At 40.9% G+C, this 57,671-nt stretch carries 21 protein-coding genes, 1 rRNA gene and 1 pseudogene (1 of these 23 running past the window's edge); 22 read left to right on the top strand and 1 reads right to left on the bottom strand.

From position 1 onward, the window contains the following. The 15 genes and pseudogenes from O3617_RS07660 to O3617_RS07590 all read left to right on the top strand — a co-directional run. Positions 1 to 282: the end of an ATP/GTP-binding protein gene (locus O3617_RS07660; protein ID WP_371449437.1), read on the top strand. It extends 834 nt beyond the left edge of the window; the window shows 282 of its 1,116 coding nt (coding positions 835-1,116); the start codon falls outside the window, past its left edge; the stop codon is at positions 280 to 282. Between the two features lie 186 nt (positions 283 to 468). Next, positions 469 to 1,689: a putative porin gene (locus tag O3617_RS07655; RefSeq protein WP_005379130.1), complete on the top strand. Its 1,221-nt coding sequence runs from the start codon at positions 469 to 471 to the stop codon at positions 1,687 to 1,689. A gap of 267 nt (positions 1,690 to 1,956) precedes the next feature. After that, positions 1,957 to 3,285, top strand: a complete 1,329-nt coding sequence (locus O3617_RS07650) for an S-layer homology domain-containing protein (protein ID WP_371449435.1) — start codon at positions 1,957 to 1,959, stop codon at positions 3,283 to 3,285. 301 nt (positions 3,286 to 3,586) lie between these two features. Then, on the top strand, positions 3,587 to 4,915 hold the full coding sequence (locus O3617_RS07645; protein ID WP_371449433.1) for an S-layer homology domain-containing protein: 1,329 nt from the start codon (positions 3,587 to 3,589) through the stop codon (positions 4,913 to 4,915). A 650-nt stretch (positions 4,916 to 5,565) separates the two neighbouring features. Then, on the top strand, positions 5,566 to 7,743 hold the full coding sequence (locus tag O3617_RS07640; RefSeq protein WP_371449431.1) for an autotransporter outer membrane beta-barrel domain-containing protein: 2,178 nt from the start codon (positions 5,566 to 5,568) through the stop codon (positions 7,741 to 7,743). 486 nt (positions 7,744 to 8,229) lie between these two features. After that, positions 8,230 to 8,901, top strand: coding sequence for a hypothetical protein (locus O3617_RS07635; protein WP_371449429.1), 672 nt, complete (start codon positions 8,230 to 8,232; stop codon positions 8,899 to 8,901). A gap of 288 nt (positions 8,902 to 9,189) precedes the next feature. Beyond that, complete coding sequence (locus O3617_RS07630; protein ID WP_371449427.1) at positions 9,190 to 10,332, top strand: glycoside hydrolase family 3 N-terminal domain-containing protein; 1,143 nt, start codon at positions 9,190 to 9,192, stop codon at positions 10,330 to 10,332. Between the two features lie 193 nt (positions 10,333 to 10,525). Further along, on the top strand, positions 10,526 to 11,551 hold the full coding sequence (locus tag O3617_RS07625; protein WP_371449425.1) for an ATP-binding protein: 1,026 nt from the start codon (positions 10,526 to 10,528) through the stop codon (positions 11,549 to 11,551). 161 nt (positions 11,552 to 11,712) lie between these two features. Further along, the gene (locus tag O3617_RS07620) at positions 11,713 to 12,444 is read left to right on the top strand and encodes an RNA polymerase sigma factor (protein WP_371449423.1); all 732 of its coding nucleotides are present in this window, start codon (positions 11,713 to 11,715) and stop codon (positions 12,442 to 12,444) included. 178 nt (positions 12,445 to 12,622) lie between these two features. Further along, positions 12,623 to 13,225: a hypothetical protein gene (locus tag O3617_RS07615; RefSeq protein ID WP_316602594.1), complete on the top strand. Its 603-nt coding sequence runs from the start codon at positions 12,623 to 12,625 to the stop codon at positions 13,223 to 13,225. A 33-nt stretch (positions 13,226 to 13,258) separates the two neighbouring features. Beyond that, positions 13,259 to 14,632 (top strand): YadA-like family protein, encoded by a 1,374-nt coding sequence (locus O3617_RS07610; protein ID WP_371449422.1) that lies wholly within the window; start codon positions 13,259 to 13,261, stop codon positions 14,630 to 14,632. Between the two features lie 386 nt (positions 14,633 to 15,018). After that, on the top strand, positions 15,019 to 17,226 hold the full coding sequence (locus O3617_RS07605) for an S-layer homology domain-containing protein (RefSeq protein WP_371449420.1): 2,208 nt from the start codon (positions 15,019 to 15,021) through the stop codon (positions 17,224 to 17,226). A 329-nt stretch (positions 17,227 to 17,555) separates the two neighbouring features. Continuing rightward, entirely contained in the window at positions 17,556 to 18,035 is a 480-nt protein-coding gene (locus tag O3617_RS07600; protein ID WP_371449418.1) for an ESPR-type extended signal peptide-containing protein, read from the top strand. Then, positions 17,984 to 18,541 (top strand): annotated as a pseudogene (locus O3617_RS07595) (hypothetical protein); the annotation flags it as partial. The gene O3617_RS07600 and the pseudogene O3617_RS07595, both read left to right, overlap by 52 nt. Positions 18,542 to 18,556: 15 nt before the next feature. After that, positions 18,557 to 25,885 carry a YadA-like family protein gene (locus O3617_RS07590; protein WP_371449416.1) on the top strand — a complete coding sequence of 2,443 codons (7,329 nt, stop codon included), beginning with the start codon at positions 18,557 to 18,559 and terminating at the stop codon, positions 25,883 to 25,885. Between the two features lie 411 nt (positions 25,886 to 26,296). Here O3617_RS07590 and O3617_RS07585 read toward each other — a convergent pair whose 3' ends face one another. After that, a complete protein-coding gene (locus tag O3617_RS07585) occupies positions 26,297 to 27,943 on the bottom strand; it encodes a methyltransferase regulatory domain-containing protein (RefSeq protein ID WP_371449415.1) in 1,647 nt (548 codons plus the stop codon). Positions 27,944 to 28,314: 371 nt separating this feature from the next. Here O3617_RS07585 and O3617_RS07580 point away from each other — a divergent pair, with 371 nt between their 5' ends. The 7 genes from O3617_RS07580 to O3617_RS07550 all read left to right on the top strand — a co-directional run. After that, complete coding sequence (locus tag O3617_RS07580; protein ID WP_371449413.1) at positions 28,315 to 28,914, top strand: DarT ssDNA thymidine ADP-ribosyltransferase family protein; 600 nt, start codon at positions 28,315 to 28,317, stop codon at positions 28,912 to 28,914. A 9-nt stretch (positions 28,915 to 28,923) separates the two neighbouring features. After that, the gene (locus tag O3617_RS07575; protein WP_371449411.1) at positions 28,924 to 29,949 is read left to right on the top strand and encodes a macro domain-containing protein; all 1,026 of its coding nucleotides are present in this window, start codon (positions 28,924 to 28,926) and stop codon (positions 29,947 to 29,949) included. A gap of 577 nt (positions 29,950 to 30,526) precedes the next feature. Beyond that, a complete protein-coding gene (locus O3617_RS07570; protein ID WP_371449410.1) occupies positions 30,527 to 40,891 on the top strand; it encodes an ESPR-type extended signal peptide-containing protein in 10,365 nt (3,454 codons plus the stop codon). A gap of 97 nt (positions 40,892 to 40,988) precedes the next feature. Continuing rightward, the gene (locus O3617_RS07565) at positions 40,989 to 41,792 is read left to right on the top strand and encodes a hypothetical protein (protein WP_371449408.1); all 804 of its coding nucleotides are present in this window, start codon (positions 40,989 to 40,991) and stop codon (positions 41,790 to 41,792) included. Positions 41,793 to 42,486: 694 nt separating this feature from the next. Continuing rightward, positions 42,487 to 55,521 (top strand): ESPR-type extended signal peptide-containing protein, encoded by a 13,035-nt coding sequence (locus O3617_RS07560; RefSeq protein WP_371449406.1) that lies wholly within the window; start codon positions 42,487 to 42,489, stop codon positions 55,519 to 55,521. A 76-nt stretch (positions 55,522 to 55,597) separates the two neighbouring features. Beyond that, positions 55,598 to 56,398 (top strand): hypothetical protein, encoded by an 801-nt coding sequence (locus tag O3617_RS07555; RefSeq protein WP_371449404.1) that lies wholly within the window; start codon positions 55,598 to 55,600, stop codon positions 56,396 to 56,398. 977 nt (positions 56,399 to 57,375) lie between these two features. Next, positions 57,376 to 57,671: ribosomal RNA gene (locus O3617_RS07550) — 16S ribosomal RNA — on the top strand; the annotation flags it as partial.

The raw sequence follows: 57,671 nt of genomic DNA, 5'->3' as shown, positions 1-57,671 counted from the left end.
CCTAAATTAGTTAATATCCTATTACGTATTTTTAATGAATGGAATGATACAAGCACGCAATTCATTGCGACTACAAATAATATAGATATATTGGATGCTCTCATAAGAACTGACCAAGTTTGGTTTGTAGATAAGAGTTATTATGGTGTATCTACTCTATATAGTGTTTTTGACTATAATGAGTTAAGTATTAAAGGGATTAAAAAGAACTATCAAGATGGTTTATATGGGGCTGATCAAATTATTAATGATTCGATGATAAAAGATATATTATTATGTTAATAATAAAAATAAATAAAAATTTCATGAATTTTTAAATGATATTTAATCTCTATATGATACAGTATACGTATATCTTGTAAAGGTATACGTATTATTTGTATGGAAACATGGACACATAGGGATAAGCGTATTGCTTTGCAAGATTGTATAGTAATTGTTTTTAGTATAAAGAAGAGGTATTGTATTATGAAAAAACAATTCGCAGCAATTTTTGCAGCAACAGCTGTTTTGGGTGTAACTACTGCATTTGCAGCTAATCCATTCTCCGATGTAACTCCTGATTCTTGGGCATACCAAGCTGTATCCCAATTGGCAGCAGCTGGTATCGTTAACGGTTATCCAGATGGCACTTTCAAAGGCCAAAATGATATCACTCGTTATGAAATGGCTCAAATGATTGCGAAAGCAATGGCTAACCAAGATCGCGCTAATGCAGAACAACAAGCTATGATCAACCGTTTGGCTGATGAATTCTCCAACGAATTGAACAACTTGGGCGTTCGTGTAGCTCGTTTGGAAGACCGCGTTGGTAACGTAAAAGTAACTGGCGATGCTCGTCTTCGTTACCAAGATGCTGAACAAGAAAACTCTAAATTTGACGCTCGTGCACGTTTGCAATTCAATGCAAAAGTAAACGATCGTACTGATGCAGTTGTTCGTGTGGTTGCTGGTGATTTCGAATTTGGTGATGCTAATGCTGATACATCCGTAAAAGTTGACCGTGCATATGTAAACCACAAATTTGGCGAACGCGTATCCGTTAAAGCTGGTCGTTTTGGTCAAATGTTAGGTGCTGGTTTAGCATATGACGATACTTTTGATGGTGCTCAATTCAATGCTGGTAACGACAAAGTTAACTTCCAAGCAGCTTATGGCTATGCTATTGAAGGTGTAGGCCCTGCTACTACTAAAACAAACTCTCAACTTGCTGTAGTTGGTTTGAACGGTAAACTTGGTAAACACGTTAATGCTGGCGGTTTCTACGCACGTGTAAACGGTGAAGATTTGAAAGCTCCTGTAGCTGCTAAACCTTACAAAAATATCTATGGTTTCAACACAGACATTAACTTTGATAAAGTTTGGGTTGGTGGCGAATGGTTAAAAGCTTCTAATATTGAAAAATCTCAAGCATGGGTTGCAGGTGTTGGTTATGGCGCATATGACCAAGCTAAACAAGGTACTTGGGACGTAAAAGCTCAATACTTCAACCAAAAAGCTAATGCTCCTATCTTGTCCAGTACTTGGGACCACGCTTACACTGCTGGTTATAAAGGTTGGATGGCAACTGCTGACTATGCATTACAAGATAATGTTGGCTTAACTGCTTACTATGGCTTCAATTGGAAAGATCAAGCCGGTGCTGATCAAAACGATTTCTACCGTGTTGACCTTAACTACCAATTCTAATCTTGGAGATTAGTGTAGTTTAAGTACATGTACAAATATGGCGAAACGTATGTTTCGCCATATTTTTTTTGCAATACTTACGTAAAAATGAAAATAATATGAATATTTTATTCTCTGCTTATCGATTATTTATCTCTCATTGTTATACTAGAAAGGAATATTATGGTTGTATGATGTGTATATAAGGGGAACGAGGGTACTTATATACTGATTCATGCGACTATAGCATGTATAATATATAGTTTTCTATAGTAGAGAGGTATTTTTATGAAATATCAATTGGCTGCTGTGTTGGCATCGACGGCTGTATTAGGTGTAACGACTGCCTTCGCAGCAAATCCATTTTCCGACGTAACGCCAGATTCTTGGGCGTATCAATCCGTATCTCAATTGGCGAGTGCGGGCATTATTAATGGCTATCCAGATGGGACTTTCAAAGGCCAAAAGGATATTACTCGTTTTGAAATGGCTCAAATGATTGCGAAGGCCATGGCCAATCAGGATCGTGCCAATGCGGAACAACAGGCGATGATTAATCGCTTAGCCGATGAATTTTCCAATGAATTGAATAATTTAGGCGTTCGCGTGGCTCGTTTAGAGGAACGCACGGGTAATGTGAAAGTTTCCGGTGATGTGCAGTTCTTATTGCGTCGTTCCTTTACGAAAAATGGCGTATTGATAGGGCAAGGCGGTCAATATTATAAGCCATCTAAATTTGATATCCGTGGTCGTGTGCAATTTAATGCAAAGGTAAATGACCGCACCGATGTAGTGGCTCGCTTTAGAACCTATCAAATGGAATTCGGCGACGGCGGTGAATACGAATCCGCTCTTACACTGGATCGGGGGTATGTAAATCATCAATTTGGCAAACATACGTCTGTGAAGGTGGGCCGTTTTAATCAAGTCATCGGTAATGGTCTATTGTATGATGATACATTTGATGGTATTCAATTCAACATGGGTAACGACAAGGTTCAACTTCAATTAGCCCATGGTTATGCGACGGCAGAGCATAATGAAACCCGTTTCTTGCCAGAACGTGATCAATATAATTATGCAGGCCTCAAAGGCACATTGAATAAGCATATCGATGTAGGTGCGTTCTACTCTCGCCATAGAAGAGATACATCCGGCCGATATAGTACATACGGTAATTTGTATGGTGTAAGCACGGATATGAATTTTAATAAACTTTGGGTTGGCGGTGAATGGGTGAAAACGGTTGGCACCGCACATAGCCATGCTTGGACTGCTGGTATCGGTTATGGTAATTACAACGCCGCGAAAAAAGGCACCTGGGATGTAAAGGCGCAATATTTTAGCTTTGATCAAAACTTAGCGCCTTATGGATCCAAGTGGAATTTCCCATTTGATGCCAATAATTACCATTGGGATTATAATGCAACACCACCATCTGTTACCACGACATACCGTGGCTTTAGAGGCTGGATGGCCACTGTGGACTACGCATTGCAAGACAATGTGAGCCTCAATGCATATTATGGATTTAAGAATAGAACACATCGAATCGATGGTTCGCTTAATGAATACTTACCAAACTACTACCGCGTAGAGTTAAATTACCAATTCTAATTCAATAGATTGGCACAACTTAATACAATGCAAAAAGATGGCGAAAAAAGATGGCAAAATGTATATTTCGTCATCTTTTTTGTTATATTTGTGGTTTTTCTACAGGTGTTGAGGTTACCTTTACAATCCTATGAAAATCCAATGAACTTTTCTCTGAAATATAAAATATTCGTTATAGTATGTTATACTTATGTTATATTCTGTAATAAGACGGTTATCACTTATAAGGGGTTAGGGAGATACGTGTTAGTAGGGCCGAATTGCAGATGTGTATGATTCTTTTTTGGAGAGAGGTATAGTTATGAAAAAACAATTTGCCGCTATCTTTGCAGCAACAGCTGTGTTGGGTGTAACAACTGTGTTTGCAGCGAACCCATTTTCCGATGTAACCCCTGATTCTTGGGCCTACCAAGCCGTGTCTCAATTGGCTAGCACTGGTATCATCACTGGCTATCCAGATGGGACTTTCAGAGGCGAAAATGGTATTACTCGTTTCCAAGTAGCACAAATGGTGGCGAAAGCGCTTGCTAACCAAGATCGTGCGAATGCGGAACAACAAGCCTTGATTAACCGTTTGGCTGATGAATTTTCTAACGAATTGAATAATTTGGGCGTTCGCGTGGCTCGTTTAGAGGACCGCGTTGGTAATGTGAAAGTAACCGGCGATATGCGCCTTCGTTATCTTGGTTCCCAAAAGAAAGATGGTAACTATGTAAACGCTGTGGGCGATTACAGCAAAGGTTCCCAATTCGACGCGCGTGCTCGCATTCAGTTCAACGCGAAGGTCAATGACCGCACAGATGCTGTCGTTCGCGTAACATTTGGGGACTTTGAATTTGGCGATGCGACTAATGGTGGCAATGCAACGGCTACTATCGATCGCGCTTATGTAAATCATAAATTTGGTGAACGCGTGTCTGTGAAAGCTGGTCGCTTCGACCAAATGCTCGGCAACGGTTTGATTTATGATGACACATTCGATGGCGTTCAATTCAACGCAGGCAACGACAAAGTTCAATTCCAAGCAGCCTACGGCTATGCTGTGGCAGGTGCTTTTGACGGCTTAACTAAAAAATCTAATAAAACTTTCACCTATGCAGGCGTTAAAGGCCAACTTAATAAACATGTGAACCTTGGCGGCTTCTATGCGCGTAGAAATGCACACAAATCCAGTGGTGACGCACTTAGAAACATGTATGGCTTCAGCACAGACATGAACTTTGATAAAGTTTGGGTTGGTGGCGAATGGGTGAAAGCCGCTGGCGTTTCTCACGGTTCTGCATGGACTGCTGGCCTTGGCTATGGCGACTACGATCAAGCAAAACGTGGTTCCTGGGATGTAAAAGCACAATACTTCAACTTCGGCCAAAACCTAGGTGCTGCATCCTCCACATGGGACATCGCTTACGACACAACCAATACTGCATGGGCAACAGTTGCACCTGGTATAGCTACTACTACAATGAATTACCAAGGCTTCAAAGGCTGGTTATTAACTGCTAACTACGCATTACAAAAGAACGTGGGCTTAACAGCATACTATGGCTTCAACAACAAAACAAACAAGGCTACCGGTAATAATGAAAAACTTTCCAACTACTACCGTGTAGACCTTAACTACCAATTCTAATGTGATGATTGGTATCGTTCATAACTAAAATAATCCCCTTGATGAGTATTTGGTACTCTTATCAAGGGGATTTTAAATTAGAACACGCCTGTAGTAATTAGTAAGACGAGCTTGATATAGTGTCTTTAGAATTAGAACAGGCGTGTACTAATTTATGAAACATTATATATGTATTGAGTTCATTCGAATTTGACGATATATATAATTATCTTTATAATATAAGAAGATAGTCAGACGAGTAGATCCGTCAGGCTCATCTCAGTTATTTAAAAGCATGATGAAATGGCCTTTCAGTTACCTAGTTACTTTAGGATAACGAAGGGCTATTTGTCTTTTCCAAGACAAATAAGAGCCACAAGAGAACTTTTGTTTTAATCAATAAGCATCTATAAATACAGATATATGAATTAAAGGAAAATAAGAGTCTTGATGATAAAGACTTATTTGTAACTAAATTACGTGGACTTAAAGGTAAGTTAGTAACTGCAAACAATCCTCTTGATGAGTACTTGGTACTCTTATCAAGGGGATTTTAAATTAGTACAGGCCTGTAGTAATTTTATTTCTCTCATATTTACAAATAATAAAATATAAATTATAATTTAAGATAATTTATAGTTTATTTATACTATGTGAGTGAGAGGACTATTATGAGACATGTAAGTAAAGCAAAGCTATCGTTAGCTGTGGCACTGGCGATTGCTGGCGCGATTATTCCTAATGCTATGGCCATGGATGACGATGGTGTAATTCGTGCAGATAATTTTTATGTTATGAACCTAGGTGAAGTACCGGGAGTTACTAAAGGTATCGAGGCAGATCATAGAGCGATTATTGTTATGGATCGTGTACATGCTCGTGCAACAGATGATAGACCTGCTATTATAGTGGCTAAGAATGATAGTTCCATTACCATTAGAGAAGGATTAATTCAAGTAGGGAATGTAAGTGGACCTGCAGTAATTTCTAATGGTGGAGTTGTAAATCTTGGTGTTGATGGTTCTCATGGAAAAATACAAGGCTATGATATCAATCTTGACGGTGATGTGCGCATTGACGGCCATGAGGAGACTTCCTCTATAATCAATATTGGTTTAGATCAGAAAGATGCATTATGGGTTGGTTTTGCTCTTAATTTAGCAGATAAAAATTCTCCTCATGATAATCATATCAATGTATTCCTTGGTGAACAGGGTTATTGGGATCATTTTTATCAAGGTGGTTTATCTGGTACAAGCTATTCTACTATGACTACACCGAGTCATGTACATCGTTTAGTAGGTGCTAAGAACCGTAATTTTAATAATGGTGTTACACAATCTGAGCATAATGAAATCCATATAGATAAACTCGAAGGCCATGTGAATTTTATTTATGATCCTAATGATGAATATGGTGATACAGAAGATCCAGAATATACACCGCCTACTAATATTGTAAATGGACTGACTGCAGATTCTTTCTGGGGTGGGGATATTCATATCACAAGTGCAGCCCCTAATGCTGCCGCTCATCTATACACTAGCCGCAAAGGACTAGACTTGTCTACTGAGGATAATGTAAACAAGGTTTTAGATAATCTTGCACATAAGGTGTATTATCATAACTATGTGACTGGTGAAAGAAACCTTGAAGGCACAGTAGCCATTGCTTCTGAAGGTGCTGAATCTGGACGTTTTAAGGTATTAACGTCTGGTTATGCTAAAGAAGGTGCTATTACATGGCAAGCCGATCAAAATGGTCAAGGTAAATATGTATATGGTAATACAACAGTAACGCCTACACCGCAACCGGCACCAACGCCAACACCAGCACCGCAACCGGCACCGCAACCGGCGCCACAACCGGCACCAACGCCAACACCGGCGCCACAACCAGCACCAACGCCGGCTCCAACACCGCAACCGGTGCCAATCCCATCACCTGCTCAAACAACGGCATATGATACTCCGCATATGCGTGGTGCTCGCTCCGCGATTATGAGTAATATTAATGGCTGGCGCACATTAACAAATACGTACCGTCCTCGTGCATTGCAACAAGGCGCAACAACAGGTATTTGGGTCCATATCGGTGGCGGTCAATACAGCTATGATGCACAAGGTATTGATACTGATACAACCTATACACGTATCCAAGGTGGTTACGATGCTAAAACTAGTAGCGGCTGGACTGTAGGCGGTCAAGTATCTTACCTTCGTGGTCACGATGATTATGTGTTCAATGGCTCTGGCAAAGAAAAGGCCTTTGCTGTTGGTGCCTATGGTTTGAAAGACCTCGGCCGAGATCAATACATTCAACTTGAAACCCAAGTTGGTCGCGTAACGAATACTTTCACAGCTCGTAATGAAATTGGTGAAAGCCTATCTGGCGAAACGAAGGCTAATGCATACACTATCGGCGCTCGCTATGGTAAAACTGTGAAATTACAAAATGGTGTATACATCGAACCACAAGCTCAATTGAGCTATACCCGCTTTGGTGGAGATAGCTTTAATGCAGGCACGATGCATGTAGACCAAGCTGGCGTAAGCAGCACTGCTGGCGGCCTTGGCCTTGAAATTGGTAAGACCTTTGGCGCGGGCAGTATCTATACTCGTGTCGGTGTTAACCACGCCTTCTCTGGCTCGGTGAAAACTACATACACAAGTGGTTCCACTGTGAAATCTACAGAACAAGACCTTAAAGGTACATGGACAGACCTTGCATTTGGTGGCCGTTATGGCATTAACGCTAACAATAGCCTTTATGCTGATATTAGCACTGGATTATCTGGTGACTATAAAGCAGGCTGGTCCGTAAACGCTGGATTTACACATAAATTCTAAGATATGTTTACCTAAAACAATTTAAGAATATAGTCGATATATAAAATAGCCCCAGAGTACTAATAGCTGCATATATTAGCTGTTAGTACTTTGGGGCTTTTATAAATACAGTGTCTTTAGAATTAGAACAGGCGTGTTCTAATTTTAAAAGGGTATGTACGAAGGTTCGGAAATTACTACAGGCCTGTTCTAATTTTTAGGAGAAGTATAAAAGGGGCCTACCAATACTACAGGCCTGTATTAATTCCAAGTAGGGATGTCAGAGGAACGCAATCTCAGAAAATGTGGTATAATAAATTGTTCAATCGTATACAATTATTCTATACTTACAAAATCTACCTACCATTAGTATGTATTAATGTATATATAGAGATTAAATCTATATAATGTATATATAGGTGTTATTAATATAATACATATTAAGGTGCGGTTCATATAGTACATATAGTATTAGTGTTAGGTAGTATTTCATAATGAGGAGGCCTCATGTTTCAACGTATATGTGCAGTGGCTATGTTTGTAGTAGCGCTGTTTATATCTGTTATACCCAATGCCGATGCTCGGCAAGATATTTATGCTTTCACCTATAATGGCAATAACTGGTATGTGGACCGCGATTCAATCGATCGTAGCAAACCGGATGGATTGCTACATTTCACGGTGTATACCATGATTGGTTTGCGCTATGATGTGGCGAGCGGCAGCGAGTATTATAACGCTGATGTATATTATTACGATCAAAAATTGTCTACTGAAGGTGGTCAGTTATTATATCGCAATCCAGGAATCTTAGCGGCGGCTCGTGTGGCACGTCAACAACCGGATGCGCCTAAACAAGCACCAAAACCAGTGGTAGCACAGCAAGCGGCTGCACAATCGATGGCGGCTCAAACAGCAGCACAATCGGCAGCGGCTCAATCTGTAGCGCTAACGGCACCGCAACCGAATATCGTCAAGGCTTTATCAACGCCGGTTCAAGCGCCTGTACCTGCTAATGGCCCTGTGAAAGTAAACACACAAATTCCAATTGTGTTACCAACAGGTCCTGTGAAAAAGGTGGCTGCAAAAACGGTGATGACCCTTCATAAAGCACCGCATCAAACAACGGATTCCACATCTGAGTCCGATGAAACAGAAGCAAATCGTACTCATAAGTAATTTAAAACTGCAATTTAGTCTTATGTATGCTGAGAATGTATCAATTCCGGTATATACGACTAGGTTGCAGTTTTTATATTGGCAAATTAGCAGTTCCTATTATGGTAGTTTAATGAGGTATTAATGAAACGAATGGTATATAATATAGATATATAATGTTAACAATAGGGCTATATACGTGTTAATAACAGGGTTATATATGCGTTAACAACAGGATTTATGACTGGGAGGGCATAGGTTCTACTATATTTATAGTTGGGTTGAGCTGGCAACAGAGGGTAGAGAGATATGAAGCAGTTCGTAAAGAGGCTAGCTTGCGGTGTATTAGCGATGGCCATGATAGGCGTCATCAGTGGGTGTGGCCAAGAGGCGCCAAGTACGCCGGCAAGTTCTGACCGTGCGCCCATAGGGTATAAGGCGATTGCCGCCATGAATGCATCGGCTGCGGAAAAGGCAGATCGCAGTGTGCACACCATGTCGCGCGAGGATAAGATTGGCCAATTGATGTGTATTGGCCTAGAGGGGACGACGTTTGACGAGTCACAAAAGAAATTGTTACGCAAATATCGTGTAGGCGGTATTTTGCTCGATCATGATAATATGGAATCCAAGGAACAAGTGCGGGCTTTCACACAAGGCATACGAGACACCGCGAATACGTCGAGCCTCATGCCGCCGTTCATCGCCATGAATCGAGAACGCATGCAATACCGGCCTAGCCTTATGCTGCCTTGGACGGATCCTAAGCTATTATCGAAGCAGGGCCTTGATGCGGTGTCGAGTCTAGCGACGCGCACGGCTATCGAGATGCGCGACCTTGGGTTCAATCTCAATTTGGGTGTCATGGTGAATACCCATTCCTTTTATTCCTATACGAGCGATGTGGACCGGGCGGCGCGCATCGGTGAGACCATCACTAAACGATATGCGGCGAATCGCATATTTACAGCATATCAATATTTCCCGGGCGGTGGAGATTACACGGTACCGGGCATGAGAATAGATGCGTCTAAGGCGAGTCTCATGGACGATGATGGCCGCGTATTTGCTCAGCTCATCGATGCGACTCGTGACGAACATCCTATGATTATGGTGAATGCTGTGAAAGTAACCTCTATCGATGCCGATCATCCGGTGAGCCTCTCCAAGACCATTATTACAGATTGGCTACGGAAGGAACTGGCCTTTGATGGCGTCGTGATTACCGATGATATCGAGGTTGGTGCCGCTGTTGCTGGTATGTCAATCGAGGACTATGCGGTGCGTACCATTAATGCCGGTAGTGATATGGTTATCGTTTGTAAGCATCCTAAGCATATTAAGGACGTCCACGATGCATTGACGCAGGCTGTAGCGGATGGAACCATTTCCGAAGCTCGCCTCGATGAAGCGGTACGCCACATCATGCTCATGAAATTTAGCAATGAATAGTAAATAATGGGCTTTCAATAGTATAGCTATATATACAAAAAACTCTTTTCTCATCGTGGGAAAAGAGTTTTTTATGTGTAATAGATGAATTTATTATCTATTTGTTAAAAACTATAAAAATTATTTTATAGTTTATTTAGAATATGATATAATAAACTCCTGAGAACTGATTTAAAGGGAGGTGAGATCTTATATGAAATGTATTAACCATGAGGCGGTGATTGACGCCATAATGGAACAATACAATCAGGGCCGCATGGAAATGAGTGTTGTACACGGTCCTTACAGCGTTGGTAAAACGTATATCGCTAGAGAGTTACAGACGCGATTAGGCAAGGGTCATACCGTATATCTGCTTGGACGGCTGGCGAATGAGTCCATTCATATTCGATCAATTGAGAGAGAACTAAAGGTGCCATCAGGGTCTTTTAAGAACTTAGAGGATGCATTGCGCGGCGTTTTTCAAGTGAGTCTTGACAAGCGGATATTGTTCATCATAGATGATTATCCTTCGTTTGTGGATACGGTGCCACAAGCACCAATTATATTGCGTGACTTGATGGAAACCTATCGCGACCATGGCAAGATGTTCGTGCTTCTCATGGGAACCCATGTAGATGAATTGAAAGGTCGCATCCTTGGCGAATCAAGCTTAATCGCCACGTATATTCATGGCTATTACAAGGTTAATCCGTTCACACTTGATGATGTGAGAGCATTAGGTTGGGATTATACGGATGAAGATCTTACTAAACTATATCACGTAACAGGCGGTATGCCGGGGAACCTCGTGCATATAGATCCAGCCTTATCTGTGGATGAAAATATTATGCGTCTATTCTTTAAGCCCCATGGTATATTGTGTATGGAACCGCAACGATTGCTTATGCGCTACATCCGTAATACCGGCGCAGCTAATGCCATTTTGTATGCGTTAGCACAACTGGATAAGCCGTTCTACACAGAACTTTGCCACGCCAGTGAACTTAAGAGTGGTACCTTTGCAACCCGCATGGCTGACCTCTTAGATATGGAAATTATTGGACGTATTCAAGGGGGCAGTCGTGGTCCCTTGCGTTATGCAGATTACCATTTTGTGAACACTATGTTCCAATTTTGGTACCAGTTCGTATTTCCAAACCTTGAGGAAATTAATTGTGGGCAAGGGCAGTACATTTACGATACTGTTGCAAAACCAGCATTAGATAATTTGATCTAAATTGGCGTACTTTTCTGTAATAGGTTTGTAATTATACATAAATACATATGTAACAACAAAAATTCCGCTGTAAATCTATGCATTTATGGCGGAATTTCTCATTTGTCTAAATACTCATTTCGGTGTATATTCCAAGTAAGCCTAGGCAGAAAGGAACGAATATGAACGTGAAACATGTGGTATGTCCCCAAAAGGTGTTACAAGCGGTGACAGACCTTAGTTTAGTGCGCGTCTGCCAAGAACGTCGCGTATCGGTGCTCAGCACGGAACGGGCCGTGTGGCCCATCGAGGAATTGACCATCGATGCGGCACAGGTCGAGCTATGCCGGCGCTATCGGCCGCTCATCATGCGGTATGCGACCCGATGTAGTACGGCTATGATGACGGATGACGTAGAATCATTTCTGTGGATCATCTTTATCGAATCCATCTACAGCTTTCACACGTCGGGAAAGGTACCATTTTCTGGTTATGTGAAAGCAGCCATTCATTATGGTTATCTCAATTTTTATAAGCAATCAGCTCATCAATGGCGTCATGAGTTGACCTTACCCCTGTGCACGGGTGACGATATATCAGAGCCCGCCATGGATCAGTTTTCTGACGATATAGATATTGAACAAGATATTATTGGTACGGTAACAGAAGACGAATTGCGCAATCGTCTGTGGACTGCTTTCAGAAAACTGCCACATCAGCAACAACAGCTATTGTATGCCCTATATCGAGATGGCAAGACATGCGTAGACATAGGTTGTGAGACGCATCAGTCTAGGCAAGCTGTGCAACAGCGCCATCAAAAGGCCATCGACCAATTGCGGTATTATATGATGGTAGCGGACAACAAAGAATTCGATATTCAAGATATGCAAAATATGCATAGTTATAAGTAATATTAAAAATCTAAAATATTTTTTAATTTATATATTTACAGTTTGTAATTATAGGTATACAATTGACTCATAAGTGCTGCTAAAGCACCTACTATAACACGTGTTATTTTTAAGCTTTACAAGAGGAATTCCTAATTTTATTACTGACTATTTATTAATCTTAAGAAAGGTTAAGATAATGTTGAATACAACGTCTACAAATGTAAGTAATAACGAATTAATTTCTTGTAACCCAAATGCAATATATGGCGATGTAGATCATCATATATGTTGCTTGATCCCAATCTACATTGACGGCGGTGATTATACCGCGTGTTACTATGTAGATGGTCGGCGTGAAATCGTTCATAAATCTATTAAGACGGTTTTGAAAGAGGTAGCGCACCACGAGGGAGTTCTAGCAAACGGCATTCAATCTTCGAGGCGGTCAAAGCCGATGTATACGGACCCTAGAACAATGAGTCCGAACATGACCTTTGCGAGCCTGAAATCGCGCAAACCAATCGGGCGTGATGTGGTATATGGTTTATTCAACGTTATCGTTCCATTTCAATACCGCATTGAGCCAGGACCAGAACCACATACGACGTATATCATCATAGGAGACTTTGATCCTATACTCGTATTTCATTCCCCTGACCACGTGCAACGCAAACTACGCGATGCTTTGTTAGAACATCTAGATTATACGAGACGGATACTCGCCAAATTGAGTACCTGCGGAAATCCTTACGTGGTGGCTGAAATTTATGGTGCCTCGAGAACGCTAGCGGGAGTATAGCAACACATTTTGAGAATGTGGGAGGGACGTAATATGAATTACGCAACAAAATTATGTATTGTTTCAATGTTTAGTGTGTTTAGTGTATCTTCTATGGGCCTAGTGCAAGCGGCTGATACACCTATTGTTTCCACTGGTGGTGCAGCCTATAATATCGGACTACAGGGTGCTTCTTTCACCAATTCGGATAATGTTCATCTTGGTGGTCAAACTGGGGCGGCCAATAGTAATCCATATTCTCATTTAGGAGATCCAAATGCAAAAGGTAACAATGTTGCCATCGGACGCTTAGCGTTGAGCGGATCAAATGGTGGTGGCAATGTCGCATTAGGTGCTAAAACATTTGTGGAAGGCAAAGGAGACTATAACTTCTTAGGTAACTTTGCGGCAGGCTTTAAATCAACTATTTCTGATACAATTGCTATCGGTTCTTTTGCCGGTTCTGGTGCTACAGGGAATAAAAACGTATGGCTTGGCGCTGGCCAAGCTGGTGGCAGCACAGGTAACAATACGGTGTTGATTGGCTCTAACTCTAATGTGAACGGCAATTTTAACTACGGCATGGGCCATGGCGTTATTTTTAAAGGTGACAAGAACTCTGCTATTGGTGCATATAATAAAATTGAGGGTAATCAATCTGGTGCCTTTGGTGTAGGTACGTATAATGTGGCCACTGTTAATGGGGATAATTCCTATAGCGTAGGTAACAATAATCGCGTTAATGCCAATAACACATTTGTAATGGGTAATAATGTGAAAACATCCCTAGAAAATGCAGTTGTATTAGGTAATGATTCCACTGCTGAAAGTAGTGATGTGGTAGCTACTCCAAGTTATACCTATGCAGGCGGCACCGTTAACTTTGCCGGTACTGCACCAGTATCTACTGTATCGGTAGGTACTACTGATGCAGAACGTACCATCACTCATGTGGCAGCTGGACGTGTTAGTGCGGAATCCACGGATGCCATCAATGGTTCCCAATTATATGGTGCGAACCAACAAATAGATAATCTATACAATAAAATTAGCAATATGGGAAAAGAAGCAAATAAAGGCGATGCTCGTGCTGCGGCACTAGCTGCATTACACCCAATGCAATTTGATCCAGATAATCGGGTACAAGTGATGGGCGGTATTGGACACTACAAAGATGCCAATGCGCTAGCCCTTGGTGTGGGTTACTATCCAAAGGAAAACTTGCTCCTCACAGCAGGTGCTACCGTTAGTGACCGCATCATGGCCAACCTTGGCGTATCCTACAAATTCGGCGAAAACAAAACATTACAAAAAATCTCTCCTGCTTCCTATAATGCTCTCGAACAACGGGTTGATACATTGGAGGCTCAAAATAAAAAGTTACAAGAAACAGTAGATATGCTCGTACAAAAATTGAATAACAGATAATATTGAGATATTCAGATAGCTGTACAATATAAACAGATCATTCATAAGAAACCTCAGTATATAAGCGGATAGTTAGTCCATTGCGATTAGCTATCCGCTTTTTATTTTAGTTGATAACATTGCAAGATTATTAATTTTTAAACTGATTTAATATTACATGATATTAATGGATTATATTCTATAGTAAATCTTGTATTGTGAGATATATCACAGATAATTATTGATAAAATGCATATAAGGTATATCTAAAAATCATTAATTATATATTAAATTAATGATTTTACAAATCAAATCAAAGTGGTATAATATTTAAATATAAAGATAAGATGAATTTTTTGTGTATATAATTCATCTTTTGTATAATTTGTGAAATGGAGAGCGATAAAATGAACAAACGGAAACGTTTATTAGCTTTATTAATTAACGGTGTGTTGTTATCTAGTTTAAGTTGTGTTGCTATGGCTGCTCCTGATACTTCTATAGGTACAGGCAATGGTGTAGCATATGGTACTGGTAGTGATGCACCAAAGATTGAAAACGTCGCTATTGGTAATGGTGCTAAGGTTGAGTACACTAATGGTGCTAGTGCAGCTACAGGTGATATCGTAGTTGGTAAAGGTGCTAACATCAATAACTATGCTAGCCAAGGCGGTAGTATTGCCATTGGTAAAAATGCAAAGATTGAAAATATGGCTGGTGGCGTAGAGGCCAGTTTTGCATTAGGGCAAACAACCTTTAGTGGTAATTGGCTCTCTTCTTCAAGAATTCCGGCAGATCCAACAAAGGTAGTAGGCAGTGTTGCAATTGGCGATAATACATTTGCTCGTACTGGCAGTACTATGATTGGTTCTCATAACTATACAGGTGACCTTGGTGATATCACAGTAGATACATCTACTACTCGTAAATATGCATTAAATGCGTACGCCACAACAGTAGGTGCTAATAGCTTTAGTAATGGTGCTTTTACAACTAGTACCGGTACCTATAATATTATCTCTAGTGAATATACTGGAGGTCGTTTTTCTAATCCGGCAAAAAATTTAGGTGCCACTATTAATGGTTCTTTAAATAGCGTTGAATCTGAAACGGCTAGTAACTATTACTCTGGTGTTGCTAATAGCATCGTTGGTACAGCAAACAGAACCTTTAATTCTAATGGTTCTATTATTGTGGGTGCTGGCAATGAAATTACAAATTCCGTTAAATCTATTTATGGTGCACCTGAAGATGGTGGCAGCTCTGCGAAGGAATTAGCTGGAAAATTCCGTACAGCCGTAAAAGATGCTAATGGCGGCGGCGCTACGATGGCCTTCGGTGGTGGCAACAAAGCAGATTACACATTGCGCACCTCCATGCTTGGTATCAATAACACTGTAACAGGTGCTAACCATGCTGAAAGTGCAGATAACCTTGTTATGGGCGTCGGCAATACAGCCTCTAATGTACAACATTTGACTACTATCGGCTCTAAGAATACTGTATCCGATGCAAAGAACACGGTCATCGTTGGCGATAACCGTACCGTAACAGGTGCTAATAACGCTGTTATCATTGGTTCTAGCGATGCGGCTACAACAACAACGGTACATGATGTGGTGGCCCTCGGTCATAACACAGACGTATCCACCGAAGGTGGCGTAGCACTTGGTAGTGGATCTAAAGCGACAGTAGCAGCGGGTGCAGTTGGTTATGATATTCTTACTAATGCGCCATCCACTAATACATCAGCTACATGGAAATCTACAGCTTCCGCAGTATCTGTTGGTGACGCAGGAAATAATGTAACACGCCAAATTACATCCGTTGCAGCTGGTACAAATGATACTGATGCGGTTAATGTGGCTCAACTTAAACAATTGCGCAACAATATCGGTGGCGATATTACAAACATCAATGGTACCGTATCCCGCCTAGATAAACGCGTTAACAAGGCCGTAGCTGGTTCTGCTGCCTTGGCGGCCCTTCATCCACTCGACTTTGACCCTGATGCTAAATGGGACTTCGCGGCTGGCTATGGTCATTACCACAATGGTAATGCGGCTGCACTCGGTGCGTTCTATCGTCCTAATGAAGACGTGCAATTGAGCGTAGGTTCTACTCTTGGCAATGGGGAAACCGTTGTGAATGCAGGCCTTTCTGTGAAAGTCGGCGCTCATAGCAATGTATCTCGTTCTCGCGTAGCCATCGGTAAAGAAGTGCTAGAACTTAAGAAAACCGTAGCTCTTCAAAATGCACAAATTCAAAAATTGACAACTCTTTTAAATGGTGTAGCTGGTACTAATATGAAAGCTGACCGCACTACATTATTCCCAGATGTGCCAAGCAATCATTGGGCATATGAAGCCGTTAGCGATTTATCTCGTCGTGGCTTAGTAGAAGGATACCCTGATGGCACATTCGGTGGGGATCGTATGTTAACACGTTATGAGTTTGCACAAATCGTATACCGTGCAATTCAAAATGGCGTACAAGTAAACGAACAACTCGTAACAGAATTTAGCCCTGAAATGGCATTGTTCCGTGTTGATACAGTGGCTAAAAATCATCAAGGACAACCAACTATTGAACGGGTTAGAGTGAATAAAAAATAGTTGATAATATAATGTATATAAAATAATACAATATATAAGACTCATAAAAATATATTATAAAATCCGTAACTATATAGCGGCTAGTATATCTCATCCGATGTACTAGCCGCTATTTGTCGTATAAATAAAATTAATATAAGGAATTAGTTACAATTGCTTAAAAATTCATAATATTTTCATAAAACTATATCTAATTTATTGAAAATATGAATATCATATGATATTTTTATACATGTACGCATAAAACTAGACTATTATTGTCTAGTTTTGTAAATGAATGAGTTATCAATAATAAATGATATATATTAGTATGAGGAGATACGTGGACTGTGAATAAGATTTTTAAAGTGATTTGGTCTAAATCAAAACAATGTTACGTCGTTGCATCGGAAATGGCGAAGAATACAACAGGGAAAAAGAAAATTATAGTAGCTAGTATTCTGGCAGGGTTAGCTACACAAGGTTGTAGTGTAATGGCAGCACCTGTGCCTCAAGGGAACAATTCATGGGGGGTAACGACACCTGGTGGGGTTGCTATTGGTCTGAATTCTGTGGCTTCTGGTGCGTCAGCAGTAGATCCGGCTACTGGCACTACTAGGGTAGCACCTTCAATTGCAATTGGTCTTGCATCATCTTCGGCGGGCCTAGACACAATTACGATAGGTATTGGTGCAGGAAATAGCAAATCCTATGGCATTTCGATGGGGAAGCAAACCAATGTTGGTGGTGACTATGGTGTTGCTATTGGTTATCAAGCATCGGCTATGTCGGATCATGCAGTGGCTATGGACAAGGTTCTGTATCATTAGGTTGGCAAGCCTTAGCTGGTGCAGATGTATATGGATCTGGAATAAATATTGGTACTGATCCATATAAAGATACGACAACTACTATTAATAGTTATCAAAAATGGGGCGATACAGCTATTGGCTTAAGAGCTGTTGCAACAGGTGGAAATGCAACGGCCTTAGGTCGTAGTGCGAGAGCTGCTGCTGAAAACTCTATTGCTATCGGCGGTGGTAATGGAGATTATTTTAATAATAATACTGAAAAAACAGAGGCTAGTGCGGCTAAGGCAACGGCTATCGGTTATAATGCGAAGGCCACTGCTGGTGATGCAGTTGCACTAGGTACATCTAGCCAAGCTAGCGGTAGCGATGCATTAGCTATTGGTAAAAATGCTAATGCTAGCAATGGTGACTCCATTGCCATTGGCCAAGATACGGTATCTAATCAAATTAATTCTGTAGCACTCGGCAAGACTTCTAAAGCTACTGGTGCCTCTGCAACTGCACTAGGGCCACAAGCAAAAGCAACTGGCTCTACGGCGGTGGCAATTGGTCTCAATTCAGAGGCTAATCAAAGCGCTACGGTTGCTGTTGGTTATAATTCTGCTGCGAGTGGTGAAAATGCTGCCGCTTATGGTAATACGGCGAAGGCAGTCGGCAAGAACTCATTGGCATTGGGTGCGAACACACAAGCTACCGTAGAAGGTGGCGTAGCATTAGGTTATGGTTCCATAGCGAAGACCGTAGCTACTGCTGGCTATAATCCGAATACAGGGCGGTCTAATATCTATACACCTAGACTTAGCAATGCGATGACAAGCACTTGGGCCGCTGTTTCCATTGGCGATGGTACTAATACACGTCAATTGACGGGCCTTGCTGCTGGGGACAAAGACACTGATGCGGTCAACGTAGCACAACTTAAGAGCATGAACCTTGCTTTCACAGCTGAGGGCGGCACAAGTGGCGACGTTAATTTGACAATTGGTGCATTAAACGTAGTCGGTGATAGCACGTATATTACGACAAAGGGCAAGGATCAGACGCTCACCATTTCTGGTAAAAAGCAAGCTATTACCGTTACGGATGGTACGGCTAGTGCTAGCGCAGGCATGGCGGACGCCAATGATGTAGCGCAAGCGATTAATAAAGCGAATGCAGCTCAAACCATTAGCTATAAGGCGAATGGCGGTACGGCTAATACGGTTAAGGTATCCGATGGTCTTAATTTTAAAAATGGTACAACTACGGTGGTCACGGTAGGTGCGAATGGTCAAGTATCTTATGACTTGAATACGACAACGCAACAATCGATTACGGATTCGTCAACAGCTGTCAATCGTACGATTGCCCTTGGTGGCTCCACAGGATCCACGACGGCTAAAAAATTGGCCTCTGGGGATGTTAAATTTAACATTAAGGGACAAACTGGGACTAGTGCGTTGATTACAACATCTGCTAGTGGCGATGATGTAACCATTGCACCAACTGCTAAATTGACCGCCGCTGTAACGGCTGCTGAAAATGCAGCGAACAAGAATTTGTCCAATATTTCCTCTAGCGGTGAAACAGTTATTAAAAATTTAGCTAAAGGGGCTGCGCAAGATGCTGTGAAAGTAGCCGGCACGGGCCTTGCTACGGTATCCGATAATACAGTGGGCGACGTTAAAACATATACGGTTGATGTGAATACCGGTAATTTGGTGGTAGCTGCCAATGGGCAAGTTGGTGCTGCTGGTACAACAGGTGCATCTGGTGCGGCCGGTTCTAATGGCGTAGCTACAACACAAAATGTAGCGACTGCTATTAATGACGCTGTGACTAAGGCAAAAGCAAGCACAACACAGGCCTTAGCTGATGCGGAACATAAATTTGCTGGCGATACAGGTACTACATCCGTTCGTAAACACGGCGAAGTATTAACCATTAAAGGTGGCGTAACAACGCCAGCAGATTTAGCAACAGGCAACATCGGTGTCGTATCCGATGGGGCAGGTACATTGAACATTCGCCTTGCAAAAGTATTGAGCGGTTTAACATCCGCAACCTTCACCACTGCTGGTGGCAATACTACTGTTATTAATGGTGATGGCCTAACCATTACACCAAGTGGTGCTGGTGCCTCTGCTATCTCTATGACAACGGCTGGTATCAATGCGGGTAACAAGGAAATTAAAGGTGTTGCTACGGGTACTACTGCTGATGCGGCAGTTAATAAGGCCCAAATGGATGCTGCCATTACAGCTGCAGCGGGTGGTTCCTTATCTACAGAAAAGGTAGTTGCCAAAACATTGTCTGGCGATACTAACTTGGCTACCGTAAGCGGTCAAACAGGTACCGCTAAGGGTGAAACCTATGAAGTAGCCGTATCTGAAAACGCAGTTAAGAACGTTGCTAAAGCAGCCGCACAAGATGCTGTAACCGTAACAGGCACAGGCCTTGCTACAGTATCTGACAATACAACTGGCGGTGTGAAAACATACACTGTTGATGTGAATACTGGTAATTTGGTGGTAGCTGCCAATGGGCAAGTCGGTGCTGCTGGTACAACAGGGGCATCTGGTACGGCTGGTTCTAATGGCGTAGCTACAACACAAAACGTAGCAACTGCTATTAATGATGCGATTACTAAATCCAATGCCAATACGGCACAAGCCTTAGCTGATGCAAAACACAATTTTGCTGGCGATGATGCTACTGTAATTAGCCGTAAACATGGTGAACAACTCAACATTAAAGGTGGTGCATCCACAACTGCTACAGATCTTACATCTGGTAATATCGCAGTGGTAGGTGATACGGCATCTGGCACACTAAATATCAAGATGGCAAAAGCCCTAACAGGCTTAACATCTGCAACATTTACAGATGGATCCGGCAATACACAAACAGTAACAGGTGGTTCCTCTACTATCACGGATGGTGCTGGTAACACAACTACTATCACTAAAGGTGGCGTAACAACGACTGACGCAGCTGGCAATACTACTACGACAGCGCCTACAGGTGTAACCGTAACACCAGCTGGTGCTGGTGCCACACCAATTTCTGTAACAACTAGTGGTATTAGTGCTGGTAACAAAGAAATTAAGAATGTTGCTAATGGTACTACTGATGACGCTGCTGTTAACAAGAAACAAATGGATGATGCATTGAAAGGTGCAACAGATAATACGGTTTCGTTAGGTAGTGAATCTGGTACAACTACTGCTAAGAAATTAAGCACAACTGGTGGCATTAAGTTCAACATTAAAGGTGAAACTAGTGCAAATGCACTTATTACAACATCTGCCACAGGTGATGATGTCACCATCGCTCCAACTGCTAAGTTGAGTGCTGCTGTGACAGCTGCAGAAAAATCTGCTGATAAAGACTTGTCCAACTTGTCTGCTGCCGGTGATACCTACATTAAGAACCTTGCTAAAACGGCTGCTTCTTGGAATGTAGAAACAAATGGTGCTGGTACAACTGCTGTAGCTGGTGGTGAAAGTGTAAACTTCATCAATGGTGATAACATCGCTATTACAAATGCAGGTCGTGCCATTACAATTGGTACTGCTAAGAACGTATCCTTCGATAAAGTGACTGTTGGTGGTGTAGTTCTTGATAAAACAGATGGCATCAATGCGGGTGGTAAAGAAGTAAAAGGTATCGCCGATGGTACAGCTGCCGATTCCGCCGTTAGCAAAGGCCAAATGGAAACAGCTATTGCTAATGCACAAACAGCAGCTACATCTACTGAAAAGGTAATTGCTAAGTCGTTAACTGGCGATACTAACTTAGCCACTGTAACAGGTCAAACTGGTACCGCTAAGGGTGAAACCTATGAAGTAGCCGTATCTGAAAACGCAGTTAAGAACGTAGCTAAAGCAGCTGCACAAGACGCTGTAACCGTAACAGGTACAGGCCTTGCTACAGTATCTGACAATACAACAGGCGGTGTGAGAACATACACTGTAAATGTAGATGAAGGTAAACTTGTTCTTGATGATGCAACAGGTCAAATCGGTGCTAACGGTGCTACACAAGGCACTACAGCTGGTAAAAATGGTGTAGCTACAACACAAAACGTAGCAACTGCTATTAATGATGCGATCACTAAATCCAATGCGAATACTGCACAAGCATTAGCTGATGCAGAACATAAATTTGATGGTGATACAGGTACCACATCTGTACGTAAACACGGTGAAGTATTATCCATTAAAGGCGGCGTAACAACGCCAGCAGATTTAGCAACAGGCAACATCGGTGTTGTATCCGATGGGGCAGGCACATTGAACATCCGCCTTGCAAAAGTATTGAGTGGTTTAACATCCGCAACCTTTACCACTGTTGGTGGCAATACTACTGTTATCAATGGTGATGGTGTAACCATTACACCAAGTGGTGCTGGTACCTCTGCTATCTCTATGACAACAGATGGTATCAATGCTGGTGGTAAAGAAGTAAAAGGTATCGCGGATGGTACAGCTGCCGATTCCGCTGTTAGCAAAGGCCAAATGGAAACAGCCATTGCTAATGCACAAACAGCAGCTACATCTACTGAAAAGGTAGTCGCTAAAACATTATCTGGCGATAACAACTTGGCTACTGTAACAGGTCAAACGGGTACTGCTAAGGGTGAAACCTATGAAGTAGCCGTATCTGAAAACGCTGTTAAGAACGTAGCTAAAGCAGCCGCACAAGATGCTGTAACCGTAACAGGCACAGGCCTTGCTACGGTATCCGATAATACAACTGGTGGTGTAAAAACATACACTGTAAATGTAGACGAAGGTAAACTTGTCCTTGATGATACAACAGGTAACATCGGTGCTAATGGTGCTACACAAGGCACTACAGCTGGTAAAAATGGCGTAGCTACAACACAAAACGTAGCAACTGCTATTAATGATGCGATTACTAAATCTAATGCGAATACTGCACAAGCTCTTGCTGATGCAGAACATAAATTTGCTGGTGATACAGGTGCAACATCTGTTCGTAAACACGGTGAAGTATTATCCATCAAAGGCGGCGTAACAGCGCCAGCTGATTTAGCAACAGGCAACATCGGTGTCGTATCTGATGGGGCGGGCACATTGAACATTCGCCTTGCAAAAGCCCTAACAGGTTTAACATCTGCCACATTTACAGATGGATCCGGCAATACACAAACCGTAACAGGTGCTTCCTCTACTATCACGGATGGTGCTGGTAACACAACTGCTATGACTAAAGGTGGTTTATCCACTACTGATGGTACAAACACAACGACAGTAGCACCGGCTGGTGTCACTGCCACTGATGGTACTAACATTGTTAAGTTGAATGGCTCCGGTATCGATGCTGGTAATACACAAATTAAGAACGTTGGCAAAGCCACTACCGATGATGCTGCAGTTAACAAGAAACAAATGGATGATGCTGTAAAAGCGGCTACCGATGCAACCACAGCATTGGGCAACAACACAATTGCCCTTGGCAGTGATGCTGGTTCTACAACAGCGAAGAAACTCAGCACAAGTGCTATTACGTTCAACATCAAAGGCGATACAGGCGCTAATGCGTTAATCACTACATCTGCTACCGGTGATGATGTAACCATTGCACCAACCGCAAAATTGACAGCGGCTGTGACAGCTGCAGAAAAATCTGCTGATAAGGATTTGTCCAATATTTCATCTGCTGGCAAAACAGTGATCAAAGACTTGGCAGTAGCATCTGCACAAGATGCTGTTAATGTAACAGGTACAGGCCTTGCTACAGTATCTAATAATACAACTGGCGGTGTGAAAACATACACTGTAGATGTGAAGGCTGGTAATTTGGTCGTAGATGCCAATGGTCAAGTCGGTGCTAATGGTGCAACAGGCACAGGTGGTGCCGTAGGTACTGATGGCGTAGCTACAACACAAAACGTAGCAACCGCTATCAATGATGCGATTACTAAATCCAATGCGAATACAGCACAAGCTTTAGCCGATGCAGAACATAAATTTGATGGCGATACAGGTGCCACATCTGTACGTAAACACGGTGAAGTATTGTCCATTAAAGGTGGCGTAGCAAATGCAGCTGATTTGGCAACCGGCAACATCGGTGTTGTATCCGATGGGGCAGGCACATTGAACATTCGCCTCGCGAAAGTATTAACAGGCTTAACATCTGCTACATATACAGATGGAGCTGGTAATACACAAACCGTAACAGGTGGTTCCTCTACTATTTCCGATGCAGCTGGTAATTCTACTGTTGTATCTAAAGGTGGCGTAACAACAACCGATGCAGCAGGTAACTCAACTACAACCGCACCTACTGGTGTAACCGTAACTCCTGCTGGTGGTACACCAATCTCTATTACAACTGATGGCATCAATGCAGGTGGTAAAGAGGTTAAAGGTATTGCTAATGGTACAACCAATGATGCTGCCGTAAACAAAGGCCAAATGGATGCTGCTGTTCAAAACGCGTTGAACGGCACAAAAGCGTTGGGTAACAATACCATCACCCTTGGTAGCAATAATGGCTCTACAGACGCTAAAAAATTGAATACATCTGGTGGTGTTCAATTTAATATCAATGGTGAAAGCGGTCCTAATGCGTTGATTACAACAACGGCATCGGGTAATACCGTAACTATCGCATCTACCACTAAGTTGAGCAATGCCGTAGCGGCCGCTGAAAATGCAGCCAATAAAGATTTATCCAATCTCAGTGCGAATGGTGAATCTCGTATCAAAGACTTGGCAAAATCTGCGGCATCCTGGAATGTTCAAACTAATGGTGGTGCTACAGCAGCCGTGTCCGGTGGGGATACTGTTAACTTTGTAGATGGTAAGAACATAACAATTACCAACACTGGCAGAGAGATTACTGTTGCCACTAAAGATGATGTAACCTTTAACAAGGTCACTGTTGGTGGTATGACCCTCGATAACAATGGTATCGATGCCGGTAACAAGGAAATTAAAAATGTGGCTGCTGGCACAACAGCAAATTCTGCAGTTAACAAACAACAATTAGACAATGCGATTTCTGGTGTAAGTAATATTAACTATACAACCAGCAGTATTACTGACCGCGCTGGTAGCACACCGGTACGTTCCGTTGCCTTATCTACAGGATTTAATTTCAAAGGTGATGGCAATATTCAAATTACCGAAGATGCAGTGAACAATGGTGTTATTCACTATGCGATGAATCCTAACTTGTCCGGTATCACATCTATTACCGGTGCGGGTACTGGAGCGCCAACGATGACTTTCAACAGTCAAAATGGCAATACCCCAGCCAATGTGTCCATTAATTCTGATTTGGATATGGGCGGACATCGTATTACCGGTGTGGGCCCTGCGGAAAAACCAACCGATGCGGTGAATAAACAACAAGTGGATCAAGCACTTCGTGGTCTTACGGGTCTAGCAGATAATGCAGCAAGACAATATGCAAGCAAAGCGGGCGCTAATGCAGCTGCATTGGCAGCATTGAAACCTATTCAATATGATCCATTGGAACCAACACAAATCATGGCCGGTGTGGGGAATTACAAATCCCAAACCGCTGTGGCACTTGGTATGGCGCATTACACCAATGAAAATACGATGTTCAACATCGGTGTATCCCTCGATAGCCATGACAATATGGTCAACGCTGGTGTAACCCATAAATTTGGCTATAGCCCTGAAAAGAAAGCTATTCCAGATCGCTATAAAGGTGGTCCAATTAGCTCCATCTATGTAATGCAAGATGAAATGCAAGCCTTGTTGGCAAAAGACCAAGAAAAGGATGCTGTAATCTCTAAACAGGCTAGTGAAATTGATACACTTCGCCAACAAAATGAAGAAATGCAACGTAAAATTGATATGATTCTTGCTAAATTACAATAATAGTATGGTATAAGACATACAATAAAAGCGGATAGTGAGTCCTAGGATTCACTATCCGCTTTTGCTCGTTCTACAAACTGTGGTACAATTTTTATCTGTTTATGATAATATATAGGCAATAGACAGTAGATAGACAGTAAGTAGACAGTAGATAGACAGTAAACAGTAAAAACTAGTATAGTATTGTAGTATAAATTAAAATAATTTTAAAAATATACAATATCTTGTAGTTTTGTTTTGGAAAATGAATATATGATGAATAGACAGTAGATAGACAGTAGATAGACAGTAAGTAGAAATTCTTGTTAGTATTAGATTGATAATAAGGTTTAAAATACAAACACAAAAGGGCTGTAACAGAATGTGGTTTTACCGCACTCTAGTTACAGCCCCTTTTTTATGTCTATATACTTATTTCTTAAAGAACCCCAATACTTGTAAATGACGCAATACTTCATCTAAGTATTGTTCCGATGGAACGCGGTACTGTTGACCATCCTTCGTTGTCCGTTCGACGGTCACATTTACATCTAGATCTTCTATGAGTTTTTCTTTTGTAGTTGGCGTTGTTAAGAGGCGCATAATGTATAACACGCCATGGTCCACGTCATAGTCGATTTGATTATACATGTTTGATGTCGTCATATACTGATTGCCATCCTTTTCAATGAGGGTTGCAATATAGTCGATGAACCGCTGAGGAATGTAGGTTTCATTTTCCTTGAATGGTAGGTGTTCATAGCGTTCACCAAAGGTATAGAGTTGTCCGATAACGGCCAGTAAGAACAAGCGCGTATAAAGCTTATCCATATCGATTTCATAGCCCGGATACTGATGTTCAATATGGTCGACCACATCTTGTACAGAGAATGGTAATCGCGTATCCATCATTTCCTTAATAGCGATGTGTACCGTATCCGTCCATTCCGGTGGAACACCCAAATCTGTATCTAAGGTGATGAGGAAATAGAGTTCGTCCAATATGTTCTTGGTTACTGTTTCGTTTTTTGTAATCTGGTCTTCGTTAGATTGTTTCGTTAACAACGCCATGCGGAACTGTGTATCATACACGTAATCAAAGTATTGTTCCTTATCTACGCGGTTATCTTGGGCTAATTTTTTAATATTTGTCACCGTCGCATCCGATAGCCACGTAATAAAGGAGCGCTGCATACATTCATCGCCCACATAGGCACAGCCTTGAGCTTCGGCGCGTTTCACAAATTCTGATACGTACACCGGATCGTTGATGGCCTCTAAATACTCATGGCCCACATAGTAATCATTGGCCTTAAGGATACGGTCAATATTAGGAATCTTGTAACTCGATTTCATGCGCGACCGTTCATCCAACTTCATCGTTTCCTGAATGAGTTGCAACACCTGTTTCGTATACGCCGTGCGGTCCTGTAGGGACGTCGTTGGCGCATGCTTTTCCGAATACAGCATAATATCCCGTAATTGTTCTAACCGTTTCCACCCGGGATACGTATTATATGACACATATGCAATGCCCCGGTCCGATAGATTGCGATTACAAATGCTGAGAATCTTGTCTTTCACCATGTCCGGTACCCACGACCAAATACCGTGCACGATGATGTAATCGAAGGTGCCGAAATCGTCATCGATATCCATGATATTTTTCTCTAGCAACGTAATATTCGTGAGCCCCATGGATGCGATTAATTCCTTGCCGTGCTCAATCTGCACGCTTGATAAATCGATGCCCGTGAAAGTAGTCTCTGGATAGTACAGTGCTTGTGGGATGATATTGCCCCCGCATGACGAACCTAGCTCTAACACGCGCGCCCCCTTGAGTGGTGCTGGTGAAAGCCCATATAACCGGCTGCGGGCTTGCAGTGAATTGATGTTGGTGTTGGAAAACGCTTTGGACACATAGAGAAAATTGTCATACGACTCTTTCAGCTCTTCAATCTTTTCTTGCACCACCTCGTTAATAGGTGGCTGAATGGTGTTTGATTTCTTTGGAGACACATCTTTTTTAGGTGTTTTGGCTTGCATCGCATCTGTCTTGGGAATAGAGTTTTGGCTCATGTGGATACCTTTCAATAGAGACTAGTATGTATATCTTTTAATAGAAGTGAATATAATAACTTTTATAAGAGACGAATTTTCTTAAGTATATCATAGGAGAAACATTTGAGTAGGGGATAACTTGTACCTCACTGTTTATATTCCCCATGAGAAACCTCCCCTATATAATGATATATATGTCTTTAGTATAGCATAGGCCAAAGAAATGTCGTATAAGGAATGGCTATCCCTAAGCCAACTATTTGCCTGTTTTTTATGCTTTCATAATAAGCATAGATAATGATAATTGCATAATCTATTTGGTTGATTTACAATGAGAGTAAAAGAGTAGAAGGGATCTTATATTAATCTATGAAATAAGAGGTTATGATATGGTACGAAGAATAGAGGATCTAAAGAGTATATACCATTTAACATCCATAAAGAATCTACCAAGTATTATCCATGATGGGCTATTATCACGAGTTTCGCTCCAAAAGAAGAAAATTACTTATACTGATATAGCAAATGAAGATATTTTGTCAAAGCGAACCGCAAAAGGCTTAGATCAGTGTGTACCTTTTCATTTTCATACACATACTGAATTTGATGTTGCTGTTCAAAAGCAACGTCAATCAGAGGGGCCGTACGTTTATTTAGCAGTAAATCGCGGTGTTGCAAGAGATAAAAAATTTAAGATTATTCTTCGTCATCCTATTTCTAGTGGTTCTGAGATAAAGATTTTGGAATATGATGAGGGATTTTCTCAAATTAATTGGGATGTGATGAATACACCTAAAGGGAATCCACCTAATCCAAATTATGATGGTCATGTACGTATGGCAGAGTGTATTTCGCCTTATTGTGATGTACCTTTTAAAGATATTTATAAGATTTTTGTACCGAATGAAGATGTCAAATATCAAGTTGAATCATTGGTAAAGGACTATAGTACACAAGTACATGTAGTATCAACTTTATTCACCAAGTAGGACAGAATTATGATTACATTTGTTAATACAAATATATTTACCTCGCCCGCACAAGCGTTAGTCAACACTGTTAATTGCGAGGGGTATATGGGAAAGGGATTAGCCTATCAATTTAAGCTCATGTATCCAGAAATGAATAAGGACTATGTTAATGCTTGTAAACGAGGCGATGTAGTTATTGGACGCATGCATACATATCAAACAGATGATAAGCTGATTATTAATTTCCCAACTAAAAATCAATGGCGTAAGCCATCTAAAATGGAATATATACAACAAGGTTTGGAAGACTTGATTCGCATTATAAAGAAACGAAAGATTAAATCTATTGCTATTCCGCCATTAGGTAGTGGTAATGGCGGCCTAGACTGGAGTGATGTTAGAGATGTATTGATGACTTCACTAGAGTCTGTGCAAGATATAGATATCTATATTCATGAGCCTGGAAATTTTGCTTCTAATAATGCGAAGCATAAGCCTAAGTTATCATTAGCAGCTTTATTGCTATTAGATATAAAACGAGGGTTGCGGAATGGATTTTTTAATCAAATCACGTTACAAAAAACAGCTTTTTTTATGAATATGAAGCTAACTAAACCGTATTTCCATTTTAAAAAATATAAATTTGGTCCTTATGATCACTCCATAGATATCATTAGCCGTAATATTAAGGAATATGTAGAATATCACTCTATACAAGATGTAGAGACAGCCTATCAATCTGTGAAAAATGAAATCATTAGTAAAAGGGTTAATGATACTTATGAGTCTATGCAAAAGCCTTTACAACAAGCGATTACATTTGTGAATAGTTTGGTCTCGGTTGAACAAGTAGAATGTGTGTCTACTGTTTTATTTATCATCCAACAAGCTGATGGTATGACAGAAGAAGAGATTATTGACCAATTTAAAGCATGGTCTCAGCGTAAAGCTGAAAGATTTACTATTGCCGAAATAAAGGATAGTATAGAGTTATTATTAGACTCTGGATATATTGAAGAAACGTTGGTAGGTTATGCTCGTATTGTGGCATAGTACATTAGCTTCTGTGTAATGAGTATGAAACACTTATTCATGAACAAAATTTCATAATCTCTAAAAATCGTCCCGTATGGGGCGATTTTTTCGTTTTATATTATTTAGAATTGTTAATTTGCACTGCTAGTAAAAAGATGACTAAAAAATATAAATCCTTATTTTATGCAGATTTATGTTATATCGATGTATATGAAAGTTATTAAAACGATAGGATAATTGTTTATAAGTAAAACTAATGTATATATCGATAATCATTGTAGTAAATCGAATTATATAGAAATAAACGGTCTATATAGAGAGAAAAATACCCATAAAATCAATAAAAATTGAGTTAAAATATAAAATATTTATAAATAAATGTAAAATAATAAAAATATGTGAGAGAAAAATGAAAAAACCATTTACAAGAGCATTTATATTTGTTATCTTATATATGACGCAAGATGAGGAAAAAATGAAATGTGTATTATGTCTCGGTTTTGAGGCTTTCACAAACATGGAAAATCTCATCGAACAACATTGTAATAATAAGGATTATAATTGTGTCTTTTTTTAAAGGGGGTTCATAGATTCTATGAATAAGATTTTTAAGGTTGTTTGGAGCAAAACAAAAGAATGCTACGTTGTAGTATCTGAAGTTGCGAAAAACAACAGCGGTAAGAAAAAAGTTTTAGCTAGCGTATTAGCTACGTTGGCTATTATGGGCGCTGGTGCTCAAATGGGTACTCCGGTACAAGCGGATACAGATCTAAGTTATAGTGCAGTTAATATTGCCCCAAATAGTGTTCCTGCTGGTTATGGTCCGAATAAGGTAAGTACAAACTCTATAGTTGTAGGGTATGCTAACGATACTAAGACTAATGTCCAAGGTAAAGGTCATGTGGCTTATGGCTTTGGCAATACTGCTACAGAGGACAGTACTACCGCAATTGGTGGTGGCAATCAGGCTACAGGTGGTGCAGCGACTGCAGTAGGTTCATTTAATACGGCTTCAGGGCGTGCTTCTGTAGCTATTGGTAATGTATCTATTGCTTCTGCTGAAGACTCTATTGCCATTGGTAACCGTGCGAACTCTAATCCAGCTAATACAGATAGAGGTAGTGGTCAATTCTCTATTGCTGTGGGCCGTGAAAGCTGGGCAAAAGGTACTGATAACATCAGTATCGGTCATAAGGCTGAAACAAATTCCACTGGCGATAGCATTGCTATGGGTCGTGAATCTAAAGCAAACCAAGCTAATGCAATTGCTGTTGGCCCACAAGCTGATGCCAACGGTTGGGGTGGCATAGCCATGGGTCGCGAAGCAGCTGTAAGTGCTAACTTTGCAACTGCTATTGGCTATCAATCCAAGGCAAACGGTAGTGCTTCTGTAGCAATTGGTAAACAAAATAAATCTAATATGGCTGATACTGTTACTATGGGTAATGGTAATACAGCTAATACTATGGGCGGTATTGCTATTGGTTTGAATAATACAGCTGATTCCTCTATAGGTGATTCTACAACTGCTAATAAAAGTAATCTTCAGATAGCTTTTGGACGTGACAATGAAGCTACGTCTCTTGATACAATCGCTATTGGTCGAGAAGTAAAATCTACTAAAACTGGTGCAGTTGCAATGGGTTCTCGTATCAATGCAAATGGTGACTATGCGGTTGCAATTGGTAACTCTTCTGCAGGTGGTACTGTTGAAGCCGGTGACTATGCTGTAGCAGTTGGTTTCAAAGCAAAAGCAACTGGTAGCCGTTCCATTGCTCAAGGTGGTGCTGCAGAAGCTGGTGCTCGTGCATCTATCGCTATGGGTTTACGTTCTAAAGTTAATGCACAAAAAGCGACTTCTAACTATGAGTTCTCTGGTTCTCATGGCACTCTAAGTCCGGCAGGATATAATACAGAAACAATTACTGTTAACTCAGCTTCTGTGCCTAATACTGGTGCTGTGGCTGGTAATTATTATGATGCGGGTTCTGCAGTTGCTATTGGCGATGGCGCAACTGTTAGTGACGAATCTGATCGTGCTGTTGTTGTTGGTGCTGGTGCAAAAACCAATGGTAATGCTCATTATTCCGTAGTATTAGGTTCTGGTTCCCATGCAGATGCATCTGATGGTTTCGTAGCTGGTCATGGTTCTTCTGTTGAGTCCCGTGAAAGTATCGCAATGGGTTCTGCCGCTCATGTATCTGGCAATGAAAATATCCGTTCTCAAGCTATTGGTTATGGTGCTACTGTAAGTGGTACCGGTGCGTATGATGCCACAGCAATTGGTGCTACTGCACAAGTTTCTGGCGTACAAGGCGGTGTAGCACTTGGTGCTGGCTCTATGTTAGACCGAACAACAGCTTCTAATGAAAATGCTGGTTGGAATAGCAAGAATTTAAATGGTACTGCTATTCGTAATCGTGCGTATACGGCTGATTTGACGGGTCATGGAGACCAATGGGACTCTGGTCGCATTAATACTGGTGCCGTTTCCGTTGGTAATGACACTCAAAAACGTCAAATTATCAACGTAGCAGCTGGTAACAAAGACACTGACGCAGTTAACGTAGCACAATTGAAAAACGTTGGCGTTCGTGTTGGTGCCGATACTAATACAGCTACAATTACAGTTGGTTCAAATACAAGTAATGTTGCCGCAGATTTCCTTGCATACAATGGTCAATTAAACATTAAAGGCGATAACAACCGTGTTACAACTGTGTCCGAAAACGATGCAAACGGTAAAGATGCTAACGTAAATGTTAAATTTGATTACGATGGCTTGGTGAAAGCTAAAACTGGTTCTGCAGTTACTGTAGATCAAAAAACAGATGCAGCTGGTAAAACATACTTTGAAATCGACGCTGCAGCAGGAAGCAAAACTGTAGTAGCCGATGGTAAAAATACAACTGTAACTGGCGCAGGTACAACGGCTAGCCCATATAAAGTAAATGTAGAAGGTGCTTTAACAGGTATCTCCTCCATTACAAATAACGGTGGCGGTAAAATCGAATTCACTACCAGTGGTACAACTATTTCTGGTGGCCCTGTTAATGTATCTAACAACAAAATTACAGGTGTTGCTAATGGTGATGTAAATTCTACATCTACTGATGCAGTTAACGGTTCCCAATTATATGCTGTAAAAGCGGCTGAACGTCACATTGCACCTACAACTACTGGTCATGAATACACTGTTGATAGTAATGGCAATGTAACTATGACATACCTTGATGGTAATAATAAGGCTGTTACTGGTGAACAAGCCGTTATTACAGGCATTGCTAAAAATGATCTTTCTAACATCACAAATGAAGGTAAGAAAGAAATTACTAAACTTGGCACTATTGTAAAAGCTGGCGATAATGTCAATGTATCTGAAAGCTCTGATGCAACAACAGGTCGAACAACTTACACTGTAAACGCTGTAACTCCAGCTGTTTACACAAAAGCTGATGGTACAAAAGTGTATAAACGTCCAGATGGCACTTTCACAACAAATAGTAATCTTGCTGCTGGTAATAATGTAGACAAAGGTGATGTAATCACATCCTTCATGGATGGCAATGGCAACACAACTGGCGGTAACATGGTTATCAACAACGTTGGCTCTGCTATTAAAAAGGCTGGTAATGCAGGTGATTCTTTCTTGACTAAGTTAGATGCTGCTAATACTGCAACTCCAAATGCAGCAGTAAACGTATCTGACTTGAAAAACACAGCTGATGGCTTGACTGATAAAGGCTTGAGATTCGATGCTAACGAAGGTAATGAAAAAACTAACAAACTTGGCTCTAAAGTAACAGTCAAAGGTACTGGCGCTTTAACTGCTGGTAAAGCATATGCTGATGAATACAACACAGCTAATATTAGAACAAATATTGAACAAGGTTCTGATGGTAATACAACAATCAACGTTGGTTTAGCTAAAGCGTTGAAAGATATTAATTCTATTTCTAATGGTAACTCCTCTATCACTCTTAACAGCAATCCAGGCGGCACAGGTAATACACCTGCAGTAAGCATTACTGGTGGTAATGTCGATGTTGGTGGTAATAATATTACTAACCTTAAATCTGGTGGTGACACTGATTCTAATGCTGCTAATATTGGCGATGTTAAGAAAATCGCAAGCGATACAGATACACATATCAAACCAGGTACATACACAGTAGCAGCTGATAAAACTGTTACTATGACATATGTAAATGGTAAGGGTGAAACTGTTAAAGCTAACGGACAAGATGTAGTTGCTAAGATCGACTTGTCCGGTTTATCTACAGGCGGCACAACTGCATCCTCTTGGAATGTTAAGTCCTCTGCTAATACTACAGATGGTGGTGCTGTTGCTGATAACCATAATGCAAACGCCCAAAACATTGCAGATGGTAAATCTGTAGAATTCCAATCTGGTAAAAACTTAGTAGTAAAACAAACTAACGATGCTACTGGTGGCAATGCTACTGTAGAATTCTCCTTGTCCGATAAAATCGGTATTGGTGAAAAAGGTCAACCTGGCGTTCCTGGTAAAGATGGCGTTGATGGTAAAATCGGCGTAAATGGTAAAGACGGTTCTTCCGTAGTTATCAATGGTGCAGACGGCTCTATCGGTATGACTGGGCCTCAGGGCAAAGATGGTAAAGATGGTATTAATGGCCGTGATGGTGCTAATATCTCCATGACATCTGCTAAGGGTGAACAAGTTCTTATCAACCGTGATCCAGCTCATAGTTTGGATACTGATAAAGCAGAACGTATCGTATATGTTCCAAAAGATGCTAGTGGCAACCCTATTCAAGATGGTAATGGCAAGAACATCGTACGTGAAGTAGCAACTATGGACGATGGCCTCAAATTCGGTGGCGATATGGGTACTGTAGGCGCTGTTAAACTCAACAAACAAGTTGATGTTAAAGGTGGCATTACAGATGTAAATAAATTAGCTACTGGTAATAACATCGGTGTTACATCTGTTCCTGATGCTACAACTGGCAATACTGCCTTGAATATTCAATTAGCAAAAGACCTTACAGGTTTGAATAGTGTTGAACTTGGTGGTAAGACAATTAAGACTGATGGTGATCACATTACTATCACTTCTCCAGACACTACTCCTGGTGCAGCTCCTGGTGCAACAACAACTACTAAAGTAGCTAACCTTTCTGATGAAAAACACATCAAAGAAGGTACATATGCTGTACAAAACGATGGTTCTGTTACATTGAATTATCAAGATGGTAATAAAAAGGATTTAACAGAAACCGCTAAGATTACAGGTATTGCTAAACAAGATCTTACTAACATCAATGATGCTGGTAAGAATGTTATTACTGGCCTTGGCACAATTGTAAAAGCTGGTGATAATGTAACAGTATCTGAAGCTGCTGATGCTACAACAGGTCAAAAAACTTACACAGTAAACGCTGTAACACCTGCTATTTACACAGATAAAAATGGTAATAAAGTTGTTAAACGTACAGATGGTACTTATACAACAAACCTTGATGGTTCTGCTGGTAATGACGTAGCTGCAAGTGACGTAATCGTATCTTTCAAAGATGCAGCTGGTAATACAACTGGTGGTAACTCCATCGTTAATAACATTGGTTCTGCTATTAATAACCATGCAACACCAGGCGTTACATCCCCTACATATTTGGATAAATTGGATGCTGCCGCAGGCGATACTAAGACACAAAATGCAGCAGTAAACGTAACTGACTTGAAGAACACAGCTGATGGCTTGACTGATAAAGGTTTGAACTTTACTGGTAACAATGAATCTACTGTAAATAAACATAAATTAGGTTCTTTAGTGAAAGTTCAAGGTGAAGGTACTAAAGAAGGTACTAATGCAGCTGGTGCTAAAGAAATCCAAACTTCTGATGGTACTAAATTTGAATCTGCTAAAGATAATATCGCAGTAGAAGCAGATAGTATCGATAAATTAACTATTAAGTTGAATAAAAACTTAAAAGGTATTAACTCCATAAGTAACGGTAGCACATCCATCACATTGAATGATGCTCCAAATGCTACAACACCTGCAGTAACTATTAAGGGCGGCAACTTGTCCATGGGCGATGGCACAACAAATAATAAGATTGTGAACTTGGCTCCTGGTACTGCGGATACAGACGCTGTAAACTACGGCCAAATCAAAGGTTTGCGCACAGAAGTAAAACCAGGTAGCAATATTGTAGTTAATAAGACTCAAGATTCAACTGATGGTCATGATATCTACACAATCAGTGCGACAGCAACTGGTGGTACAGCATCTTCCTGGAATATTAAATCCTCTGCAGACACTGCTAATGGTGGTGCTACAGCAACTGATCATAATGCTAACGCTGTTAACATTTCCGATCAAAAAACTGTTGAAATGGTAGCAGGTAAAAACCTTACTGTTAAACAAGGCGCTACAACTGATGGTGCTAAAGTTGAATTTGCTTTATCCGATAAAATCGGTATTGGTGAAAAAGGTCAACCAGGCGTTCCAGGTAAAGATGGCGTTGATGGTAAAATCGGCGTAAATGGTAAAGACGGATCTTCCGTAGTTATCAATGGTGCAGACGGTTCTATTGGTATGACTGGTCCTAAAGGTCAAGATGGTAAAGATGGTATCAATGGCCGTAATGGTGCAGATATCTCTATTACATCTGCTAAAGGTGAACAAGTTCTTATCAACCGTGATCCTGCTCATAATGGTGATGCTGACAAAGCTGAACGTATCGTATATGTTCCAAAAGATGCTAGTGGCAACCCTATTAAAGGTGCTGATAACAAGAACATCGTACGTGAAGTAGCCACTATGGACGATGGCCTCAAATTCGGTGGCGATATGGGTACTGTAGGTGCTGTTAAACTCAACAAACAAGTTGATGTTAAAGGTGGCATTACAGATACAAATAAATTAGCTACTGGTAACAACATCGGTGTTACATCTGTTCCTGATGCTACAACTGGCAATACTGCCTTGAATATTCAATTAGCAAAAGACCTTACAGGTTTGAACAGTGTTGAACTTGGTGGTAAGACAATTAAGACTGATGGTGATCACATTACTATCACTACTCCAAGTACTACACCTGGTGGTAATGCTACTGTGAATAAAGTAGCTAACCTTGCTGATGAATTACACATCACACCTGGCACATATGAAGTTGGTGCAACAGATAAAGATGGCAATGCTAAAAACGATGAAGTAACATTGACATACACTGATGGCAATGGTGCTGAAAAAGCAAATACATTTGCAAAAATCAAAGGTGTAGCTAATTCTGATCTTTCTAACATCTCTAATGATGGTAAGAAAAATATCACTAAACTTGGTTCTATCGTAAAAGCTGGCGATAATGTAACTGTATCTGAAAAATCTGATGCAACTACAGGCCAAAAAACTTATACTGTAAATGCTGTAACTCCAGCTGTTTACACTAAAGCTGATGGTACTAAGGTTTACAAAATTGTAGATCCTACTACAGGTGCAGTAACTTGGAATACAAAAGCCGATGGTACTGGTACACCAGTTAATGCTAACGAAGTGATTGCATCCTTTGAAACACCAGCTAATGGTACTACACAAGGTGCAACAACTGGTGGCACAATGATTGTTAATAACATTGGTTCTGCTATTAGTGGTCATGAAGCGAAAGATACTGCAGGTACAGTAATTACTAGCCCTACATATTTACAACGTTTGGAAACAGCTGCTGGTGATAACTTAACTAAACATGCTGCCGTTAATGTATCTGACTTGAATAGCGCTGCTAAAGAATTGAAAGCTTCTGAATTGCACATTGCTCCAACTGAAGGTGGTACAGACACTGATAAAGGTGGTGTGGCATCTGGTAATACTAATACAGGCGCAGCAGCTCAAGCTTATAAATATAATGCAGCAACTAAACAAGTTGAATTAACATTCAATGATGGCAATGGTAAAGCTGTAACTGGTCCTAAAGCAGTTATCGACTTCTCCGACTTGAATATTCCAGCTGGTGGCAATAATTATGGCTTCAAAGCTAATGCAACTGCTAATGGTGGTAAAGTAGCAAATGATACTACAACTCCTGCAGCGGCAACAGCTGTTGAAAATGGTGGCACTGTTAACTTTGCAGCAGGCAAAAACTTGACTGTAAAACAAGATATTGATGCTGCTAACAAAACTCAAACTTATACATTTAGCTTGGATAAAGATCTTACTAACTTAGATAAAATTGTTGTAAATGGTAAAGATGGTATTGACAGTAAAGATGGTGTATCTATCACTGGTCCAAAAGGTGAAAGTGCGCCAGGTGCTAAAGACGGTCAAGATGGTAAAGTAGGTATTGCTGGTAAAGACGGTAAAGACGCTGTATCCATTTCTGGTAAAGATGGCGTTGGTCATATTGGCTTGACAGGTCCTCAAGGTCCTGCAGGTACTCCTGGTGCACCTGGTACACCTGGTGCGAATATCGATATTTCCACAGATCATGGCACACAAACACTTGTTAAACAAGAAGCTAACAACAATGAAAAATCTGAACGTATCGTATATGTACCAAAAGATGCTAATGGCAATCCATTAAAAGATAAAGATAATAACCCTATCAAACGTGAAGTAGCTACTATGGATGATGGCTTGCGTTTCACTGGTAACAATACTTCTAAAGAAAATAAACAAGAAATGAATTCTCTTGTGAAAGTTCAAGGTGAAGGTGTTACTGAAAATGCAACATCTGGTAAATTAGAAGTTAATGGCCAAGAATTCAAATCTGCAACAGGGAACATCGCAGTTGTAGCAGATGGCGGTACCACTTTAACAGTTAAGATGAACAAAGATCTTAACCTTACTAAAGATGGCTCTGTAACAATGGGAGATACTGTTGTAAATAACGATGGCATTACTATCAAAGCTCCTACAACTCCTGGTACAACTACAACTGATGTTAAGTTGACTAACCAAGGTCTTGATAATGGTGGTAACAAAATTACTAATGTTGCAGCTGGCACAGCTAATACTGATGCGGTAAACGTAAAACAATTGAAAGACAATGTTACGACTGTTGAATCTTCTGACAGCTCCATTAAAGTAGTAGATAAAAATGCCCCTGGTTCTGCAACATATGATGCAACTAAAGGTCACCAATATGACATTACTATTAATAACCAAGGTGTTGTAAATAATGCACAAACTCCTGTTGTGTATACTAAGAAAGATGGCACTAAGGTTTACTTAGTAAATGGTAAATTCTACGAAAATCCTCAAGGTACAGGCGCAGAAGTTCCAAAAGCTCAAGTTATTGCATCTATGAACAATGCTGATAATTCTTCAACTACTCCAATGAAGTTGAACAATGTTGGTTCCTCCATTGCAAATGAAACTGGTGCTACATTCTTGGATAAGTTGGATAGTGCTAATACGAATACACCAAATGGTGCTGTAAACGTATCTGACCTTAAATCTACATCTGATGCTCTTATCGATAAAGGTCTTGTATTTGATGCAAATAACGCAGATCCTAAGACAAATAAACTTGGTTCTAAAGTAACTATTGCTGGTACAGGCGCTCTTGCTACTGGCGAAAACTTTGCAGATAAATACAACACTGATAACATCAGAACTAATATCAAACAAGATCCAGCAGGTAATACAACTGTTGAAATCGGTCTTAATAAAAACCTTAAAGGCTTAGAATCTGTTAGCGTTCCAGGTAAAGATGGCGTTGACGGTCAAGACGGTGTATCCATTACTGGTAAAGATGGTGCGAATGGCCTTGACGGTAAAGTTTCTATCGGTAAAGACGGTAAAGATGCTGTATCTATCTCCGGTAAAGATGGTATCGGTCACATCGGTTTAACTGGCGCTGCTGGTAAAGATGGTACAAATACGAAAGCAGATATTACTGTTAAAGAAGGCAAACCTGGTTTAAATGGTACTGATGGTATCACTCGTATCGTATACAAAGATAAAGATAATAACGATCACGAAGTAGCAACTCATGATGATGGCGTAAAATACGCGGGTGATGACGCTCAAGGTACAGATAAAACAAAAGTTATCTCCAAGAAATTGAATGAAACTATCGATATCGTTGGTGGTGCAGATAAAACTAAATTGACTGACAATAACATCGGCGTGAATAACGATGGTGGTAAATTGAAAGTTCAATTGATTAAGGATGTTAACTTAACTGATACTGGTTCTATCAAGTTTGGTGATACTGCTAATAATAATACAGTTATTAATAGAGGCGGCATTACAATAACTACACCTGCAGCTGTTCCTACAGATCCTGCAGTAACGGTATCCTTAACTGGTAATGGCCTAAACAATGGTGGTAATAAGATTACTAATGTTAAGAATGGTACAGCTCCAACAGATGCTGCAACTGTTGGTCAATTGACTAAAGTAGAAGCAGGAGATAATAGTGTAACAGTTGCTCATACTACTACAGCTGATGGACAAAATGTTTATACTATTAAAGCTAACCCTGCTGGTACAGTAGATTTAACAAATGTTAATAACCGTATCGATCAACTTGGCGAAGAAGTAGGTCGTGTAGGTGCTCAAGGCGCAGCTCTCTCCGCATTGAAACCTATCCAATACGATCCATTGGAACCAACTCAAATCATGGCTGGTTATGGTAACTACCGTGGTAACTCCGCAGTGGCTCTTGGCGTAGCTCATTACAAAAATGAATCTACATTAATCCATGGTGGTGTATCCTGGGCTGGTGGTTCTAGCCACATGATGGCGAACGCTGGTGTAACTTGGAAAGTCGGCAACCGTGATAGCGAAGCTGCTGTAGCAGATCGTTACCGCAAAGGCCCTATCAGTTCTGCCTATGCAATGCAACAAGAAATGGCAGCTATGAAAGCTCAAAATGCCGGATTAAAAGGCGAAGTATCTGACTTGAAAGCAGAAAATGAACAAATGAAAGCTCAAATTGCTGCAATGATGGCAAAATTAGGTTTATAATTTGAAACGTTAAACTTTCACAGACACTGGGATGAGGGTTCTCATCAATGAGAATCCTCGTATCCCTTTTGATTCGACTAAGAAAAGAGGAATAGATATGAAAAAATCTACAATGCTTGCTTTCACAGCAGCAATATTTATGAGCGCTGCATCCCTTACTGGTCACGCAGCTAGCGCACCAACATATGATGATGTATTAATTGTTAAAAACCCTGTAATGACGCCACAACTTGGTTCTGTTGTACTCGTTCCTGTAGCAAGTCCACAAACCGTGGCTGCTGTTCATGATTATGTGAAAGCTTGGCAAAATGCAGAAATTAACATTGCAAAAGCTAAGGTTAAACGCGATAATCACGAACAATTAACTAAAGCGGACGTAAAATGGTTACATTCTTATGACAAACATAATTATGCTGATTATTTCCGTACGCATTCCATCGGTCGTGTACATGGTCAAGAAGTGTTCATGAACTGGAACGGTGAAAACCGTAACAAAAATGAATACGAATACTTTGATATGCCAAAATACAATGAACAAGATGGTTTCACCAATAGCTACGGATACAATGTACTTCGTGGCATGGTAGATCAAATCAATACAGTTATCCAAGAGCAAAAGAAAATCGGTGGTCCTATGACTGACGAAGAAGCGACTGCTTTGGAAGACTCCATTTTGGACATCATGGCTCATGACCAAGAACATGTAAACAATGACGAACTTCGTCACTACATGAACGACACAATTTGGTACGCCGCAAAACAAACGGTGAAAAATAAAGCTAGCGAAGAACCTCAAGTTGGCGATGACCACGAAGTAGATCTTCGCGCAGCAATGGCTAAGCCAGCTGTCGATCAACCACAATCTCGTAAAGTAAATTTACGTGATGCTATTAGTAAATAATACTAGTAGATACAATTATAATTACATAGGGCCCTCATTATGACTCTCACAATTCCCCCCCTTTGATTGTATTGGGGGCCTATAAAAAGACGCTCACACGATGTGTGGGCGTTTTTTTGTGCATATACGTGTATCTTATGTTGTATTGGCGATGCGCTTGTTGTATTTGTAATTGAATAATAGGGCACCGAATATATTAATTAATCATTAATAATATGGGCTTGTTATTTAATTGAATGCGTTATATATATAACATAAAAACCTAGTATTTTACTGATATATTGGCGTTTTGTTGTTTATAAAATTTATGGATAATAGAATTGTATTTAAATCTATAGAATAGGCTTATTTTCATTATTTAACAAAATTATAAACTAAAAAGAATTGAGTGTTATATGAAAATGACGTGAAGAGAAATGCGGAATTATGTTTATAAACCTTGATATAATGCACTTTTTCATAAATGCGTTTATTTTTACACATACATATAAATTTCAGTTTATTTTCATCTAAAATATAAAATTTCATTAAATAAATAGGCGAAAAAGTATTTACAATTAATTAATAAATTGATATTATTGAATTATCCTATATGAAGTGTGTGTGAATGAGAGGAAAGCCACTCTTCATGAAGTGAACTAAAGTGTAAAAGTTACATTTTTATGTACTTATGAGAAAGGGGTTCAAAGGTTTTATGAACAAGGTCTTTAAAGTCGTTTGGAGCAAATCCAAAGAGTGCTACGTTGTAGTGCCTGAGATTGCGAAAAATAATAGCGGCAAAAAGAAAGTCCTAGCTAGCGTATTGGCTGGTTTAGCTGTAGCTGGCGCTATGGGCGGTATTGCGCCTCAACAAGCCATGGCCGATGCGGATTATGGCAATAGTCATGTTAATATCTGGGCTAATACTCATCCTGGTTTCAATGGCGAAAACTATAATGTTGGTCAAAACTCTATCGTTGTAGGTTATCAAAATCAAACTGATTATGATGCTGGTCATGATGGTAAGGTAGCAATCGGTGCTAGAAATAAAGCATCTGCTAATTCTGCTATGGCCATGGGTAATAGAAATAATGCTACAGCAGGTGCTGCTACTGCGATTGGTGCAGGGAATGATGCGACCGCAGATACAACACTTGCAGTTGGTAATAAAAATAATGCGAATAAACAGAATGCAATTGCTATTGGTGCATACAATAACCAAAACTGGACAGAAGGTTCTTGGCAAACAACACCTAAGCAAGCTGGTGCTTATTCATTAGCTATTGGTAACTTTAACGATGCTTTAGGTAGTCGTGCTACTGCAATAGGTTCTTATACTACAGCTAAAGGCGAATGGGCTACGGCTATTGGAGCTCAAACTACGGCAAGCGGTGATGGCGACGTAGCGATTGGTGATACATCTAAAACGAATGCAACCGGTGTTGGTCATGCCGTAGCTGTAGGCTGGCATGCTGAAACTGGTGCTGCTAATGCCGTGGCAGTAGGTCCTAGCGCATTAGCTAGTGGTAAAAATTCCGTATCTGTTGGTACCAATAATAACTCTCGTGTGCAAGACACTGTTACCATGGGTCAAGACAATGATGCGAAAACAATGGGCGGTATCGCCATTGGTAAAAACAACATGGTGGACTCCACAAATGGTGGCACAAACCATCCAGAAACGAGAGATGAGAATTCTCAAATCGCCATCGGTCGTGATAACACAGCCACTCATTTAGATACAATCGCTATTGGCCGTGATACTCATGCAACAGGCTCTGGCGCAACTGTAGTCGGTGCTCGTGCTGATGCATCTGGCAACAATGCTATCGCTATCGGTAATAGTGGTAAAAATTCACCTCGCGTAACAGCATCCGGTGTTAATTCCATTGCGGTTGGTATGCAATCCCAAGCAACTGGTGAAGCTACTATCGCTCAAGGTGCAGGCGCTAATGCAGCTGGTGATTTTGGCATTGCTGTAGGTCGTATCTCTAAAGCAAAAGCAAACTATAGCCAAGCGTATGGTAACGAAGCTACATCCTCTACAATGGGCTCCATTGCAATGGGTGCTTTAGCTAAAGGCGGTAACGATAATGGTACAGCCTCTGAAGGTGGTTCCGTAGCCGTTGGTAATGCTGCTTGGGCCACTGGTAACCGTGCGATTGCCATCGGTAGTATTCGCCCTACAGAAGGCAACTTAAAATACCCAACTGGTGTAGGCAAAGATGTTACATCAGGCCTTCAAGGCACTGATTACAATACACAAGCTACAGCGAACCAAGCGATTGCTGTAGGTTCTGGTGCACGTACTGACGCGCAAAACTCCATTACTATGGGTACTAACGCCAAGGTTGATGCTACTGCAAATGGTTACACATACCAAAAAACTAATAATGCAGGCGTAAAAGAAACGTTGACATTGTCCACGGATCCTACACCTACATCTGGTATTAATAATAGAACTACGTATGATGCAGGTAATGGCATTGCTATCGGTAGAGATTCCCACGTAACAGGCAAAACAACATCCGCTATTGCGATTGGTAACTCTGCATTAGCTGATGATGGCGCTGTTGCTGCTACCGTTATCGGTGCTGGTGCATCCTCTAAATCCGTAAGCTCTGTAGCAATTGGTACAACGGCTAACGTACAAGGCGGCGAAGGTGCCGTTGCCGTAGGTTCCGGTGCTACTGTTACAGGCAATTACGATAATGCATCCGCATTCGGTTCCGGTGCAACCGTTAATAAAACAAATGGTACTGCTCTTGGTGCCGGTGCACAAACCAATGTGCGTGGTGGCGTAGCACTTGGTGCTTTATCCCAAGCGGATGAACGTTCTGGTGCAGGCGAATCCACAGGTTTCCATGCAGCTAACCGTACACGTGAATACCAAGGCGAAAATAAAGGCCTTGCAGATAATAACTTGCAGTTATTCCATGCAGATGTTGCCGGCGGCGATGCAGGTATGGTTTCTGTTGGTAACGATGGCATTAAACGTCAAATTACCAATGTTGCATCTGGTACATCCGATTATGATGCGGTTAACGTTGCTCAATTGCGTAACGTTGGTGTCGTTGTAACTGGTGATACTGGTAAGAGCGATTTCCTTGTACATGATGGTAAGTTGAACGTTGTTGGTACAGGTCGTGTTTCTACAACAGCTGCTAATGATGGAGCGAAAGATTCTAAAATCACTGTTGCTTTCGATGACAAAGGCATGGTGAAAGCTGGTAAAAACGTTACCGTTGATGAAAAAACAGTAAACGGTCGTACTACATACACAATCAACGCTGCCGACGCTGCTGCTAAATACGATTTCTTAACAAATGCTACAGCAAACGGTGGTAAGGTTGATGGTAATGCTACACCTACTAAGGTTGAAAGCGGCCAAACTGTTAACTATGCAGCTGGTAAGAACTTAACGGTAAAACAAGATATCCAAACATCTCTTGGTCAACAAACATATACATATTCCTTGAACAAGGATTTAAAAGAAATTACATCCATCACAAATAATGGTGGTCCTACATTACACTTTGGTGATAACAACATCAGCGTTACTGGTGGCAACCTAGATCTTGGTGATCACAACATCACTAACCTTAAATCTGGTGGCGATGTAATCAATAACGCTGCCAACATTGGCGACGTTACTCGTATCTCCAAAGCTAATGATTTACACATAGCACCTACAGCAGGTACTAACAATAACGTAGCTGAATATACTGTAGACGGTAATAAAAAGGTTACATTAACATACCAAGATGGTAATGGTAAAACTGTAAATGGCCCTAAAGCTGTTATCGACTTGAGCGGTTTGAAAACTGGCGATATGAGCTCCTTCAACGTAAAATCTTCTGCTACAGAAGGTAAAGTTGCACAAGGTTCCGCTGGTGTTCAAGAAATCCGCGACGGCAAAACTGTAGAAATGCAAGCCGGCAAAAACATGACTGTTAAACAAACTAACAAAAATGGTAATGCCGCTGTTGAATTTGCATTAAATAAAGACATCGATTTGACTCCAGACGGGTCTATCACAATTGGTGATACTAACATCACAGACAATGGTTTGACTATCAATAATGGTCCTTCCATTACAAAAACTGGCATCAACGCTGGTGGCTTGAACATTACTAATGTGAAAGCTGGCATAAATGATAATGATGCTGTTAATGTTAGCCAATTGAAGAAAGTTCGTGCTGACGAACGCCACATCAAACCTGGTGAATATGCGGTAGACGCAAACGGCAAAGTAACGATGACATACCTTGACGGTAACAACAAAGACGTTGCTAACGAAACGGCTGTTATCACAGGTATTGCTAAACAAGACCTTTCCAACATCAATAAGGGTGGCGAAACAGTTATCCAAAATCTTGCTAAAAAAGCCATCAATATGGAAAATGGTAAGAATACAAAGGTTAGCAACCGTGAAATCGATGGCGTTAAAACTTTCAAAGTAGACGTTGAAGGTGATTTAAACGACATTACATCCATCACAAACAATGCTGGCGATGGCAAGGTTGTATTCGGTGGCAACCAAACTGTTAACGTAGCAGGTGATCACAACATTAACTTGAATGCTAAAGTTGGTGATATCACTGGTTTGACTAACGTTACTTTGGATGCTCCTGACTTCGCTAAAAAAGGTCGCGCCGCTACTGAAGAACAATTGAAAATCGTAAACAACGGTTTCAATAACACAGTTGGTTTGACTGGTAACACAGGCGCTACTGATCTTCAAAAATTGAACCAAGCTGGTGGCTTGAGCTTTGGTGTTGTGGGCGCTAACAATGGCCAATACATCAAAACAACTGCTTCTGGTAGCAACGTAGCTGTTGATTTGTCTGATGATGCGAAAGGCAAATTGAACAATACGGTAGAGGTTCGTGGTAAAAATGCTGCGAAGGTTACATCTGTAACAGAAAATACTGTTGACGGTGGTAAGAAAACAATCTATACAGTAGACGTTGATAATGTAACACCTACAGCTGCTTCTACTGAAAAAGTGAAAGCGAAAGCTAATGTAACAGGTTCTACAGATACAAATATCGCTAAGGTTACACCTCAAGCAGGTGACCAATATGGCGACGCTGGCGCAACTTACGAAGTAAACGTATCCCGTAACGACGTAAAAGACGCAGCTCGTGAAGCGGTAACTGTAAATACTACAAATACAACTAACAATCCTATCACTGTGACACCTGTACAAGATGAAACAAACCATAACACAACTTACACTGTAACATTCGATGGTAACAAAGCGGCTACTCAAATTCCTTTGACATACAAAGCGAATGGCCAAAATGCTCAGACAGTTACATTGGATAAAGGTTTGAACTTTGTTAACGGTAAAAACACAACAGCTTCTGTAGATGCTGAAGGCGTTGTTAAATACGATGTAAATAAAGATTTAGTAGACATTCATTCCATTTCCAACACTACAAATGGTCCAAAAATGGAATTCGGTCCTAACTCCATTAACATCACTAATGGCCCTATCAACATGGGTGACCAAAACATCACTAACCTTAAATCTGGTGGCGATGTAATCAATAATGCTGCTAACATCGGTGACGTAAAACGTATTTCTAAAGCTAATGACTTGCACATTGCTCCTACTACATCTGATCGTACTGGTGAAACAACTACATCTTACGCTTACGATACAGCAAGCAAATCCGTAACATTGAAATACAACGATGGTAACGGTGCTAACCAAGCTGGTACAATCGCAAAAATCGACTTGTCCGGTTTGGCTGATCAAATCAAAGACGGTTATTCCTTCTCCACTGATGCAAAAGGCAATGTAGTTGGTAACCATGCTGTAACAGCTGTAGGCAATGGTAAAACTGTGTCCTACGCAGCAGGCGATAACTTAACTGTAAAACAAGATATCGACGCTACAACTGGTGAACATACTTACACTTACGCATTATCTAATGACATCAAGGTCGGCAAAGACGGTAAAGATGGCGTTGATGGTAAGATCGGTGTAAACGGTAAAGATGGTTCCTCCGTTGTTATCAATGGTAAAGACGGCTCTATCGGCTTAAATGGTAAGGACGGCAAAGACGGTCTTACAATCCGCGGTGAAAAAGGTCAAGATGGCGTAGACGGTAAAAATGGTACGAACGGTATCACTCGTATCGTATACGAAGACCATAACAACGATAAACACGAAGTGGCTACATTGGATGACGGCATGAAATATGCTGGCGACGATGCACAAGGTGCTGATAAATCCAAAGTTATCGCTAAAAAATTGAACGAAACTATGGACATCGTTGGTGGTGCAGATAAGTCCAAATTGACTGATAACAACATTGGTGTGAACAACGTAGATGGCAAGTTGAAAGTTCAATTGTCCAAAGAAGTTAACTTAACTCCATCCGGTTCCTTAACAATTGGCGATACTGTAGTTAACAACAATGGCTTGACTATCTCTGGTGGTCCATCCATCGTTAAGACTGGTATCAACGCAGGTAACTTGAATATTACCAATGTGAAAGCTGGCGTAAACGATACTGATGCAGTTAACGTAAAACAATTGAAAGATGCTCGTACAGTTGTTACATCTAACGATAACTCCGTAACAGTTAACAAAACTGAAAACGGTAACCAAGTGACTTACGACTTGCACGTAGCTCCTGGCGCTGCACAATCCGTATGGAATGTGAAATCCACAGGTAACACAACTGCTGATTCCGAAACAGCTGCCAAAACTATCTCTGATGGTAAAACAGTTGAAATGGCAGCAGGCAAAAACTTGACTGTAAAACAAACTAGCAACAACGACGGCGCTAAGGTTGAATTCGACTTGGCTAACGATATCAAGATTGGTAAAGATGGCAAAGACGGCGTTGATGGTAAAATCGGCGTAAACGGTAAAGATGGTTCCTCTGTTGTGATCAACGGTAAGGACGGCTCCATTGGCCTCAATGGTAAGGACGGCAAAGACGGTCTTACTATGAAGGGCGAAAAAGGCCAACCTGGCTTAAACGGCAAAGATGGCATCACTCGTATCGTTTATGAAGATAACAACCATGATAAACATGAAGTGGCTACGTTAGATGATGGTTTGAACTTCACTGGTAACAACACTGATACAGTGAACAAACAAAAATTGAACAGCTTAGTAAAAGTACAAGGCGAAGGCGTAGATAAAAATACATCTGCTACATTCAAGAGTGCAGCTGGTAACATCAACGTAAAAGCTGATGGTACAGATACTCTAGAAGTTCAATTGAACAAAAACTTGAAAAACATCAATACGATTAAGAACGGTGGCAATGCTACTTTCACAATTGGTGGCGATAACTTCGCATTCAATGGCGGCAATGTAAGCATCGGTGGTAACAACATTACGAACCTTAAATCTGGTATCGTAAACAACAACTCCACTGATGATACAAACGGTGCTAACATCGGCGACGTTAAGACAATTTCCAAAGCTAACGACTTGCACATTGCACCTACTACATCCAATCGTGCTGGTGAAACAACTACATCTTATTCCTACAACACAGCAGATAAATCCGTAACATTGAAATACAACGATGGCAACGGTGCTAACCAAGCTGGTACAATCGCAAAAATTGACTTGTCCGGTTTGGCTGATCAAATCAAAGACGGTTATTCCTTCTCCACTGATGCGAAAGGCAATGTAGTTGGTAACCATGCTGTAACAGCTGTAGGCAACGGTAAAACTGTTTCCTACGCAGCAGGCGATAACTTGACTGTAAAACAAGATATCGACGCTACAACTGGTGAACACACTTACACATATGCATTGTCCAATGACATCAAGGTCGGCAAAGATGGTAAAGATGGCGTTGATGGTAAGATCGGTGTAAACGGTAAAGATGGTTCCTCCGTTGTTATCAATGGTAAAGACGGCTCTATCGGCTTAAATGGTAAGGACGGCAAAGACGGTCTTACAATCCGCGGTGAAAAAGGTCAAGATGGCGTAGACGGTAAAAATGGTACGAACGGTATCACTCGTATCGTATACGAAGACCATAACAACGATAAACACGAAGTGGCTACATTGGATGACGGCATGAAATATGCTGGCGACGATGCACAAGGCACAGATAAATCCAAAGTTATCGCTAAAAAATTGAACGAAACTATGGACATCGTTGGTGGTGCAGATAAGTCCAAATTGACTGATAACAACATTGGTGTGAACAACGTAGATGGCAAGTTGAAAGTTCAATTGTCCAAAGAAGTTAACTTAACTCCATCCGGTTCCTTAACAATTGGCGATACTGTAGTTAACAACAATGGCTTGACTATCTCTGGTGGTCCATCCATCGTTAAGACTGGTATCAACGCAGGTAACTTGAATATTACCAATGTGAAAGCTGGCGTAAACGATACTGATGCAGTTAACGTAAAACAGTTGAAAGATGCTCGTACAGTTGTTACATCTAACGATAACTCCGTAACAGTTAAGAAAACTGAAAACGGTAACCAAGTGACATATGACTTGCACGTAGCTCCTGGCGCTGCACAATCCGTATGGAATGTGAAATCCACAGGTAACACAACTGCTGATTCCGAAACAGTTGCAAAAACTATCTCTGATGGTAAAACAGTTGAAATGGCAGCAGGCAAGAACTTGACTGTAAAACAAACTAGCAACAACGATGGCGCTAAGGTTGAATTCGACTTGGCTAACGATATCAAGATTGGTAAAGATGGCAAAGACGGCGTTGACGGTAAAATCGGCGTAAACGGTAAAGATGGTTCCTCTGTTGTGATCAACGGTAAAGACGGCTCCATCGGCTTAAATGGTAAGGACGGCAAAGACGGTCTTACTATGAAGGGCGAAAAAGGCGCTGACGGTGTAACTCGCATCGTTTACGAAGATCATAACAACAATAAACACGAAGTAGCTACATTGGACGACGGTTTACGTTTCGACGCTAACTCCGGTGGCGAAAAGAAAAATAAACTTGGCTCCAAAGTAACTGTTAAAGGTACAGGCGCTAAAGCTGATTCCGAATACGATTCCTCCAACATCAAAACAAGCATCACGCAAGGTGCTGATGGCAACAGCGAAATCAACATCGGTTTGGCTAAAGACTTGAACAACATCAACACAATTAAGAACGGTGGTCCTGCTACTTTCACAATCGGCGGCAACGAATTCAAATTCGACGGCGGCAATGTGAACATGGGTGGCAACAACATTACGAACCTTAAATCTGGTATCGTAAATAACAACTCCACTGATGATACAAACGGTGCTAACATCGGCGACGTTAAGACAATTTCTAAAGCTAACGACTTGCATATTGCACCTACAACATCTGATCGTGCTGGTGAAACAACTACATCTTATTCCTACAATACCGCAGATAAATCCGTAACATTGAAATACAACGATGGTAACGGTGCTAACCAAGCTGGTACAATCGCGAAAATCGACTTGTCCGGTTTGGCTGATCAAATCAAAGACGGTTATTCCTTCTCCACTGATGCAAAAGGCAATGTAGTTGGTAATCATGCTGTTACAGCTGTAGGCAACGGCAAAACTGTTTCCTACGCAGCAGGCGATAATTTGACAATCGCTCAACATATCGATAATGCAACTGGTGAACAAACATATACATATGCATTGTCCAACGACATCAAGATTGGTAAAGATGGTAAAGACGGCGTTGATGGTAAGATCGGTGTTAACGGTAAAGATGGCTCCTCTGTTGTAATCAATGGTAAAGACGGCTCTATCGGCCTTAATGGTAAAGACGGCAAAGACGGTCTTACTATGAAAGCAAAAGACGGTCAACCTGGTGTGAACGGTAAAGATGGTATCACTCGTATCGTATACGAAGATAACAGCAAGACTACACACGAAGTGGCTACATTGGATGACGGCATGAAATATGCTGGCGACGATGCACAAGGCACAGATAAATCCAATGTAATCGCTAAGAAATTGAACGAAACTATGGACGTTGTTGGTGGTGCAGATAAGTCTAAATTGACTGATAACAACATCGGCGTGAACAACGTAGATGGCAAGTTGAAAGTTCAATTGTCCAAAGAAGTGAACTTGACTCCATCCGGTTCCTTAACAATTGGCGATACTGTAGTTAATAACAATGGCTTGACTATCTCTGGTGGTCCTTCCATCACTAAGAATGGTATCAATGCTGGTGATAAGTTCATCACTAATGTAAAAGCTGGTGTAAACAACACTGATGCAGTTAATGTTGCACAATTGAAAGAAGCTAAAACAGAAGTTAAGGCTGGTAAAAATGTGACTGTATCTGAAGATAAAGGTGCTAATGGTCAAACAATTTACACTGTTAATGCGAACGACGTAGCTCTTGGCGATGCAGAATTGAAATACTCCGCTAACGGCAAGAACACTCAATCCGTTAAATTGTCTCAAGGCTTGAACTTCGTTGACGGCAACTACACATCTGCTTCCGTTAATGCAAATGGTCAAGTTAAATATGACGTAACAATCGGTAAGGTGAAAGACGGCGTTGACGGTAAACCAGGCGTTGATGGTAACGATGGTATTGCTACAGTTAAAACTGTAGTTGATACAATCAACAACTCCGGCTGGAAAGGTGATGTTACTGGTAACACAGTAAATAACCATACTGCAACAATCGTTAAACCTGGCACAACTGTAAACTTCGGTGCTGGTAAAAACTTAACTGTTGAACAAATCGTTGATAAAGTAACTGGCGATCATACTTACAACTATGCATTGTCCGATGACATCAAAGTTGGTAAAGATGGCAAAGACGGTATTGACGGTAAGATCGGTGTAAATGGTAAAGATGGTTCCTCCGTTGTCATCAACGGTAAAGACGGCTCCATCGGCTTAAATGGTAAGGACGGCAAAGACGGTCTTACTATGAAGGGCGAAAAAGGCGCTGACGGCGTAACTCGCATCGTTTACGAAGATCATGACAATAATAAACACGAAGTAGCTACATTGGATGACGGTTTACGTTTCGACGCTAACTCCGGTGGCGAAAAGAAAAATAAACTTGGCTCCAAAGTAACTGTTAAAGGTACAGGTGCTAAAGCTGATTCCGAATACGATTCCTCTAACATCAAAACAAGCATCACCCAAGGTGCTGATGGCAACAGCGAAATCAACATCGGTTTGGCTAAGGACTTGCACAACATCAACACGATTAAGAACGGTGGCCCTGCTACTTTCACAATCGGCGGTAACGAATTCAAATTCGACGGCGGCAATGTAAATGTTGGTGATAACTTCATCACTAATGTAAAAGCTGGTGTAAACGGTACTGATGCAGTAAACGTTAACCAATTGAATTCTGCTAGAACAGAAGTTGAAGAAGGGGACAACGTAAAAGTAACATCTCGTAAAGGTGCTAATGGTCAAACAATCTACAAGGTAAGTGCGACTGGCGTTAACCTTGGCGATGCAGAATTGAAATACTCTGCTAACGGCAAGAATACTCAATCTGTTAAATTGTCTCAAGGCTTGAACTTCGTTGACGGTAACTACACATCTGCTTCCGTTGATGAAAATGGTCAAGTTAAATATGACGTTAACCTTGGTAACATCAAACAAGGTACAGACGGCAAACCAGGCGTAGATGGCAAAGATGGTATCGCCACAGTTAAAACTGTAGTTGATACAATCAACAACTCCGGTTGGAAAGCTAATGCAACAGGTAATGTAGTAGGTACATCTACTGCAACAATCGTTAAACCTGGCAGCACAGTAAATTACGGCGCAGGCAAAAACTTGAACGTAAAACAAACTGTGAACGGCGAAGAACAAACTTACGAATTCGCATTGGATAAAGATTTGAAAGAGCTTAACAGCGTTCAAACTAACACAATCCACTTAGGTAGCCCAACATCTCATACAACAATCAACTACAATGCAGGTGATGATCGTATTGAGTACACAACTAAGGCTGGCGACAAAAAACAAGTAGCTAACTTAGATGATATCTGGACTATCCAAGCAAATGGTACAGACGTTAAACCTGTAGGCGGCAAAGTAAATGTAGTGGGCGGCGATCATATCAAAGTTTCTACAGATGCAGCTGGTAAGATGACAATTAGTGCTGACGGCGTTGGTACTATGAACGGCTTCAATGTTAAATCTACTGGTAATACAACTAGCGATTCCGATAAAACAGCTAAAAACATCACTGATGGTAAAACTGTGGAATTCTCTGGCGGTAAGAACCTCACTGTTAAACAAACTAACACTGGTGATGGTGCAAAAGTAGAATTCGCATTGAACAACAACATCGACTTGACTCCAAATGGTTCCGTAACAATTGGTGACACAGTAGTTAACAACGATGGTTTGACTATCACTGGTGGTCCTACTATCACTAAGAACAATGTTGATATGGGTGGCCAACAAATTCACAACGTGAAATCTGGTGGCGATGTAGATTCCAATGGTGCTAACATTGGCGACATCAAACGTATCTCCAAAGCTAACGATACTCGTATCAAAGATGGTAACTACGAAGTTAGCCAAAACGGTACTGTTGAAATGACATATGTTGATGGTTCTGGTAAACAATTAGTTGACGAACACGGCAACCCTGTGAAAGCAACTATTTCCGGTATCGCTCGTCAAGACTTGTCCAACATTACTAACGAAGGTAAAAAGGTTATCACTGGCCTTGGCACAATCGTAAAAGCTGGTCAAAACGTATCCGTTGATGAAGCAACTGATAACACAACTGGTCAAAAAACATACACTGTAAACGCTGATCTTTCTGGCGCGAAAGTGAATGCATCCGTTGGTACTGATGGTTCCGGTGTAGCTAAAGGCTTAAAAGAAGTTAAGAAGGTTGAAAAAGGTACTCAATACATCGCTGGCGATAACATGGTTGTAGAACGCAAAAATGTTGATGGCGACGATAAGATTGATAACTCCATCACTTATAGCTTGGCTCACGACTTGACTGAAATCAACTCCATCAGCAATGGTGGCACAACTCTTCGTATCAACTCTAACCCAGGCGGTAATAAATACGACCGTGATACTGCTGTAACTCCAGCTCTTGAAGTTCATGGTGGTAACCTCAGCATGACTGGTAACCGCATCGTTAACCTTGCACCTGGTATCGATGGTACTGATGGCGTAAACGTTAACCAATTGCGCGATTCCTTAACAACTGTTAAATCTACAGATGGTACTGTACGCGTTACAGATCTAAGCTCTGATCCTAACAAACATGAATACGATTTACATGTTAACCCTGCAGTTGACCCTCGCGTAGATAAATTAGGTGAAGAAATCGGCCATGTAGGTGCACAATCTGCTGCATTGTCCGCATTGAAACCTATCCAATACGATCCAATGGAACCAACTCAAATCATGGCTGGTTATGGTAACTATCGTGGTAACTCCGCATTGGCATTGGGCGTAGCTCATTACAAGAACGAATCCACAATGTTCCATGCAGGCGTGTCCTGGGCTGGCGGCAACGGCCATATGATGGCTAACGCTGGTGTAACTTGGAAGGTTGGCAACCGCGATAGCGAAGCTGCTGTAGCAGATCGTTATCGTAAGGGTCCTATCAGCTCTACATATGCAATGCAAACTGAAGTGGCTTCTATGAAAGCACAAAATGCCGGATTAAAAGGCGAAGTATCTGATTTGAAAGCTGAAAATGAACAAATTAAGGCTCAAAATGCAGGCTTACAAAGCGAAGTAGACCAATTGAAAGCTCAAATGGCTGCTATGATGGCTAAATTAGGTATGTAATAAGATACACATGGATGGGGATTCTCCTTGAATCCCCTACCATCGCTAATATTCGACAATGAAAAGAGGAATAGATATGAAAAAATCTACAATGCTTGCTTTCACAGCAGCAGCACTTATGAGCGCTGCATCCATTACAGGATATGCTGCTGGCTCACCAACATATGATGACAATTTGATTTTACCTAACCCTGCTTCTACACCAACGACAGGCTCTGTTGTACTCGTTCCAGTGGCTAGCCCACAAACAGTGCAAGCTTTGCATACATTTGTACAAGCATGGCAAAATGCAGAAGTTAACTATACTAAAGCTAAGGTTAAACATGACAATCATGAACAATTGACTAAGGCTGAAAGTAAATGGTTACACTCCAAGGATAAACATAACTATGCGGACTATTTCCGCACACACTCTATTGGACGTGTTCATGGCTTTGAAGTCGCTTTCAACTGGAACGGCGAAAACCGTAACAAAAATGAATACGAATTCTTTGATATGCCGAAATACAATGAAAAAGATGGTTTCGTAAATAGCTACGGATTCAATGTATTACGTAGCATGGTAGACCAAATCAATGCAGTCGTTCAAAAACAAAAAGAAATCGGCGGTCCTATGACTAACGATGAAGCAAGTGCTTTGGAAGACGCAATCTTGGATATCATGGCGCAAGATCAAGAACATGTGAACAACGAGGACCTTCGTCACATGATGAACGAAACAATCTGGTACGCAGCTAAAGAAACCGTTAAAAACAAAGCAAGTGAAGAACCTACTGCAGCTGAAGAACATGTAGTAGATCTTAAAAAAGCAATCAATGAGCCGATGGAACCTTCTGCTCCTCATACAATTGATTTGCGCAAAGCAATTCAACAATAAGATTGCTGCTATCCGTATATCTTTAAAATGAATTATATGGCCCCTCATATGCTGATATAGGGGCCGTATATACCCTAGAACCCCTAACTAGGGCACAAATAATCCTTATACGAATGACGCCACCCTTGTGGGTGGCGTCATTTGTTTTATATTAGAACAGGCCTGTACTAATTGTGAGAAGGGTGTTGCATGGTCTCTTAAGAAATAGAACAGGCCTGTACTAATTGTGGGAGGTGTTGCATGGTCTCTTGAGAAATAGAACAGGCCTGTACTAATTGCAGGATGGCGTATGCATGACCTCTGATGAAATAGAACAGGCCTGTACTAATTGTAAGAAGGCAGTTATATGGTCTCCCGTAAGATACAACAGGCCTATAGTAATTAATAGATATGACTAGTAGTAATTACTGAAATAGCATATATTGTACTTATAGTCTATAGAATTACCAATAATTATAAGTTCATATACAACATATAGTAGAATGAAAATAAATAAATACACTATACAGAAAAGGTGAAAAAAGTTTCAAAATTTTTAAAATTAGGGCTTGCGCGCACCTCTTGTTTGTACTATAATAACCATACAGTCGTTGAGGCGACTGTTTCTTAATGAGGAAACACTAGATATTATCTAGATTCTTTGTTAATCGTTTTAGAATTTTTATGTAAATCCTTTACATAGAGGTGATTACCAAATTCTAAAAAAGATTATAAAAAGTGCTTGACACTGAATGGTCAACATGATATTATAATCTAGTCGCCAGTTGGTGAAACACTTCAAACGAAAGTGCTTCGGAGCTAGAAAATATCTAGTCTGACTGGTACAGATCTTTGAAAACTGAACAATGATAGGTAATCAATCATATGATTGAACATATGCCAGAGTGCGGATTTTGACATAGTCAAAACCAACCATAATTCAAAGTTACTTCAATGTAACGACAACACATAATGAGCTATTCAAATAGCTTCAAGATATCTTGGAGAGTTTGATCCTGGCTCAGGACGAACGCTGGCGGCGTGCTTAACACATGCAAGTCGAACGAAGAGCGATGGAAGCTTGCTTCTATCAATCTTAGTGGCGAACGGGTGAGTAACGCGTAATCAACCTGCCCTTCAGAGGGGGACAACAGTTGGAAACGACTGCTAATACCGCATACGATCCAATCCCGGCATCGGGACTGGATGAAAGGTGGCCTCTATTTATAAGCTATCGCTGGAGGAGGGGATTGCGTCTGATTAGCTAGTTGGAGGGGTAACGGCCCACCAAGGC

It is taken from the genome of Veillonella sp. 27098_8_77, assembly GCF_041431535.1.
GTDB lineage: Bacteria > Bacillota > Negativicutes > Veillonellales > Veillonellaceae > Veillonella.
This window is presented reverse-complemented; position numbering and strand designations above follow the sequence as displayed.

What these genes read in the sequence shown, in the direction of transcription:
- O3617_RS07580 (WP_371449413.1), top strand. Translation starts at nt 28,315, where the DNA reads ATGGTACGAAGAATAGAGGATCTAAAGAGTATATACCATTTAACATCC.
- O3617_RS07610 (WP_371449422.1), top strand. Translation starts at nt 13,259, where the DNA reads ATGAATTACGCAACAAAATTATGTATTGTTTCAATGTTTAGTGTGTTT.
- O3617_RS07645 (WP_371449433.1), top strand. Translation starts at nt 3,587, where the DNA reads ATGAAAAAACAATTTGCCGCTATCTTTGCAGCAACAGCTGTGTTGGGT.
- O3617_RS07620 (WP_371449423.1), top strand. Translation starts at nt 11,713, where the DNA reads ATGAACGTGAAACATGTGGTATGTCCCCAAAAGGTGTTACAAGCGGTG.
- O3617_RS07570 (WP_371449410.1), top strand. Translation starts at nt 30,527, where the DNA reads ATGAATAAGATTTTTAAGGTTGTTTGGAGCAAAACAAAAGAATGCTAC.
- O3617_RS07585 (WP_371449415.1), bottom strand. Translation starts at nt 27,943, where the DNA reads ATGAGCCAAAACTCTATTCCCAAGACAGATGCGATGCAAGCCAAAACA.
- O3617_RS07560 (WP_371449406.1), top strand. Translation starts at nt 42,487, where the DNA reads ATGAACAAGGTCTTTAAAGTCGTTTGGAGCAAATCCAAAGAGTGCTAC.
- O3617_RS07605 (WP_371449420.1), top strand. Translation starts at nt 15,019, where the DNA reads ATGAACAAACGGAAACGTTTATTAGCTTTATTAATTAACGGTGTGTTG.
- O3617_RS07625 (WP_371449425.1), top strand. Translation starts at nt 10,526, where the DNA reads ATGAAATGTATTAACCATGAGGCGGTGATTGACGCCATAATGGAACAA.
- O3617_RS07635 (WP_371449429.1), top strand. Translation starts at nt 8,230, where the DNA reads ATGTTTCAACGTATATGTGCAGTGGCTATGTTTGTAGTAGCGCTGTTT.
- O3617_RS07565 (WP_371449408.1), top strand. Translation starts at nt 40,989, where the DNA reads ATGAAAAAATCTACAATGCTTGCTTTCACAGCAGCAATATTTATGAGC.
- O3617_RS07650 (WP_371449435.1), top strand. Translation starts at nt 1,957, where the DNA reads ATGAAATATCAATTGGCTGCTGTGTTGGCATCGACGGCTGTATTAGGT.
- O3617_RS07555 (WP_371449404.1), top strand. Translation starts at nt 55,598, where the DNA reads ATGAAAAAATCTACAATGCTTGCTTTCACAGCAGCAGCACTTATGAGC.
- O3617_RS07655 (WP_005379130.1), top strand. Translation starts at nt 469, where the DNA reads ATGAAAAAACAATTCGCAGCAATTTTTGCAGCAACAGCTGTTTTGGGT.
- O3617_RS07615 (WP_316602594.1), top strand. Translation starts at nt 12,623, where the DNA reads ATGTTGAATACAACGTCTACAAATGTAAGTAATAACGAATTAATTTCT.
- O3617_RS07640 (WP_371449431.1), top strand. Translation starts at nt 5,566, where the DNA reads ATGAGACATGTAAGTAAAGCAAAGCTATCGTTAGCTGTGGCACTGGCG.
- O3617_RS07575 (WP_371449411.1), top strand. Translation starts at nt 28,924, where the DNA reads ATGATTACATTTGTTAATACAAATATATTTACCTCGCCCGCACAAGCG.
- O3617_RS07630 (WP_371449427.1), top strand. Translation starts at nt 9,190, where the DNA reads ATGAAGCAGTTCGTAAAGAGGCTAGCTTGCGGTGTATTAGCGATGGCC.